Here is a 54,333-nt window from a genome sequence, read left to right as displayed (position 1 = left end):
GTGGCGCTGGTGCTGGTGTTCTGGGGCGTGCACCAGCCGCGCAAGGTGGGCATCGGCACCGCCTTCTTCCTCGGCCTGCTGATGGACGTGCACGACTCCACGCTGCTGGGCGAGAACGCGCTGGCCTATACGCTGCTGTCCTATTTCGCCATCATGCTGCACCGGCGCGTGCTGTGGTTCCCGCTCATGACGCAGGCCATGCACGTGTTCCCGCTGCTGCTGATGGCGCAGTCGGTGCAGCTGGGCATACGTTTCATCGTGTCGGGCAAGTTCCCCGGCTGGTTCTATTTCCTGGAAAGCGCGGTGGCCGTCGCCCTGTGGCCGCTGGCCACCTGGCTGCTGCTGGCGCCCCAGCGGCGCGCCGTCGACCGCGATCACACGCGGCCGATCTGAGCGCCGCCCCCTTTGACGGTAACGATTTACCCGCATGACTGAACTGAAGAACACGGAACGCGAACTGCACCTGTTCCGCCTGCGCCTGACGGCGCTGGGCTTGATGGTGTTCGTCTGCTTTGGCCTGCTGCTGGCGCGCTTCATCTGGCTGCAAGTGGTCAAGCACAGCGACTACGCGGCGCAGGCGGAGGAGAACCGCATCGCCGTGGTGCCGATCGAGCCCAATCGCGGCCTGATCCTGGACCGCAACGGCGTGGTCCTGGCCCGCAACTACTCGGCCTACACGCTGGAGGTAACGCCGTCCAAGCTGCGCATGACGCTCGACGAGACGATAGACGAACTGGCCAAGCTGGTGCAGATCGAGGCCAAGGACCGCAAGCGCTTCAGGAAGCTGCTGGAGGAATCGAAGAATTTCGAGAGCGTGCCGCTGCGCACCCGCCTGACGGACGAGGAAGTGGCGCGCTTCTCGGCCCAGCGTTTCCGCTTCCCCGGGGTGGAGATCCAGGCCCGCCTGTTCCGCCAGTATCCGCTCGGTGAGCTGGCCTCGCACGTGATCGGCTTTATCGGCCGCATCAACCAGGCCGAGGCCAAGGCCATCGAGGACACGGACGACGCGGCCAACTACAACGGCACCGACCATATCGGCAAGGAAGGGCTGGAAAAGAGCTACGAGCGCCAGCTGCACGGCACCACCGGTTACGAGGAAGTGGAAGTGTCGGCCGGCGGGCGCGCCATCCGCACCCTGTCGCGCACGGCCGCCGCGCCGGGCAACAACCTGATCCTGTCGATCGACATCGAACTGCAGAAGGTGATCGAGGAAGCGTTCGGCGAGTGGCGCGGCGCGCTGGTGGCGATCGAGCCGGAGACGGGCGATATCCTGGCCTATGTCTCGCGCCCCGGCTACGACCCCAACCTGTTCGTGGACGGCATCGATGCGCAAAGCTGGTCCGACCTCAACACCTCGCTCGACAAGCCGATGGTCAACCGTCCGCTGTCGGGCACCTATCCGCCCGGCTCCACCTTCAAGCCCTTCATGGCGCTGGCCGCGCTGGAGCTGGGCAAGCGCACCCCGGGCCAGACTATTTTCGACCCCGGCTCGTTCACGCTGGGCGGCCACAAGTTCCGCGACGATAAACCGGGCGGCCACGGCACGGTGGACATGTACAAGTCCATCGTCGAATCGTGCGACACCTACTACTACATGCTTGGCAATGACATGGGCATCGACGCCATCCACGACTTCATGAAGCCGTTCGGCTTCGGCGAGCTGACCGGCATCGACCTGGAACACGAGAAGACCGGCATCCTGCCGTCCAAGGAGTGGAAGCGCAACCGCTTCAAGAAGAACGCGGCGGCCCAGAAGTGGGTCGGCGGCGACACCATCTCGGTCGCCATCGGCAACGGCTTTAACAGCTACACGCCGCTGCAGATGGCGCATGCGATCGCCAACCTGGCCAACAACGGCGTGGTGATGAAACCGCACCTGGTCAAGATCATCGAGGACGGCGTCACGCGCGCGCGCAAGCTGACCGTGCCCAAGGAAAGCTACCGCATCGCGCTCAAGCAGGAAAACGTCGACATCATCAAGAACGCGATGGTGGGCGTGACGATCGGCGGCACGGCGGCCAAGGCCTTTGCCGGCGCCGGCTACACGTCGGGCGGCAAGACCGGCACGGCGCAGCTGATCGCCATCAAGAAGAACGAAAAGTACAACGCCAACCTGATCGCCGAACGCCTGCGCGACAACGCGCTCTACACCGCCTTCGCGCCGGCCGACAAGCCGCGCATCGCCATCGCGGTGGTGGTGGAGAATGGCGGCTTCGGCGCCGGCGTGGCCGCGCCCATCGTGCGCAAGGCGCTCGACTTCTACCTGCTGGGCAAGCGCCCGCACGAGAAGGAAACGACCAAGGTGCCCAAGGAAGACGCCGAGCTGCGCTCGGTGGAAGACGTCAAGGCCGAGCAGGGCGTGAGCGGCGAACCCAAGCCCGGCGCCGAAACGCCCGGCAACACTGAGTAAGGAACGGATCATGCCGATCAACGAAAGGCGCTCCCTGTGGCGCCGCATGCGCCCCTATTTCACCGTGTTCGACGGCCCGCTGGCCGTCATCATCCTGATGCTGCTGTCGACCGGTCTGGTGACGCTGTACTCGGCCAGCATCGGCATCCCCGGCAAGGTGGAAGACCAACTGCGCAACATCCTCATGGCCTTCCTGGTGATGTGGATGGTGGCCAATGTCTCGCCCCAGATGATGATGCGCATCGCCGTGCCGGCCTACCTGGTGGCGGTGGCGCTGCTGATGGCGGTGGCGCTGTTTGGCACCGTCAAGCTGGGCGCGCGGCGCTGGCTGCACGTCGGGGTCGACATCCAGCCGTCCGAATTCATGAAGATCGCCATGCCGCTGATGCTGGCCTGGTTCTTCCAGCAGCGCGCCGGCCAGCTGCGCTGGCATTCCTACCTGATCGCGGCGATCCTGCTGGCCATCCCGGTCGGCCTGATCGCCAAACAGCCCGACCTGGGTACGGCGCTGCTGGTGGTGGCGGCCGGTTTCTGCGTGATCTTCCTGGCCGGCCTGTCGTGGAAGGCGCTGGTGGGGCTGGTGGTGATGGGGGCGGCCAGCCTGCCCGTGGTCTGGTCGCAGATGCACGACTACCAGCGCGAGCGGGTGATGACGCTGATCGACCCCACCTCCGACCCGCTGGGCAAGGGCTTCCACATCATCCAGTCCACCATCGCCGTCGGTTCCGGCGGCATCACGGGCAAGGGCTGGACCCACGGCACCCAGGCCCACCTGGAGTTCATCCCCGAACGCACCACCGACTTCATCTTCGCCGTGTTCTCCGAGGAGTTCGGCCTGACGGGCAACCTGATCCTGATGGTGCTGTACCTGCTGCTGATCGGGCGCGGCCTGATGATCGCCGCCAATGCGCCCAACTTCTTCACCCGGCTGCTGGCGGGCGCCATCACCATGATTTACTTCACCTACGCCTTCGTCAACATGGGCATGGTCAGCGGCATCCTGCCGGTGGTGGGGGTGCCGTTGCCGTTCATGAGCTACGGCGGCACGGCGCTGCTCACGCTGGGCCTGGGCGGCGGCATCCTGATGAGCATCCAGCGCCACCGCAAGCTGGTGCAGACCTGACCCGTCCCATCGCGGCTGTGCCGCCCACGCCAAAAATCCACCGTTGCGCGGCCGTCCGGCCGTTTGAGCGATAATGCGCGGTTGGCGGCGCACGCGCCGTCAACCGGACGCGCTATGCCGTCCGGGTAAAAATAACAAGGATGGCAAGATGGTTAAGTACAAACACGGTTACTTGAAAGCGGCGGGCCTGGCGGCGATGCTGGCGCTGGCTGCCTGCGGCACGGTGCCGCAGCAGGGGACGCCGTCGGCCACCGTGCCCAAAACTGGCAGTATGAGCAAGGGGGCGGGGCGCGCCGAGCCTGGCGTGCCGGTCCTGCCGCCGGCCGGTTCCGGCCGCGGCGGCTACTACCAGGACGACGGTCCCGGCGACAATCCGCCGCCCAACCTGGCCGACGTGCCGGACGCGGAAGTGCGCAACGATCCGCTGCTGCCGCGCTCCAACCGGCCCTACGTCGTCTTCGGCAAGACCTATACCCCGATCACGGGCGACCAGCCCTACGTCCAGCGCGGCATCGGCAGCTGGTACGGCAAGAAGTTCCACGGCCAGCGCACCTCGTCCGGCGAGCTGTACGACATGTACAAGATGACGGCGGCCCATCCCACGCTGCCGATCCCGTCCTACGCGCGCCTGACCAACCTGGCCAACGGCGTGCAGGTGATCGTGCGCGTCAACGACCGCGGTCCGTTCCATTCGAACCGGGCGATCGACGTGTCGTACACGGCCGCGCTCAAACTGGGGCTGCTGGGCAAGGGCAGCCACGAACTGCAGATCGAGCGCATCCTGCCGGCCGAGATCGACCGCATGCTGGCCGCCCGCGCGGCGGGGCAGCCGGCCGCGTCGCCGCTGGTGCTGGCGCCCCAGCCCGTGGTGGCGACGGGAGCGGCCGGTTCGGCCGCCTTCGAATCGCTGGTGCAGGGCAGTGGCCAGGCCACGGACGGCGCCGGCGCCGCGAACGGGGCCGACAAGGGTGGTTACTATCTGCAGCTGGGCGCCTATACCCGCGCGGAAAACGCGGAAGCGGTGCGCGGCCGGCTGGCGCGCATGATCGACAAGCTGGGATCGCTGGAAGTGGTGCAGGGAGGCTCCGTGCATCGCCTGTTCAGCGGCCCGTTCGCCAGCCGCCAGGCGGCACTGCTGGCGGCGCAAGCCTTGCCGGCGGCGCTCGCCCTGAAACCGATCGTGATCCAGCGTTAACTTGCGGCGGCCGCCGCGTCGCTCACTTGCAGGCGTGCGATTCCGCGTTCGGGAAAGCGGCGCGCAGCTTGTCCAGGCGGGCCTGGATGTCGGTGTCGATGTCGCGGAACTGGAAGGCCAGCTGCTTGCCGCCGCTCATGCGCGGTGCGACGCGGGCGCTGTGCACCCCCTGCTTGACCAGCGCCGCCAGCTGATTTTGCGCCGCGCCCTCGGTCTTGAACACACCCAGTGAAATCGCCCAGCGCATGGTCTGGGAGTCGGCCATGACGAAGTAGTTGGTCACGCCCAGCGCGCGCAGTTCGCCCGCCTTCCTGTCGGCCGCTTCCTTGCTGCCCTGCGGCGGGATGAACACGATGTAACTCGACACTTCCGTGCCGGGCAGGTTGCGGCGCGACTGGCGGTCGCCCAGGTCCAGCGGCTCGAGCAGGGCTTCGAAACGGCGCGCCTCGCCGATCACGAAGTTGCCGATCTCGACGCAGGCCAGCGCTTCCGGCCCGGCCTTGGCCGGGGCGGACGCCGGAGCCGAAGCGGCAGAAGCCGTGGCTACGGCAGCGGAGGCCGCCGCCGTGGCCTTTGCGGCCGGGATCATGGCCAGCTTGTCGGCATTGAGCTGGTTCTTCAGCCGCGCCGGCTCGCGCTCGTTGCCGCTGAAATGGCCAAGGTAGCCCTGTCCATACGCGAACAGCGCGCCATTTACTGCCAACAGCGACCAGAAGATAAATTTCAGCACGGGCGATCCAGGGTGGTTACGGGGACGGCGCCGCAGGTGGCGTGCAGGCCGATCAACACGATGTTGTCGACCACGCGGTACGGTACCTTGAGCATGGGCGCCACGAACGGCGCCGCGCCGCCCGACACCAGGCACAGGCTGGCCCCGTGCACGGCGCAGGCATGTTCGATGGCGCCGCTCTGGGCCGCCAGGCAGCCGCTGAGGATGGCGTCGTCCGTGTTGTCGGCAAATCCTGCCGGCAGCTTACCGTCTTGCGCGATCTGGGGCAACTGCGCCGTGTTGCGCGCCAGCGCGCTGGCCATCAGGCCCAGGCCGGGCAGTATCATCCCGCCCAGGAAGGCGCCGTCGCCGGTCACGGCGTCGATGGTGGTGGCCGTGCCGCAGTTGGCCACGACGATGTGCTGGCCCGGCGCCAGCGCGTGCGCGCCGATGGCGGCGGCAAAGCGGTCGCAGCCCAGCTGGCCCGGATTGCGGTAGCCGTTGCGCACCCCGGCCAGCTGGGGCAGCGAGGCAAACCATTCCACCTCGTCCAGCCCGGCCGGCAGTATCCGTTCCAGCCGCTCGCGCAGCGCGGCGCCGGCCACGTTGGCCAGCAGGGCGCGGACGATGCCGCGGCTGGCCAGCGCCCGTTGCCAGGCGGCCGGCAATTGCTCGAGCTCCGCATGCGGCACGGCGCCCGTCGCGTGCCAGGCGGCCAGTGGCGCGTCGGCCGCCACCAGCGCCCACTTGACGCGGGTGTTGCCGGCGTCGATCAGCAACATCATGGTTGCACCAGGCGCAGTGAAACGTCGCCCGACAGCACCTCGGCCCGGCCCTGGGCCGTGTCGAGCAGCAGGCGGCCGTTGTGGTCCACCCCGGCGGCGCGGCCTTGTTGCAGCAATTGGCCGCCGTCGACGATGGTCACCTCCAGCCCCTGCCAGGCGTGCAGCGCGTTCCAGCGCTCGCAGAACGGGGCAAAGCCGGTGTCGTCGAATTCGGCCAGCACGGCGGCCAGGCGGCTGAGCAGGGTGGCCACCAGCTCGTTGCGGTCCATTTGCGCCAGCCAGGGGGCGCCGGCCACGTCGCGTCCGATCCGCGCTTCCAGTTCGTCGGGCATGACGAGGTTCAGGCCCACGCCGATCACGGCCCAGAACGCGCCGTCCGTTCCCTGCTGGGCCTCGACCAGGATGCCGGCCAGTTTCTTGCCGTCGCGCAGCACGTCGTTGGGCCACTTGAGTTGCACGGGCACGCCCAGTGACCCCAGCGTCTCGGCCAGCGCCACGCCCACGGCCAGCGGCAGGCCGGCCATGTTGTGCAAGCCGCCCTTGAAGCGCCAGGCCAGCGAGAACGTCAGCGTGGCGCCGGGCGCGGACAGCCATGGGCGTCCGGCCCGTCCGCGGCCGGCCGTCTGGCGTTCGGCGATGCGCAGCACGGGGCCGCGCAGCTGGCCGATGCGCCCCAGCAGGTCGGCGTTGGTGGAGCCGGTTTCGGCCACCACTTCGATTTCGACGTGGCTGGCGCTGGCCGCGCAGCGGCTGGCGATGGCGCTGCCCGACAGGGCGGGCGCAGGGCTGTTTGGTACGGTGCTGGTCATGGCGTTACAGGGTGCTGGCCGGCTTGCGCGGCTTGTGCGGCGCCTTGCCGAAGGCCAGGTCGTACAGCGCGTTCGGCAGCAGCCGCAGGAGTTTGGCGACCATGCCCATCTGCCACGGAATGACGGCGTAGCTGCGGCCGGCGGCGATGGTCTGCACGGCGGCCGCGGCAAAGCGTTCGACCGGCATCAGGAAAGGCATGGGATAGGGATTGTGGCGCGTCATCGGCGTATCGATGTAGCCGGGGCAGATGGTCACCACCCGGATGCCGTACGGTTTCAGTTCCAGCCGCAGCGATTCGCAGTAGCTGATCACGGCCGCTTTCGAGGCGCTGTATGCTTCCGCGCCGGGCAGGCCGCGGATGCCGGCCACGCTGCCGATGCCCACCAGCCGGGTGGGCGTGGCCTGGGCTTTCATGGCGGCGATGAAGGGGGCGAAGGTGGCGGCCGTGGCCACCACGTTGGTGGCGATGATGGCCTCGAACACGGCCAGGTCTTCCGCGTACTCCGTCAGCGTGCCGGCCGAGATGCCGGCGTTGGCGATCACCACGTCGGCCCCGCCCGCGTGCGCCAGGAACGCTTGCGCGGCGGCGGCGATGGCAGCGTGGTCGCGCACGTCGGCCGCGTAGGCGCGGTGGCGTTCGGGGTTGGGCAGGGTGGCGATCAGCTGGTCCAGCGCATCCTTGCGGCGCGCCAGCAGTCCCAGCGTGGCGCCCTGGGCGGCGTAGCGCGCGGCCAGCGCCGCGCCGATGCCGCTCGAGGCGCCGGTGATGAAGACGCGCTGCGGCGTCATGGTGCGGGTGTGAGGAAGGTCGCGCCGGTGGTGTGCATGTTATTTCTTTTCCGCCTTGGCCTTGGCCACCAGCGCGTCCATCACCTGCAGCGCTTCCGTGTGCAGCTGGGTTTCCGTGTTGGCGGACTTGCTGCCGGCGTCGGCCAGCGAAGGGGAGGTGATGAAGCGGCCGTCGATGGCCACCATCGGCCACGAATCCACATGGTAGGCCTCCATCAGCGCGTTGACGTGGCGGATGCGGCCGCCGATGCCGAACGAGCGGTAGGTGTCCATGAACTTCTGGCGGTCGATACCTTGTTTGGCCACGAAGTCGAACACCAGTTCATCGCGGTTCATGCGGTTGCGTGCCACATGCAGCTCGGTGAAGATCTTGTTGTGCATCTGGTCGTTCATCAGGCCCATGGCCTCCAGCGTCAGGTACAGTTTCTGCTGCGGTGCCACGCTCTCGTCGCGCGACACATGCACGCGCTTGAAGACGATGTTGTCGCCCTGTTTCTTGATCCACGCTTCCAGCGCCGGCTCGAAGGCGTAGCAATGGGGGCAGTAGTAGGCGAAAAATTCCAGCACTTCCACCTTCTTGCCGCTGTCGGTCGGCTGCGGCGTGGGCAGCACCTGGTACTCCACACCCTGCTTGGGATCGGCCGGCGAGGCGGCGGCGGTCACGGCAACGGCGCTCAGCGCCAGGGCGCCCAGTATCAGCTTCAGAAATCGCATTGCACCTCCTGTGGTTTATTTTTGGTTGCGGACAACGGCCACGTCGACGCCGTTCTCGGACAGCTTGCTGCGCACCCGGTTCATGGCTTCGACCTGGGAGTAAGGGCCCAGGCGTACGCGGTGCAGCACGCCGGTGTCGGTGTTGCGGTCGGACACGTTGGCCTCGAAGCCCAGCAGGGCCAGCTTGGCGCGCGTACTTTCAGCATCGGCCAGTTCGCGGAAGGCGCCGGCCTGCAGATAGTAGACGTATTTGTCCTCGGCCGCAGCGGTGGTCGCGGCTGGCGCGGCACCTGCCGCCGGTGCCGTGGCGGCGGCCGGCAGGGCGGACCTGCCCTTGTCGGCGACGGCGGGCGCGGCCGGGGCGGCCGGTGCCGGCGCGGCGGCCGGCGCCCTGGGCGCGGGTGCGTCGCTCTGGGCCTGGATCTTGTCGACCGCCTGCTGCAGCGGATCGGCGGCGGGCGGCTTGGGCTCGCGCGCGAAGTCCTTGGCCGCCTCGCGCGCCGCTTCCTTGTTGCCGTACATCGGCTTGTTGGGATCGGCCACCTGGCCGGCCGTCGGCTCGGCCGCCTTGCCGGTCTTGCCCTTGTCGGTGAACGGCGTGGCGCCTTTGGTGATCATCAGGGCGACGACGACGGCGATCGCCAGGCCGACCACCAGGCCGCTGATAAAGCCGACCAGGAAGTTGCCTTGCTGGCGCTGACGCGGGATAGAACCGGAGCGTAAATTCATTGTGGGCGATGTCCTTCGCAATTACATTTTGTCGGGAGCCGAGACGCCGATCAGCGCCAGGCCGTTGCGCAGTACCTGGCGGGTGGCGACCATCAGCGCCAGGCGCGCCAGCTTGAGCGCCTCGTCGTCCACCAGCACGCGCTCGGCGAAGTAGAAGCTGTGCAGGTTGGCGGCCAGGTCGCGCAGGTAGAACGCGATCTGGTGCGGGCCCAGCTCGGCCTGGGCGCGCGCCAGCACCTCGGGGTAGGCCGCCAGCGTGGCCAGCAGGGCCGCTTCGGACGGCGCCGTCAGCGGCGACAGGTCGACCCCGGCCAGCGACGCTTCATCGCCGCTCCACTGTTCGAGCATGCGGCAGATGCGCGCGTGGGCGTACTGCACGTAATACACCGGGTTCTCGTCCGAGGTCTTGAGCGCGACGTCGACGTCGAACACGAATTCGGTGTCGGCCTTGCGCGAGATGAGGAAGAAGCGCACCGCGTCGCGGCCCTTGCCGATGTCGCCGCCGCCGGACCATTCGATCAGGTCGCGCACCGTCACGTAGGAGCCGGCGCGCTTGGAGATCTTCACTTCCTCGCCGCCCTTCATCACGGTGACCATCTTGTGCAGCACGTAGTCGGGGTAGCCCTGCGGGATGCCCATGCCGACCGCCTGCAGGCCGGCGCGCACGCGCGCGATGGTGCCGTGGTGGTCCGAACCCTGGACGTTGATGGCCTGGGTGAAGCCGCGCTGGAACTTGACGATGTGGTAGGCCACGTCCGGCACGAAGTAGGTGTAGGTACCGTCGGACTTGCGCATCACGCGGTCCTTGTCGTCGCCGTATTCGGTGGTGCGCAGCCACAGCGCGCCTTCCTGCTCGTAGGTCTGGCCCGACTTGACCAGCGCCTCGACGGCGGCGTTGACCTTGCCGTCGCTGTAGAGCGACGATTCGAGGTAGTAGTTGTCGAACTTGACGCCGAAGGCCTGCAGGTCGATGTCCTGTTCGTTGCGCAGGTAGGTCACGGCGAAGGCGCGGATCGACTCGAAATCGTTGACGTCGCCCGAGCCGGTGACGGGCGCGCCGTCCGAGGCCGACACCGTCTTCCTGGCCAGGAAATCGTTGGCGATGTCCTGGATGTAGTCGCCGTTGTAGGCCGATTCGGGCCACTCGGCGTCGCCCGGCTTGAAGCCGCGCGCGCGCGCCTGGACCGAGGTGGCCAGGGTCTGGATCTGGACCCCGGCGTCGTTGTAGTAGAACTCGCGCGTCACCTGGTAGCCCTGGGAGCCGAACAGCGACGACAGCGCGTCGCCCAGCGCCGCCTGGCGGCCGTGGCCCACGTGCAGCGGGCCGGTCGGGTTGGCCGAGACGAATTCGATGATCACGTGCTTGCCGGTGCCGGCGCTGCTCTGGCCGTAGCCGGCGCCCTGTTCGATCACGGCCTTGACCACGGCCTGCTTGGAGGCGGCCGTCACGCGCAGGTTGATGAAGCCGGGGCCGGCGATGTCGGCCGATTCCACCAGGTCCTTGCCGGCCGGGTTCTCCAGCAGCGCCGCGACCACCTTGGTGGCCAGTTCGCGCGGGTTCATCTTGAGCTGTTTGGCCAGCTGCATGGCCACGTTGCAGGCGACGTCACCGTGCGACGGGTCGCGCGGGCGCTCCAGCACCACGTTGGCGGCGATGCCGGTGCCGTCGAGCAGGGGAGCGAGGGCGGCCAGGAACAGGGCGGTGATATCTTGTTTTTGGTGGGCGAGCATGTGCGATCTGGCGGCCGGGCCGCGCTAAAGAAAACGTCCGTAAGCGAAAACGGCCGGCGCGCTAGCCCCGGCCAAACAGCGGTAATTATACTGGTTTGCCGCAGCGCGGTCACCGCGCTGCCGGGGCCGTGCCGGGGCGGTGCGCCAAGGCGCTGCTCAAGCGCGCGTGCCACCTGCCCGCCAGCCGCTACAATCGGCGCAAACGGGGCGTCGAGGCGGCCCGCATGGCCCATCCGGCGGGCACTGCTGTATACTGCGCGATCGCGGCTGCCGGCCCGCCCTGGATCGCGCGCGGAACCTACCTGGAATTAGCATATGAACAAGCGTCCGACGCTCTCGTTGAAGTCTTCCGCCCCGGCGGCGCCCAAGCTGCGGGCCAGTCACGCCCGCGCCCTGAAACCGGCCCTGCAGACCGGCTTCCAGACGGCGCTCAAGCCCGACGCGCTGGCCTTCTGTCTGCTGGGCGCGGCCCACGCCGTGGCCCAGGTGCGCACCGGCACGGCCTTGCCGCAAGCGCTGGCGGCCGTGTTCGCCAAACAGGAGAGTACGCCCCAGGCCCGCGGCGCCATGCAGGACATCGCCTACCGCTGCATGCGCCAGCTGGGCCAGAGCGAAACGCTGATCGGCCTGATGGCGCCCAAGGCGCCCGAGCCGCTGGTGGCGGCCCTGCTGGCCTGCGCGCTGGCGCTGCTGACGGCGCCCGACGCCGTCGCCCCCTACGAACCGTTCACCGTGGTGGACCAGACCGTCACGGCGGCCGACGCCCATCCCGATACGGCCCGCGCCAAGGGCATGGTCAACGCCGTGTTGCGCCGTTTCCTGCGCGAGCGCGACGGCTTGCTCGACACGGCCCGGCTGCAGCCGCTGGCCAAATGGAACTACCCGCAGTGGTGGCTGGACGCCGTCAAGACGGCCTGGCCCCAGCAGTGGCAAGCCATCCTGCAGGCCGGCGACATGGCGCCGCCGCTGACCTTGCGCGTCAACCCGCGCCGCGCCACGGTGGAACACTACCTGGCCACGCTGGAGGCGGCCGGCATGGCCGCCACCCGCATCGGCCCCCATGCCGTGCGGCTGGCCAAGCCGGTGGGCGTGGCCCTGATTCCCGGCTTCGCCGACGGCATGGTGTCGGTGCAGGACGCCGGCGCCCAGCTGGCCGCGCCGCTGCTGGACGTGCACGACGGCATGCGCGTGCTCGACGCCTGCGCCGCCCCCGGCGGCAAGACTTGCCACATCCTGGAACTGGCGCAGGCCGAGCTGACGGCGCTGGACGCCGATCCCAAGCGCCTGGCCCGGGTCGGCGAGAACCTGGAGCGGCTGGGACTGCAGGCCACGCTGCAGGCGGCCGAGGCCCAGTCGGCCAGCTGGTGGGACGGCCGCCCGTTCGACCGCATCCTGGCCGACGTGCCGTGCACGGCCTCGGGCATCGTGCGCCGCCACCCCGATATCCGCTGGCTGCGGCGCAAGGGCGACACGCTCCAACTTGCAACACTTTCGGCCAAAATCCTCGACAACCTTTGGCAGATGCTCGCCCCCGGTGGTAAATTGCTGTTCGTGACGTGTTCCTTGTGGCCGCAGGAATCGGAGGCGCAGGCTGCCGCGTTCGCCGTCCGTCACGGGGCGGCGCGGCTGGACGCGCCCGGCCAGCTGTTGCCGGTGGGCGGCACGGAACAGGACCACGATGGATTGTTTTACGCGCTGTTCCAGAAAAATGCGTGACCGTTTTGCCCGCCATTTTCCGACGGATCTACTGAGCACCGGCCCACTCGTGACACAACGCTTCTTTCGCCTCCTCGCCTGGCAGTTGCTGCTGATGCTGGCGTGCGCGCTGCCGCGGGCGGCGCAGGCGGCCGAAGGGGTCGAAATCAAGCGCGCCTACATCGAGGCCTCCGACGAGGGCTACCGGCTGGCCGCCAATTACGCGTTCGAGCTCAATCACGGGCTGGAGGACGCCATCCAGCACGGCATGCAGCTGTACTTCACCACCGAGATCGAATTCACCCGGCCGCGCTGGTACTGGTTCGACGAGAAGGCCATCGTGGCCCACCAGACGGCCCGCATCTTCTACAACGTGCTCACGCGCCAATACCATGTGACGGTGATCGGCAGCGTGCAGCAAAGCTTTTCCTCGCTGGAGGACGCGCTGTTCCTGATCCGCCGTCCCAGCCGCTGGCTGGTGGCGCCGCGCGGCGCGCTCAAGGTGGGTGAAACCTACAACGTGACGCTGCGCATGGGCATGGACCGCGACTACCTGCCCAAGCCGCTGCAAGTGAACGCCTTCAACAACAGTGAATGGCGCCTCGCGTCAGACAAGAAAACCTTCCAGTACAGGGCGGAGTAAGTGACCAAGGCCCTGCGGTATCTGTTCGTCGTGGGCGGCGCTGTCGTCAGCATCCTGTTGTTCCTGCTGGCCTCCGCGTCCGACAATTCCGGCTTCTTCGACCGCTACTATTCCTGGCTGCTGGGCCTGAACGCGGCCGTGGCGGTGGCCCTGCTGGTGCTGGTGGCCGTGTCCCTGTTCCGCCTGTACGCCCGCTTCAAGAGCGGCAAGTTCGGCTCGCGCCTGATGACGCGCCTGGTGCTGCTGTTCGCCGCCATCGGCGTGCTGCCGGGGCTGGTGATCTTCCTCGTGTCCGTCCAGTTCGTATCGCACTCGATCGAATCGTGGTTCAACGTCCACGTGGAGGAGGCGCTGGAATCGGGCATCAACCTGGGCCGGGCCGGGCTGGACACGGTGCTGGCCGAGCTCGACAGCACGGCCCGCAAGACCGTGCAGCAGCTGGCCGATAATCCCTTTGGCAGCGAGCCGGCGCTGCTGGCGCGCCTGGTCAAGCTGCAGCCGGGCATGCAGAACGCCATCATCGTCGACGCCGAGGGCGGCCTGATCGTCAGCGCCCGCGCCAACCACAGCGGCAACCTGAGCGCCGACCTGCCCACCAGCGCGATGCTGGAGAAGGCCAAGAACGACGCCTCCTACGGCGCGGCCGAGGGCGGCAACGAGCTGCGCAGCGACATGATCACGGCCCCCCGCGAGCTGCCCGACGGCACCACCAAGCTGCGGCTGCGGGTGCTGATGGCCATCCCCGACCACGTGCAGCCCAACGGCGCCCACCTGGCGCCCCGCTTCCTGCAGCTGATCCAGCTGGCGCCGGCCCAGCTGGCCAGCAACGGCGAAACCATCCGCAGCGCCTACAGCGATTACAAGGAGCGCTTCGTGGCCCGGGTCGGCCTGCGCAAGATGTACATCGAGACGCTGACGCTGACCTTGCTGCTGGCCGTGTTCGGCGCCATCGCCAGCGCCTTCCTGATCGCCAGCGACCTGGCCCAGCCCCTGCTGCTGCTGGCCGAAGGCACGCGCGCCGTGGCCGAGGGCGATTTGTCGCCGCGCCCCATCGTGGCCACCTCCGACGAGCTGGGCACGCTGACCCAGTCCTTCAACACCATGACGCGCCAGCTGTCGGACGCCCGCAGCGCCGTCGAGCGCAACCGGGCCGCCCTGCAGAACGCCAAGGCCCACCTGGAATCGGTGCTGGCCAATATGTCGGCCGGGGTGGTAGTGCTGGACGGCGAATTCCACCTGGTCAGCTGCAACGATTCGGCCGAGCGCATCCTGCAGCAGCCGGGCCCGGCCCTGATCGGACGGCATCTGACGGAGGTGGACGGCTTGCAGGAATTCGGCACCGCCATCGTCAACGCCTTCGCCGCCCAGAGCGCCCAGTCGGCGGCCGGCCGCAGCGGCGCCCGTTTGCACTGGCAGCGCCAGATCGAAGTGCCGCGCCGTCCCGGCAGCGGCGAGGACAGCGAGCTGACCCTGCTCACGCGCGGCTCGCGTCTGCCGGTCGAGAGCGGCAGCGGCTACATCGTCGTGTTCGACGACATTTCCGACGTGATCTCCGCCCAGCGCTCGGTGGCCTGGGGCGAGGTGGCGCGCCGCCTGGCGCACGAAATCAAGAACCCGCTGACGCCGATCCAGCTGTCGGCCGAGCGCCTGCAAATGAAGCTGGAACACAAGCTGGCCCCGCCCGAGGTGGAGCTGCTGAACCGGGGCACCACCACCATCGTCAACCAGGTGGCGGCCATGAAGCGCATGGTGGACGACTTCCGCGACTACGCCAAGACCCCGCCGGCCGTGCTGGAACCGCTGGACCTCAATGCCCTGGTGGACGAAATCCTGCACCTGTACGTGAGCGGCGAAGGCAACGACATCATCCACCCGCAACTGGCCGCTGGCCTGCCGCAGGTGATGGGCGACGCCACCCAGCTGCGCCAGGTGATCCACAACCTGCTGCAGAACGCCCAGGACGCCATGGCCGAGCTGCCGGCGGGCGCCACGGCGCCACGGATTGACGTCGTCACGGAAGCCATTCATTATCAGGGCGCGGACGGCAGCACGCGTACGGCGGTGCGGCTGGCCATCGCCGACAACGGCCCCGGTTTCGCGCCCAAGATACTGGCCAGGGCGTTCGAACCGTACGTCACTTCCAAGGCGCGCGGCACGGGATTGGGGCTGGCGATGGTGAAAAAGATTATCGACGAACATGGGGGCAGGATCGATATCCAGAACCATGTCGATAGAAGTGGTGCGTCTGTGCTGATTTTGCTGTTAAAGTTAGCGCCGGCGACGCAAAATGCATAACGTTGCAATGACGAGAAAAAATCATTGCCGATCAAAGCGGCGAAATGAGGAAGGGCAGGGATAGATGGCAAACATATTGGTAGTGGATGATGAAATGGGGATCCGTGAGTTGCTCTCGGAAATCCTGAGCGATGAAGGACATGCAATACAACTGGCCGAGAACGCGCAGCAGGCGCGCGAAGCGCGTGCCGGCGGGGCGCCCGACCTGGTGCTGCTCGATATCTGGATGCCGGACACGGACGGCGTCACGCTGCTCAAGGAATGGCAGCGCGACGGCTTGCTGACCATGCCCGTGATCATGATGTCGGGCCATGCCACCATCGATACGGCGGTGGAGGCGACCCGCATCGGCGCCCTCAATTTCCTGGAAAAGCCCATTGCATTGCAAAAGCTGCTCAAGGCCGTGCAGCAGGGCTTGACGCGGGCCCAGGAAACGGTGCGCGCGCCGGCCCTGGCGGCCCGTCCCGCACAGCAGGCCCAGCCTGAGGAGAGCGGCGCGGCCACCGGCTTTGGCGGCCAGCCGGCCCAGGCGGCCACGGCCCGCGCCGGCGCCACCGTCACCGGCAGCGACAACCACCTGTTCAACCTGTCGTTCGACTTGCCCCTGCGGGAAGCGCGCGATGCGTTCGAGCGCATGTATTTCGAGCACCACCTGGGCCGCGAAGGCGGCAGCATGACGCGCGTGGCCGAAAAGACGGGCCTGGAACGCACCCACCTGTACCGCAAGCTCAAGCAGCTGGGCGTGGAACCGGGCAAGCTGGCCAAGAAAGGCGCATGACGCCGGGGGACCGTGCGCACGCCCCATCGCCGCGTGCCGCCGTCCCCACCTGGCTGGTCACGGGCGCGCAGCCTGGCGCGCGCGAGGCCGCCATCGCCGCCCATCTGGCGCCGGGCCTGGCCACGACCGTCATCATCGAAGGATTGTCTGACGGCAACTCCGCGCTGGCCGACCTGGCCGGCGCCCCGGGCGCGCCTACCGTGTTGCGGATTGCCCCAGGCTGTCTTCATTGCAGCGGCAATCTCGTTTTGCGCGTAACATTGAACCGTGTGCTGCGCCATGCCCCCGCGCGGCTCTACATCAGCCTGGCAACGGCCAGCCACCTCGACCAGCTGCGCAGCTGGCTGTCCGAGGCGCCCTATGGTTCCTTGCTGGCACTGCAAGCCGACATCGCGGCCTGAATCCGCCTGCCATCCGGGCTCGTCCGGCAGTCCCTGCCGGGCCGCCCCTTGAAAACGCCCGTCGCCAGCCCCAAGTGGGTGCTGAAGGCGGACCGCCAGCGTTCTGCCCCTTAGCGAGAAGGAAGCAAAATGAACCTCATCTACAACAGCGAGCAATACAGTGTTGTCGAATTCGGCGCCGACCGGGAACTTGAGGCCCTGCGGTTTGGCGGCTATGAAATCGTCGACAAGGGCGGCAAGCGCGAGATTTTCATCGCCGGCGCGCTGGCCCAGTCATTCCGGCGCGACGTCAACCAGCTGATCGCCGGTGAACCGACCATGGCCGAAATCGACGAATTTCTCGGCAGCTACGACTCCCTGATGAGCCAGCCCGTCCTGCTGCACTGAACGGGACAGCGGGGGCGGCCGGCCCGATTCCGGCGACGCCGCCCTCGGCCCATGGTATGGTTAGGCTGTGTACCGCCTTTCCAGCCATTTGACCATGTGCCAACTTCTTGCAATGAATTGCAATGTCCCCACCGACATTGTATTTAGCTTTACCGGCTTCGCCATGCGCGGCGGCCATACGGATACCCACCACGACGGCTGGGGCATCGCCTTTTTCGAGGGGGCCGGCGTGCGCCATTTCGTCGACCACCAGGCGGCCGTGGCCTCGCCCGTGGCCGAACTGATCAAGCGTTACCCCATCAAGTCCAAGAACGTCATCGCCCACATCCGCAAGGCCACCCAGGGCCAGGTGGCGCTGGAAAACTGCCACCCCTTCGTGCGCGAGCTGTGGGGCCGCTACTGGGTGTTCGCCCATAACGGCGACCTCAAGGATTTCGCGCCCGTGCTGGACGGCGCCTACCGCCCGGTGGGCAATACGGACAGCGAGCGGGCCTTCTGCTATCTGCTGCAGCAGCTGCGGGCCCGCTTCGGCGACACCCGGCCGCCGCTGGCGCCGCTGCGCGCGGCCCTGGCTGAGCTGGTGCGCGACATCGCCACCCACGGCACCTTCAATCTGTTGTTGTCGAGCGGCACGGAACTGTTCGCCCACTGTTCCACGGCCCTGTACTACCTGGTGCGGCAATACCCGTTCGAGACGGCCAAGCTGTCGGACGAGGATGTGAGCGTGGATTTCTCCGAAGTGACCACCCCCGACGACCGGGTCGCCCTCATCGTGACCCAGCCGCTGACGACCAACGAGCAGTGGACCGCGTTCGCGCCCGGCGAACTGAAACTGTTTGTGGACGGCATGCCCCAAGTAGGGGATAGCATTGAAATAGTATAAGAAGCGTTCGTCTGCGGGTGCCAAAATATTAGCAATAGGGAATAAATGCAGTAAAGTAGAGTTATTCTCCGTCATCAACCACGCGCAGTGGTGCCAGGCGCCGCCTGCCGGCCGCCGCCGCTGCCGCCCGACCAGAGCAGGCAATGATAGATCTATCCCGCAACGATACGTCCCCGCAGAGCTTGCGCGTGCGCGAGTTTTACCTGGGCCGTCAGCCGATACTGGACCGTCACCAGGCCCTGTTCGGCTACGAGCTGCTGTTCCGCAACGCCCCCGTCGGCCCGGCCCACGTCACCAACGATCTGTCGGCCACCGCTTCCGTGATCGCCCATGCGGCCCAGCTGGGCATGGAGCGCGTGGTGGGCGATGCGCTGGGCTTCGTCCACGCCGACGCCGACGTCATCATGAGCGACATCTTTTCCTTCCTGCCGCGTGAAAAAGTGGTGCTGGAAGTGATGGATACCATGCCCATCACGCCGGCCTTGCTCGAGCGCATGACCGAACTGGTGGGCCAGGGCTTCAGCTTCGCGCTCGACAACGTCACCTCCGACACGGGCCACATCCAGGCCCTGCTGCCGCTGGTGGAATACGTCAAGATGGACATGCGCAACATGTCGCTGGCCGAGCTGATGAAGCTGGCCCCGCGCTTCCGCCAGGACAACAAGAAGCTGGTGGCGGAAAAGGTGGAGACCCGCGACGAATTCAAGAATTGCCTGGACCTGGGCTTCGACTACTTCCAGGGCTATTACTTCGCCAAGCCCGTCATCATGAGCGGCAAGAAACTGTCGCCGTCGCAGCTGGCCGTGATGGAGCTGATGACGCTGGTGACCTCGGACGCGGACAACCTGGAGATCGAACGGGCCATCAAGCGCGACGTGTCGCTGGCCCTGAACCTGCTGCGCCTGGTCAACACGCCGGCCGTGGGCGCCCGCCAGCGCATCGATTCGCTGAGCCAGGCCGTCACCATCCTGGGGCGGCGCCAGTTGCAGCGCTGGCTGCAGATCATGCTGTACGCGGAACCGAGCAAGCGGGGCCACAGCATGACGCCGCTGTTGATGCTGGCCACCACGCGCGGCCGCCTGCTTGAACTGCTGGCCAGCAAGCTGCGCCCCAGCCACCGCCACGCGGCCGACATCGCCTTCACGGTGGGCATCATGTCGCTGATGGATACGCTGTTCGGCATCCCCATGGCCGACATCCTGACCCAGATTCCCGTCAACGACGAAGTGGCCGAAGCGCTCATGTTCCGGGGCGGCTTCTTCGGCGACCTGCTCAAGCTGGCCGAATGCATCGAACGCATCGAGGAAATGGATGAGCACATCATTCCCACGCTGCGCGACCTGGCCATGTCCACGGACGAACTGGTGGAACTGGAAATGGCCGCCTTCGAGTGGAGCGACAACGTGGTGCGCTACGCCCTGTAAAGGCGGCCCCCCGCTTTCTCCGGCGCCGCGCACTTGCGCGGCGTTTTTTTTCCGGCCGCCCGCTCAGGTGGCGTGCCCGGCCCCCGGCCAGTGCTTGTGCAGTTCGGGATCGGTCTGCATTTCCCACAGCGCCAGCACGACGACGGCCAGCCCCACGATCAGTTCATTCCACATCAGCGGACGCTGGTCCGCCACCTTCAGCACCCAGGGCGAGATGGCCACCCACAAGCCCACCAGCAGGTTGACCAGCACGGCCCAGAAGTAAGTCCGGTACAGCTCGAACGCGGCCAGTACCGCGATGACGGCGCCGGAAACGAAGGCGTTCCAGGCCGGCGTCGACGGAATGGCATAGGAAAACACCCAGGGGGTGATGAACATCCACAGCCCCAGCAGCAGGATCAGCTGGTCCTGCCATCGCTTGGCCGCAGTGAGATTGGTGTCTGGATTGGTAGCCATATAGCCTCCTTAGGATGATGGTCGGCGCCTTGCGGCGACCTAGGGGTTAGGCCGCCGTTCGCGCCCAAAGTTCCCGACCTATCCGCCGCGGCGCGCAGGCCGGGGGCTCATGATGGTGCATGGTACCCAGTTCTTTCCAGCCCATGGCGCACGCTTGCCACGTTAGTAGCTTAGAGGTAAAGTTTCCATGTGGCAAAGTTTCCTTGGTGTATGCCGTTGCAATGGGATACATGCACTTCCCGGTTACTGCTTCATGCCCCTTACCATCCCGCGCAGCAAGCGGGTGCCGCCGGCGGCGCTGGACGCGCTGCCGTCCGCCTTCCCGGACGGCATGGTATGGCCGCAGGAGACGGAGCAGGGGCGGCAGTGGATGACGCGCCAGCTGGCCGAGCAGCAGAACGCCTTCGTGGCGCTGACGGCCGAAGCGCTCAAGCTGCTGCAGGCCAGCCTGCCGCCCGATTCGCGGCTGCTGGCGCAGCACGCGCCGGCGCCGGCGCGGCCTGCCGTTACGACAAATTCGGCGCCAGCCAGCGTTCCAGTTCCTGCTTGCTGACGTGGCGGCGGGCCGCCATGTCGTCCAGCTGGTCCTGGCCGATCTTGCCGACCACGAAGTACTTCGATTGCGGATGGGCGAAATAGAAGCCTGACACGGCCGCGCCCGGATACATGGCGAACGACTCCGTCAGTTCCATGCCGATCTCCTCGGCCTGCAGCACCTTGAACATGTCGGCCTTGACCGTATGTTCCGGGCAGGCCGGATAGCCGGGCGCGGGACGGATGCCCGCATACTTCTCGGCGATCATGTCGTCGTTGCTCAGCGTCTCGGCCGGCGCATAGCCCCACAGGTCCTTGCGCACGCGCTCGTGCAGGTACTCGGCGAACGCTTCGGCCAGGCGGTCGGCCAGCGACTTGAGCATGATGGACGAGTAATCGTCGTGCGCATCCTCGAAGCGCTTCTCGTATTTTTCGATCCCCAGGCCGGCCGTGACGGCGAACATGCCGATGTAGTCCTGCTGGCCCGAACCTTTGGGCGCGATGAAATCGGCCAGGCACTGGTTGGGGCGCTGCACGCCGTCCACCACCGGCCGCACGCCCTGCTGGCGCAGGCCGTAGTAGGTGAAGGCCACGTTGCTGCGGCTGTCGTCCGTGTAGACCTCGATGTCGTCGTCGTTGACGCTGTTGGCCGGCAGCAGGGCCACCACGCCGTTGGCCGTCAGCCAGCGGCCGTCGATCAGTTTCTTGAGCAGGGCCTGGCCTTCCTCGTACACCTTGCTGGCCGCCTCGCCCACCACCTCGTCCTGCAGGATGGCGGGGAAGGGACCGGCCAGGTCCCAGGTCTGGAAGAACGGACCCCAGTCGATGTACTGGGCGATGGTGGCCAGGTCCACGTTCTTGAACACGCGGCGGCCGATGAACTTGGGCTTGACGGGCGCGAACGGCAGCACCGCCTTGTTGGCACGGGCCTGGGCCAGCGTCACCATGGGCAGCGCCTTCTTGTTGGCGTGCTGGTCGCGGATGCGCTCGTAGTCCTGCGCGATGTCGGCGATGTACTGGTCGCGGCTCTCCGGCGTCAGCAGCGACTGCGCCACCGACACCGAGCGCGACGCGTCCGGCACGTAGACCACGGGGCCCTCGTAGTTATGGGCGATCTTGACGGCCGTGTGGGCGCGGCTGGTGGTGGCGCCGCCGATCAGGAGCGGAATCTTCAGCATGCGGAAGTGTTCGTCGCGCTGCAGTTCCTTGGCCACGTGGGCCATCTCTTCCAGCGACGGCGTGATCAGGCCGGACAGGCCGATGATGTCGGCGTTTTCCAGCTTGGCGCGGGCCAGGATCTCGGAGCAGGGCACCATCACGCCCATGTTCACCACTTCGAAGTTATTGCACTGCAGGACCACGGACACGATGTTCTTGCCGATGTCATGCACGTCGCCCTTGACGGTGGCCATCACGATCTTGCCCTTCGGTTTGGCCACGATGCCGGTACGCTTTTCCTCGGCCAGCTTTTCTTCCTCGATGTAGGGGATCAGGTGGGCCACGGCCTGCTTCATCACGCGGGCCGACTTGACCACCTGCGGCAGGAACATCTTGCCCTGGCCGAACAGGTCGCCGACGATGTTCATGCCGTCCATCAGCGGGCCTTCGATCACGTGGATGGGGCGCCCGCCGGACGCCAGCACCTGCTGGCGCATCTCTTCCGTGTCGTCCGTGATCCACTGCGTGATGCCGTGCACCAGCGCGTGCGCCAGGCGCTTTTCCACCGGGGCGTTGCGCCATTCCAGGTTCTGCGCTTCCTGCTTGCCGCCCGCCTTGAGCGTGCCGGCGATTTCGATCATGCGTTCGGTGGCGTCGTCGCGGCGGTTCAGCACCACGTCTTCCACCCGCTCGCGCAGCTCGGCCGGCAGGTCGTCGTACACACCCACCATGCCGGCGTTGACGATACCCATGGTCATGCCGGCCTTGATGGCGTGGTACAGGAACACGGTGTGGATGGCCTCGCGCGCCGGGTCGTTGCCGCGGAAGCTGAACGAGACGTTGGACACGCCGCCCGAGATCTTCGCGTGCGGCAGGTTGTCCTTGATCCAGCGCGTGGCGTTGATGAAGTCCACCGCGTAGTTGTTGTGCTCCTCGATGCCGGTGGCGATGGCGAAGATGTTGGGGTCGAAGATGATGTCTTCCGGCGGGAAGCCCACCTGTTCCGTCAGCACCTTGTAGGCGCGGGCGCAGATCTCGATCTTGCGCTCGAAAGTGTCGGCCTGGCCTTGCTCGTCGAAGGCCATCACGATCACGGCCGCGCCGTAGCGCAGGCACAGGCGGGCCTGGCGCAGGAACTCTTCCTCGCCTTCCTTCATCGAGATGGAATTGACGATGGACTTGCCCTGCACGCACTTGAGGCCGGCCTCGATCACGGACCACTTGGACGAGTCGATCATGATGGGCACGCGCGAGATGTCCGGTTCCGACGCGATCAGGTTCAGGAAGCGCGTCATGGCGGCCTGCGAGTCGAGCATGGCCTCGTCCATGTTGATGTCGATCACCTGGGCGCCGTTTTCCACCTGCTGGCGCGCCACGGACAGGGCCTCGTCGTACTGCTCGTTGAGGATCATGCGGGCGAAGGCCTTGGAGCCGGTGACGTTGGTGCGCTCGCCCACGTTGACGAACAGCGAGGACTCGTCGATGGTGAACGGCTCCAGGCCGGACAGGCGCTGCGCCACCGGCACGGTGGGCACGGTGCGCGGCGCCGTGCTGGCCAGCATGGCGGCGATGGCCTGGATGTGGTCGGGCGTGGTGCCGCAGCAGCCGCCGGCCACGTTGATGAAGCCGGCGTCGGCGAATTCGCGCAGCAGGGCCGAAGTGTCGGCCGGCAGCTCGTCGAAGCCCGTGTCGCTCATCGGGTTGGGCAGGCCGGCGTTGGGGTAGATGCAGACGAAGGTGTCGGCGATCTGCGACAGCTCTTCGGCATAGGGGCGCATCAGGGCCGCGCCCAGCGCGCAATTGAGGCCGATGGTGAGCGGCTTGGCGTGGCGCACCGAGTTCCAGAACGCGGGCACGGTCTGGCCCGACAGGATGCGGCCGGAGGCGTCCGTCACGGTGCCTGAGATCATCAGCGGCAGGCGCGGCAGGTCAGGATGTTCGGTGAAGTACAGGTCGATGGCGAACAGCGCGGCCTTGCAGTTGAGCGTATCGAAGATGGTTTCCACCAGCAGCACGTCGACCCCGCCTTCGACCAGGCCTTCCACCTGTTCGTGGTAGGCCGTCACCAGCTGGTCGAAGGTGACGTTGCGGGCCGCCGGGTCGTTGACGTCGGGTGAAATGGAAGCCGTCTTGGGCGTGGGGCCCAGCGCGCCGGCCACGAAGCGGGGCTTGTCGGCGCTGCTGTACTTGTCGCACGCGGCGCGCGCCAGCTTGGCGGCGGCCACGTTCATTTCGCGCGCCAGGTGCGCCATGTGGTAGTCGTCCTGGGCGATGGTGGTGGCGCCGAAGGTGTTGGTTTCGATCAGGTCGGCGCCGGCGGCCAGGTAGCGCTCGTGGATCTCCTGGATCACGTGCGGCTGGGTCAGCGTCAGCAGTTCGTTATTGCCTTTGACGAACAGTTCACGGGCGCCGCTGCCCGCCGGCGCGGCGAAGTCGATGAAGCGGCCGTTGGGGCCGCCGCGGTAGGCCACCTCGTCCAGCTTGTACTGCTGGATGATGGTGCCCATCGCGCCGTCGAGGATCATGATCCTGCGCGACAGGATCTCGCGCAGCTGGGCATCGGTCTTGGACATGGCGGGATGGGACGCGGTATTGTTCATTTGATACTTTCTTTGGGCGGGATGGCGCCGCGTGGCCAATTAGCGGTGGTCGACGGCGGTCTAAAATTATACGGCATCGCGGGGGAAGCTTCAGGCCGCCGCTGCGTCGCAGCAACAACGTCATGATTTGTGCGGAATTTGCACAAATAATGTGATGTTTGGCGGCTGGTGAAACTCTTATGGCGCAAATAAGATGGCTGCACTGACCACTTTTCAAGGAGCACACCATGTCCGCCACCCTGCGCAGCATCGCCGGCGCCCAGCCCGCCCAGAAGCTTGATTCCTCAAGCACCGCTATCCTGCTGATCGACTTCCAGAACGAGTATTACAGCGGGCGGGTGCCCATTCCCGACGGCCTGCCGGCCTTGCGCAACGCCAACCGCCTGGCCGCCCTGGCCGACGCCCACGGCATGCCCGTGTTCCACATCCAGCATGTGAACGGCCCCGCCGCGCCCGTTTTTGCGGAGGGCAGCGTGATGGCCGAGATCCACCCGGAACTGGCCGTGCGGGCGCAGCACGTGGTGGTGCGCAAGGACCGGGTCAGCAGCTTCGCCGGCACCGACCTGCACGCGCAGCTGCAGGCGCGCGGCATCCGCACCCTGATCATCGGCGGACTGATGACGCATATGTGCGTCTCCACGGCCACCCGGGACGCCCGCCAGTTCGGCGCGCAAAGCTACAGCGTGCTGGTGGCGGCCGACGCCTGCGCCTCGCGCGACATCGACGGCTGGAACGGCGGCGTGACCAGCGCCCGCGACCTGCACAACGTGACGCTGACGGCCCTGTCCGACAATTTCGCTCAGGTGCTCACCACCAACGCCATCCTGGAGCTGCCTGTCACGGCCTGAAGCGGCAGCTGACCTGCCGCAAGTATCGATGGCCCCACGGCGCGCACACTGCTCCAGGTGCGCGCCGGCATGGCGCAGGCGTGACTTCCTCGGTGCAGGAATGGGCATGCGCCACATGACTGGCGTAGTATAGGAAGCCGATAGGGAATACCTGTGAGCGGGACGGAAAAATGAACGAAATTACCTTTCTGATCGAGGAAGCGACTGACGGCGGCTATATCGCACGTGCAATTGGTCACTCCATCTTTACCGAAGCGGATGACCTTACCTCACTGCATAGCCAGATACGGGACGCCGTACGTTGCCATTTCGAGCAGGGGCAGGGGCCCCAACGTATCCGCCTGCAATTTGTGCGCGAAGAAGTCATTGCAGCATGAAACTGCCGCGCGGTTTGTCCGCCGCACAGTTACTGAAAGGCTTGGGCAAACTCGGGTATGTGGAAGTGCGTCAGACCGGTAGCCACATCCGTCTGCTGTGCAAGACGAATGGCGGCCATCATCTGACTGTGCCGTTGCACGATCCGCTCAAGGTGGGAACCTTGGCCGCAATCTTGTCAGACGTAGCGCAACATCAGGGTATGACGCAGAGCCAATTATTGCAGCGGCTCTTTGATGGCCGCTAACAATGCAGAATCTGCTCTATCTGGACAGCAAATGGGCCGCAAGACGTGGAAATCATTAATTATCACTAACTGATCAAGGCGGGAGATGATGAAGAATGAAACGCGGCCCATCCATCCCGGCGAAATCTTGCGGGAGGAGTTTCTTGCCCAATTAGGGATGACGCCACATGCGCTGTCGAAGGCGCTTCATGTGACACCGTCCCGTGTCAATGACATCGTCAACGAAAAACGTGGCGTAACCGCAGATACCGCGCTGCGGCTGGCGCGCTACTTCGATGGCGATCCGCAGTCATGGCTCAACCTGCAACAAGCATATGATTTGAAAGTGGCCGCCAGCCTGGCAATGAAAAAAATCATCGATGAGATCGAACCGCGTAACGCAGACGGCGACAACGGCCAAGCATTGGCAGCGTGAACGCTAGCGCGCCGACACGAGTATTGAAAATCCTTGTGTCGGTGGTTCGATTCCGCCCCGGGGCCACCAAGAACATAGCTCACAAGACGCCGGGTGTTGCCCATCACAGTCTGAAGCGGCGGCTGATTTGCCGTAAGTGCTGATGGCCCCATGGCGCGCACACTGGTCCGGGCGCGCGCCGTTGCGCGTCCTATACTACGGTGTGATGCGATGCGTTTCGAATGGGATGAACTTAAGAACCGGATCAATGTTCAAAAGCATGGAATCAGCTTTGAGGAGGCGGCGAAAATATTCGAACAGCCCACGCTGACCTGCTTCGATGATGGCGGACTGTACGGTGAGGATCGCTACATTGCAATCGGGTTTGTCGGAACGGTTCTGGCGACCGTGGTCTTTGTCCAAAGAAGCGACCACGTCACGCGAATCATTTCAGCAAGGAAGGCGACACGCCACGAGGAAAAGCAATATGAACGAGGCTACTAGCAAGAAGAATTGGATCGGGCTCGCCGATGACGAGATCGACCTGAGCGATATCCCGGAGGTTGGCGAGGATTTTGCCAAACACGCGAGGATGCGGGGGCCGCTGGTGCAAAAGAACACTGTGCAGGTCGATGCGGACGTCTACGAATGGTTCGAGCGGCAAGGTGCCGATTACCAGCAGCGCATCAATCAATTGCTGCGTGATTACATGGACGCGCAGAAGAATGCCGGTTAATCCCAATCACGCGACTGGTACAGTTCGGCAGCAAACTCCACAAACACCCTGACCTTGGGCGACAGGTGGCGGTTGTGCGGATACAGCACGTACAGCTCGCGCGGCCGGATCGCATAGTCGGGCAGTACCCGCACCAGCTCGCCGCACCGCAAGTCCTCATGCACGATGAACGAAGCCGTGGTGGCGATGCCCGTCCCGGCCAGTGCCACCGTGCGCAGCGCCACGCCATTGTTGGCCTGCAGACTGCCCCGCACCGTGACCATGACGTCGCCGCCGTCGGGCGCCGTGAAGCGCCAGTCGTACGGCCGCGCCAACTGGCTGTAGGTCAGGCAGTTATGCTCCAGCAGATCGTGCGGCGTGCGCGGCGTGCCGTGCCGTCGCAGATAGTCGGGCGTGGCCACCAGCATCACCTGGCTGCTGGCCAGCCGTTTGGCGATCAGGGTGGAGTCGGGCAGTTCGCGCGTGAGCCGCAGCGCCACGTCGAAGCCGTCTTCGATCAGGTCGACGATGCGGTCGTTGCACACCAGGTCCACCTGCAGCTCGGGATAGCGGGCCAGGAACTGCGGCAGCCAGTGCGCCAGTTCCTGGGTGCCGAAAGCCATCGGCGCGTTGATGCGCAGCCGTCCGGCGGGCCGGGCCTGGTGCTGGCCCACGGCGCGGTCGGCATCGTCGAGCGCATCGAGGATGTGGCGGCTCGCTTCGTAGTATTCCTGGCCGGCAGCCGTCAGCGCGAAGCGGCGCGTGGTGCGGTTGAGCAGTTGGGCGCCCAGCTGCGTTTCCAGCTGGCGCACCTGGCGCGAGACGATGGTGTGCGACACGCCCAGCGCCTCGCCGGCAGCCGTAAAGCTGCCCAGTTCCACCACGCGGCGCAAGGCCCGCATCGCGGCCAGCTGGTCCATGCCGCGCTAGCCGCCGTGCCGGTGGAAGAGGGCGCGCGCGCTCACGCGAAGCGCTGGCCTTCGAGCGGGAAGGCCTTGATGAACTCCGCGGCCGGCATGCGTTTGCCGCCCGGTTTTTGCAGTTCCGTCAGCCGCAGCGTGCCGCGCCCGCAAGCGACGACGATGCCATGCTGGCTGTCGGCCGCGACGATGTGGCCGGCCGGCGCGTTGCTGTCGGCCTCCAGCACCTCGGCCGCCCACAGCTTGACGTTGACGCCGTTGACGGGCGCGGAAGCGCCGGGGAAGGGATTGAAGGCGCGGATCTTGCGGCTGATTTCCTGCGCGCTCAGATTGAAATCGAGCGCCGCTTCTTCCTTGCTGATCTTGGCCGCGTAGCATACGCCCGCTTCCGGCTGTGGCACCGCTTCCAGCTTGCCCTGTTCCATCTTGCGCAGGGCTTGCACGATCATCTTGCCGCCCAGCGCGGCCAGCTTGTCATGCACCATGCCCGTCGTGTCCTGTTCGCCGATGGCCACGTGTTCGACCAGCAGCATGGGACCCGTGTCCAGGCCTTCTTCCATCTGCATGATGGTGATGCCCGTTTCCGCATCGCCCGCCTCGATGGCGCGGTGGATGGGGGCGGCGCCGCGCCAGCGCGGCAGCAGCGAACCGTGGATGTTCAGGCAGGGCTTGATGTCCAGCGTGGCGCGCGGCAGGATCAGGCCGTAGGCCGCCACCACCATCACGTCGTAGTCGGTGGCCAGCAGGCGCGCGTGCGCCGCTTGCGCCTCGGCGGCGCGCTGCGGGTCCTTGGCGTCCATGCGCAGGGAGAGCGGCTGCAGCACTTCCATGCCGTGCGCCAGCGCGTACTGCTTGACGGCCGACGGTTGCAAATGCATGCCGCGCCCGGCCGGACGGTCGGGCTGGGTCAGCACCAGCGGGATCTCAAAGCCAGCCTCGTGCAGCGACTGCAGGGCCACGGCGGCAAATTCCGGCGTGCCGGCAAAGATCACTTTCATTTTTATTATTCCTTGGTGATGCGGGGCGCGGCGCCGGCCGCCGCGCGGCAGGTGTGGATCAGTAGCGGCGGCCCTGGGCGCGCAGCATCGCTTCGCGTTCCATGCCCCGTTCTTCCTTCTGCAGCTTGGCCTTGATGCGGTTGCGCTTGAGCGGCGACAGGTATTCGACGAACACCTTGCCTTTCAGGTGATCCATCTCGTGCTGCAGGCACACGGCCAGCAAGCCTTCCGCTTCCGTTTCGAACGGCTGGCCCTTGACGTCGAGCGCGCGCACCTTGACGCGCGAGTGGCGTTCCACGCCGTCGTAAATGCCGGGCACGGACAGGCAGCCTTCGTCGTAGACCTGCATCTCGTCGCTGGCCCAGACGATTTCCGGGTTGATGTAAGCGACCAGCGCATCCTTGGTCTCGGAAATGTCGACCAGGATCAGCTGTTCATGCACGTCCACCTGGGATGCGGCCAGGCCGATGCCGGGCGCGTCGTACATGGTTTCGGCCATGTCGGCCACCAGCTTTTCGAGGCGGGCGTCGAACACGGTGACGGGCTTGGCGACCTTGTGCAGGCGCGGGTCGGGGTAACGCAGGATATTGAGTATGGACATGCTGGTAAACGTGGTTGAACTGAGTAGGTTGAGCTGAGCTGCTTGAGCTGAGCGATTTAATAACTGTGTGAACGCCTTAACAACAGGCTTCGTATCTGGTATTGCGATCGGCTGTCCGGCCCCGTCAAAAATGCAACAGCCGCGCCCGGTGCGACAGCGCGGTTTCGCTTGCTAGTTCAGGGTTTTGTGGGCAGAATTTGATTCAGTATGGCAAGCCTGAGGCCAGCCTTCTCGTTCCCCCGGTCATCGTAAGGGTAGCGTTTTGCTGCTGTTCTTGCGCTGTGGCGGGCCGGCCGCTGCCGCCACCGCCGGCTCCCGGCCTACCGCCGGGCTGCACTTAACGGACATAATTAATGAAAAATTTTAGCACAGTCGGCACCCGCCTGTTCGCCGCCGCCGTTTTTTCGGCGGCCGCCGCCATCCCGGCACAGGCCATGACCTGCACCTTCCGGCCCGATGCGCCGGACCAGCATCTGGTGGTCAAGGGCGATACGCTGTGGGACATTTCCGGCCGTTTCCTGGAAAAGCCGTGGTGCTGGCCGCAGGTGTGGGACATGAACCGGGATCAGATCCGCAATCCGCACTGGATCTATCCGGGCCAGATCATCTGGTTCGACCGCGCCGCCGGCCGCCTGCGGCTGGGCAACCGGATCGAGGCCGGCGACGGCACGACCGCCGGCACGCTGCGCCTGTCGCCCCAGCTGCGCACGGAAGGCTTGGGCAAGGATGCCGTGCCGTCCATCCCGTCCGGCGTGATCGAGCCGTTCCTGACCCAGCCCCTGATCATCGAGAACGATGAACTTAACAGTGCGCCCCGCATCATCGCCGCCCAGGAAGGCCACGTTTTCCTCGGCAAGGACGACAAGGCCTATGTGCGGGGCGACCTGCGGGACGGCACCTCGTTCCAGGTCTTCCGTCCGGGCAATGCGCTGAAAGACCCCGTCACCAAGGCCGTGATCGGTTACGAGGCGTTCTACCTGGGCACGCTCAAGCTGCGCACACCGGCCAAGGAAAGCAATGGCGTGCACACCTTCACCGTGGCCACGGCCAAGGAGGAGATGGGCGTGGGCGACCAGCTGATGCAGGCGCCGCCTACCCCGATGCGCAACTATGTGCCCCATCCTCCCGAGCGCAGGGTGGAGGCCAGGGTGGCGGCCATCTACGGCGGCGTGACCCATGCCGGCCAGAACCAGGTGGTTAGCGTTAATCGCGGTAAGCTTGACGGACTCGATATCGGCTCCGTGCTGCAGCTGTACCATACCGGCAGGACCGTCAGTGATCCGGGCGCCAGCAAGGGCTGGCACGGCATGGGCGATCCGCAGGTCAAGCTGCCGGACGAGGACGTGGGCAGCTTGTTTATCTTCCGCGTGTTCAAGCACATCTCGTATGGCTTGATCATGCAGGTCACGGCGCCGGTGGAAGTGGGCGACGTAGCCCAGTCACCGGAGTAAGCCGCGCCGTGCAAGCCACGGATACCCCACCGGCAGCACCCCCGCCAGCGGCCCCCGCGCCCCTGGCGGACTGGCTGCGCCTGGCCCTGACACCGGGCGTGGGCCTGCTGACGGCCCATCACTTGCTGCGCCAGCTGCACTCCCCGTCGGCCATCTTCGCCGCCGGCCAGGCTCGCCTGGCCTCCTTGGTCAAGCCATCCCAGGCGCGCGCCCTGGCCGCCGCCACCACGGGCGAGACGGCCGAGGCCGTCGCCATCCAGCTGGCCGCCATCGAGCGCTGGCTGCCGGAACCGGGGCGCCGCGTGCTGGCGCTGGACGACCCCGCCTATCCGCCCGCCTTGCGCGACACGGCCGATCCGCCCCTGTTGTTGTACGTGCAAGGCCGGGCCGAGCTGCTGGGGCGGGCCGCACTGGCCGTGGTGGGCAGCCGCAACGCCAGCGCCCAGGGCGTCAGCAACGCGGCGCGGCTGGCCCAGGCCCTGTCGGCGACGGGCCTGGTCATCGTGTCGGGCCTGGCGCTGGGCATCGACGCGGCGGCCCACGAGGGCGGACTGCGGGGCGAGGGCGGCACGGTGGCCGTGCTGGGCACGGGCATCGACATCATCTATCCCCAGCGCAACGAGGCGCTGGCCCTGCGCATCGCCCAGCACGGCTGCCTGGTCAGCGAGTATCCGCTGGGCACCGTGCCCCAATCGTCCAACTTCCCCAAGCGCAACCGCATCATCAGCGGCCTGGCGCGCGGCGTGCTGGTGGTGGAGGCGGCGGCCGGGTCCGGCTCCCTGATCACGGCCCGGCTGGCCGCCGACCAGGGGCGCGACGTGTATGCCGTCCCCGGTTCCATCCACGCCACGCTGTCCAAGGGCTGCCACACACTAATTAAAGAGGGTGCCATGCTGGTCGAGTCGGCCGACGACATCCTGGCCGCGCTGGCGGGGCGTCCGCCCGGCACGGCGCTGGCCGCGCCCGACGACGGTTTCGTCGATCCGCTGCTGGCGGCGCTGGGCGAAGACCCGGCCACGCCGGCCCTGCTGGCGCAGCGGCGCGGCCTGGCGCTGGCGGCTGTGCAGGGCCAATTGCTGGCGCTGGAACTGGCCGGGCTGGTCGAGCGCTTGCCCGGTGGTATGTTTCAACGGTGTGACCGCCGGTGACTTGCAGTGGCCGTGCGGCACTTGTGCCCGATCTGCCTTAACTGATAGAGTAGAGCCATGTTCGACATCCTTGTTTATCTCTACGAGACTTATTACCGTCCCGATGCCTGCCCGGAACCGGAAGCATTGGCCAGGAAACTGTCGGCCGTCGGTTTCGACGACGTCGAGATTTCCGAGGCGCTCGTGTGGCTGACGGACCTGACGGCCATGGCCGGCGTGGAGCAATCGCTGACGGCCGCCTCCACCGGCACCCGTTTCTACGTGGACGAAGAGCAGGACGTGCTGGGCACGGCGGCCATCGGTTTCATCCAGTTCCTGGAATCGGCCAAGGTGCTCACGCCGCTGCAGCGCGAGATCGTCGTGGAGCGGGCCCTGGCGCTGGACGAAGTGCCCGTGTCGCTGGCCAAGCTCAAAGTCATCGTGCTGATGCTGCTGTGGAGCCAGGGCAAGGAGCCGGACGCGCTGATGTTCGACGACCTGTTCGGCTCCGACGAAGACCAGGCGCCGCGCCTGCTGCACTAGGCCAACTGGCGGTTGCGCCGCCTCTCCCGTCGCCTGGCTCACACAACACCATCCGGGCCGCGGCGCGCGATACTGCGCAGCGCGCTTGCCCTTTGCGCCGCAACCCGCTTATTATTGGCGCTTTGGCAAGTTGCCGCTGTCCGGGCCTGCAAAAATGCAGTCTTTGACGCATCGCCCCCGCATTGCCCTGTATGATGCGCATGCTGTACCCACCCCAGAGTAACTACGAGACAACAAAATATGAGCAAAACCCTCATCATCGCCGAGAAGCCATCTGTCGCGAACGACATCGCGAAGACGCTGGGCGGCTTTACCAAGCACGATGAGTACTTTGAGTCCGACGATTACGTGCTGTCCTCCGCCGTCGGCCATTTGCTGGAAATTGCCGTACCGGAAGAACACGACGTCAAGCGCGGCAAGTGGAGCTTCGCCCACCTGCCCATGATCCCGCCGTACTTCGCGCTGAACCCGATCGCCAAGACGGAAGCGCGGCTCAAGGTGCTCAACAAGTTGATCAAGCGCAAAGATGTCACCACCCTCATCAACGCATGCGACGCGGGGCGCGAAGGGGAACTGATTTTCCGCCTGATCGCGCAGAACGCCAAGGCCAAGCAGCCCGTCAAGCGGCTGTGGCTGCAGTCGATGACGCCGGGCGCCATCCGCGACGGCTTCACCCATTTGCGCAGCGACGAGGAAATGCTGCCGCTGGCCGACGCGGCCCGCTGCCGCTCGGAAGCGGACTGGCTGATCGGCATCAACGGCACCCGCGCCATGACGGCCTTCAACTCGAAGGAAGGCGGCTTCTACCTGACCACCGTGGGCCGGGTGCAGACCCCGACCCTGTCCATCGTCGTCGAACGGGAAGAGAAGATCAAGAAATTCGTGCCGCGCGACTTCTGGGAAGTGCGGGCCGAGTTCGTGTGCGCGGCCGGCGTGTATGAGGGCCGCTGGCTCGACACCAAGTTCAAGAAGGACGACGCCGACCCCGAGAAGAAGGCCGAGCGCCTGTGGAGCAAGGCCGCGGCCGACACCATCGCCATGGCCTGCGTGGGCAAGCAGGGCAATGTGACGGAAGAGGCCAAGCCCACCACCTCGATGGCGCCGGGCCTGTTCGACCTGACCAGCTTGCAGCGCGAAGCGAACTCGCGCTTCGGCTTCTCGGCCAAGAACACGCTGGGCCTGGCCCAGGCCCTGTACGAAAAGCACAAGGTGCTGACCTACCCCCGTACCGATTCGCGCCACCTGCCGGAAGACTACATGCCGACCGTCATGCAGGCGCTGGAAACGGTGAAGGACAACCCGAACTACCACCAGTTCGCCAAGCAGATCCTGGACAAGGGCTGGGTCAAGCCGAACAAGCGCATCTTCGACAACACCAAGATCTCGGACCACTTCGCCATCATCCCCACCACGATCGCGCCCAAGAACCTGTCGGAGCCGGAACAGAAGCTGTACGACCTTGTCACGCGCCGCTTCATGGCCGTGTTCTTCCCGCCGGCCGAGTTCCAGGTCACCACCCGCTACACGGAAGTGTCCGGCCACCAGTTCAAGACTGAAGGCAAGGTCATGACCAATCCGGGCTGGCTCGCCATCTACGGCAAGGAAGCCTCGTCCGACGAAGACAAGGCCGACAACACGGGCGGCAACCTGGTGCCGGTGGCCAAGGGCGAGAAAGTGCATACGGACGCCGTCAACGCCAACGGCCTGGTCACCAAGCCGCCGGCCCGCTACACGGAAGCGACGCTGCTGTCGGCCATGGAAGGGGCCGGCAAGCTGGTGGAGGACGACGAACTGCGCGACGCCATGGCCGGCAAGGGCCTGGGCACGCCAGCCACGCGCGCCGCTACCATCGAAGGTTTGCTGACGGAACGCTATCTGATCCGCGAAGGACGGGAACTGATCCCCACCGCCAAGGCGTTCCAGCTGATGACCTTGCTGCGCGGCCTGGGCGTGAACGAACTGACGGCGCCGGAGCTGACGGGCGAGTGGGAATACAAGCTGTCGCAAATGGAAAAGGGCAAGATTTCGCGTGATGAGTTCATGCGTGAAATCGCCCAGATGACCCAGATCATCGTCAAGCGCGCCAAGGAATACGACAACGACACCATCCCCGGCGACTACCACACCCTGCACACGCCGTGCCCGAACTGCGGCGGCGTGGTCAAGGAAAACTACCGCCGCTTCGCTTGCACCAAGTGCGAGTTCTCGATGAGCAAGACGCCGGGCAGCCGCCAGTTCGAGATCGAGGAAGTGGAAGAGTTGCTGAAGAACCGCACCATCGGCCCGCTGCAAGGCTTCCGTTCCAAGATGGGCCGGCCGTTCGCCGCCATCCTGCGCATCGTGCGTGACGAGGACATCAGCAACTTCAAGCTCGAGTTCGATTTCGGCCAGAACGACGAAGCGGGCGAAGATGGCGAAGGTGTCGATTTCACGGGCCAGACGGCGCTGGGACCCTGCCCGAAATGCGCGGCCGGCGTGTACGAAATGGGCCTGGCCTATGTGTGCGAGCACAGCGTGGCCAAGCCCAAGACGTGCGACTTCCGCAGCGGGCGCATCATTCTGCAGCAGGAAATCCTGCCTGAGCAGATGGCCAAGTTGCTCAACGACGGCAAGACGGATCTGCTGCCGGGCTTCATCTCGCAGCGCACGCGGCGTCCGTTCAAGGCCTTCCTGGTCAAGGGCAAGGATGGCAAGATCAGCTTCGAGTTCGAAGAGCGCAAGGCCAAGCCGGGCGCCAAGCCCAAGGCTGCCGCGGTAGCGGACGACGGTGCGGCGGACGCGGAAGGCGCGGCAGCGCCAGCCAAGGCCGCCAAGGCCCCGGCCAAGAAAGCGGCCGCCACCAAGGCCAAGGCGCCCGCCAAGCGGGCCACGGCCGCCAAGGCGCCGGCCAAGAAGCCCGCCGCCAAGAAAGCGGCAGCGGCAGCGGAGTAAAGCAGAACCGGGACCCCAGCGTCCCGGTTTTTTTTCGCCGCGTGAAAACCCGGGACGTAACCCGGTTTTGGTTTCGGAAAATGGGGACGTACCCCTTTTTCGTTTTTTCCGCTGTGTGAAAACCCGGGACGTAACACGGTTTTTCGGGAAATGGGGACGTCCCCCATTTTCGCCCCATTGTTGAACATGCCTGCAATGCTCAGCGGCGCGAGTAGGCGATGCACCAGCCGTTCGGACTGATGGGGCCGCTGATCAGGCGGCAGCTGCCCGGCCCGCCGTCCGCCGCCGGCTGGAAGGCGGCGCACTGGGCGCAGCGCCTGCCGTCCTGCGGATGGTCCTGGTACTGGAAGTCCGATTTGGCGCCATTGCCGGCCTGCGCCGGGCGGGGCCGGAGCAGGCCGCCGGCGGCCGTCAGCGCGGCCAGGGTCAGCGCGCCGCGCAGCACCCGGCGCCGGGATGGCATATCCGTCTGCATGATGTGTCCTCCTATCCGAATTGATTTATACCGTTTTCTTGCCTAGAACATCAGCCACAGCATCAGATACAGCGTGTTGTTGTCGCGCGCATTGCGGCCCAGTCCGTCGTAATTGGCGGCGGCGCCGTTGAACCTGTTGTAGCGCGTGTACTGCAACATGAAGCGCACGTCGCGCCGCGGCAGGCAGTCGAACTCCCACAGATAGCCGGCGCTGTTGGGGCTGCCCGTGGCGCTGCCGCTGACCGCATCGCCCGTGTTGTACAGGGCGTCGTCGGCGCTGCCGTGCGTGGCAAAGCGCCCTACGCTGAAGCCGTATTTCTTGTCGAAGTAATAGGTGGCCTTGGCGCGCAGGCTGTGCAGCTCATTGCTGGCGTTACTGGCCGCGCCGATCTGCGCCCGTTCGCGCACATAATTCAGCTGGCCCGATACGCGATGCCGGTCCGTGATGTACTGGTACTGGGCATCGAAGCCGACGTCGCGGTAGTGGTCGGTGGGGCCGCTGCGTACCGTGCTGTCCGGGTAGCGGTCCAGCACCAGGCCGTAGGCACCTACCATGGCCGAGTGGCGCGCATGGTCCCAATCGTGCTGCAAGGCCAGCCGCCAATATGGTGCATAGCCTTTCAGCGCGGCATCTTCTGCGTGATCCGTGCCCAGGCGCAGCGGCGAGAACAGCCCGTCGGCCGTGCGATAAAAACTCAGCTCGCCATATACCGTGTTACGCCACAGGGCGTAGGCGCCCAGGCCGGCCACCTGCTGGCCCAGGCTTTCGAGGGCGGTGGCTGCGTTGGGCGTGGCGGCCACCGGCGAGCCCGCATAGGGAAAACCCCAGGCCGGTCCCGTGTTGTAGACGTCCTGCACGGTGGGGTTGTTGTGGAGCGTGAAGCCATACAGCACGTTACGCTCGCCTTCGCCGACGCGGTTGGCATAGCGCAGGTCGACGTTGTCGATACTGCCGTGGTGCTCCACGCCGTCATAACTGTATTGGGAGAAGATGCCGACGTGATCGGCCAGTTTGCCGGACAGGAAAATGCTGGCCTGCTGCAGGGTTGCCTGCCGGTCCTTGGGGAAGCTGTCGGCCACGCGGGGATCGACGCTGGCGGTGGACGTGGCCGATGCCTGCACCATGCCCGCCAGCGGCAGGCGCAAGCGGTCGCCCAGGGTGTAGCCGTTCAGCTTGAACTGGCGGCCGGTGGCCGTCAGCTCCGGCCAGCTCAGGTGGCAAGTCATGCAATCCAGTCCGGTCTGGCGGGCGAAGCTGGGTACGGCCTGCGCCGCGCTGGCCGCGCACCACAGCACCAGGGTGGCGACGATACGGCGGTGCCCGTCAGGGCGGCGAAATAAGAAGGCGGGCATAGCGGGATCCTCCGGTACGGTATCGGCCTTAGGTGGCCGGCGACTTCCGTATATGCCTGTCCGGCGTGCCGGCGTTCATGCGCCGTCGATGGCGGGGCGGTCCGGCGCGGTTGAGGCGGCCATTTGAATATCCCGGTCGCTGCCGGTATAGTGTGGGCGCGGCGGGATCGGGCGTCCATTGCCGTGTATGTGGCCGATGGCTGCGCAACCACGAGGAATGGCGATGAACAGCGAGTTGGAAAACGGCCTGTTGCTGGAAGATGCAGTGGAACAGTTGCTACGCGATCCGGCAGCCGCGCATCGCTGGCATCGTCTGTGCCAGCCGTATCTTGCCGCGAGCGAGCCGCTGCGTCAGCGCGTTCGCCAAGTTCTATTGCAGCATGTCACGGGCGAGGGGGCGATCGGATTTTTACGTGCGACATTTCTGGCCAATGTGGCCGGCGACGAATCGTTCCGGGCCCTCGCGGCGGCGGCGTTGCTGGCGATGCCACAGGTCGATCCGGACAAAATTTCCGCCCATCTGATCGTGGTCTGGGCCCAAGTGCTTGCGCGCAAATCCGGGCAAGCGGACTTCATTGCGGCGATGCACGACGCGGGCTTTCCTGCCCTGCTGCGACGCAGTGGGGATTACCTGGCCAGCCACACTGCCTTGCGCCTGCCGCAGCGTGCCATCGACCGCATCGGCAAGGTGGCGGTATTGACGCCGCAACTGAGCTTGGCCACCCATGCGCCAACGGCGCTTGCCTTGACGCACAGTGCCCTGTTGCAGGCCGCCGGGCTGGAGGTCGAATTGTTTGCCGCGCAGGAAATGTCGATTTCCAATATGCCTCACTTGCTCGGCTGCGGCAGCGAAAGCATCAATGCCCCTCCCGATGCGCAAGGATGGCAGCGCATGCTGCCGCATTCCCTGACCATCCACCTGGCCGATGAGCGGCTGTCGCTGTTGCGGCGCTGGGCCAGCCTGTTGGATCAATTGGTCCGGTTCGATCCGGACCTGATTCTGTTCGTCGGTCTGTATTCACCCTTGCTCGAAGTGCTGTACCGCATGCGCCCTGTGCTGGCGCTGTCCGTCCAGTCGGTCGCGCCGATGGCGCCGGTGGATGTCAGGTTGGTTGCCGATCCGCAGCAAACAGCTTCCGGCGGGGCCAGCTGGCAGCCGCATTTTCCGGCCGCCGCCCAGTGGTACTACCCGTACCGGGTGCGCTCCGAACCGCAATCGTCGCCCATGTCGCGCGCCGGGTTGGGGCTGCCCGATACGGCGCTGGTGATCGTCAGTGTGGGGTACCGCCTGCGCGAAGAAATCGCCGGCGCATGGGCGGCGCGTATGGTCGAGGTGCTGCAGGCACGGCCGGACGTGGTCTGGCTACTGGTCGCCTGCGACGATCCGGCGCCGTCCGCGCTGCAAGCATTGCCGGCGGGGCGAGTCCGGACCCTGCCGCACCAGGAGAACTTGCCGGGCGTGCTGGCGTGCTGCGATATCTGCGTCAATCCGCCACGCATGGGGGGCGGACTGAGTGTGGCGCAAGCGATGGCGGCCGGCCTGCCTGTGTTGAGTTTCGGTAGCTCGGACGGCGGCGACAAGGTGGGCGCGGCGGCCATGCCAGACAGCGACCACTATTTCGCGACCTTGCAACTGTGGCTGACGGATCCGGCCGCCCGCACGGCCAGCGGGGCGGCCATGCGGGAACGCTTTGCCAGTACGCTGGACTTGGCGCAGGCCGGCCCCAGCCTGCTGGCCGCCTGCGAGGCGGCACGGGAGCATTTCCTGCGTCGAACTACGGCAGCGCCTTCTTGAACCGGGCCGGGATGCCGACCACCAGCGTGGACGGCGGCACATCGGCCGTGGCCACCGCCCCGGCGCCGATGAAGGCGTGATCGCCCACCACCAGCCGCTCCAGCAGGGTGGCACCGATGCCTACGGTGACGCCTTGGCCGATGTCGGACAGCCCGCCCAGATTGCTGCCTGGCTGGATGCGTGAGAAGGCGCCGATCCGCGTATCGTGGCCTATGGTCACGCCGCGATTGACGAACACGTGCTCGGCCAGCACCGCGCCGGGCCCGATCACGCTGTTGGCGCCGACAAATACGCCCGGTCCCAGCGTGGCCAGCGGCGATACATAGGCGGTGGGGTGGATCAGGGTGTGAAATTGCAGGCCGTGGCGCGCCGTCAGTTCACGGGCCATGGCGACCCGTGTGGGCGTGGTCGGCCCCAGCAGATACAGTTCATCCGGCTCGGGCAGGAAGGCGTCAAATGGCTGCACCTGGGGCGGCACGCAGTGACGGCTCAACATGCGCAACCTGTCGGCCAGGCTGAGGTCGCGCTCGCCCACTTGCTCGCCCAGGTGGGGCACGACCTTGTGCAAGGTCAGGCCGCATGCCAGCGCGCAGTCGAACAGGTCGGACAGGATGTTGCTGGTGCCGAAGATGACCAGTTTGTGCGCATCCATGGTCATCCCCGCTGCGCCAGGCCAAGCATGGCGCGCACAGCCCGCGGCGTGGCGACGGGGCGGCCGATGGCCTGGGCCTGGGCCACGATGCGCTGCACCAACTGGGCGTTGGTGGCCAGTGCCGTGCGCTCGGCATCGAGCCACAGATTGTCCTCCAGGCCGATGCGCACGCCATGGCCCATGACCACCCCCAGCGCCGTGGCGCGCGCCTGGAAGCGGCCCAGGCCGGCCAGCGACCAGTACGATTGCGGCGGCAAGTCGCCAACGATGGCCGCCAGATGCATCAGGGTCGCCTGCGCCGTGCCGGGATTGCCCAGCAGGATATTGAAGTAGTAGGGCGGCTGCAGCAAACCCTTGTCGATCAGGATCTTCGCCATGTTGACCATGCCCAGGTCAAATACTTCCAGTTCCGGCTTGATGCCGCGTTCCTGCATGATCTGCGCCAGCCGGACAATGGTCTGCGGTTCGTTGATGCTGGCCGTGGTGGCGAAATTCATCGAGCCGAGCGTCAGGCTGGCCATGTCCGGTTTCAGGGGGCCATCCAGATAAAGACTGGCGGCCCGTTTCTCCACCTCGCGCACCAGCCGGCCGCTGGTCGAGGTGATGACGATCAGATCGGGCGCCGCGGCCCGGATGGCGCCTATCATCTGGCCATAGACGGCCGGGTCTTCGGTCGGCGTGCCATCCGCCGCCCGCGCGTGCAGATGCACCATGGCCGCGCCCAGCGCCGCGCATTGCGTCACGTCGCGCACCACTTCGTCCGGCGCCAGCGGTACATGCGGCGTCATGGCGCGGGTCGGTACCATGCCGGTGGGGGCAAGGTTGACGATCAGTGGCGTACTACTGTCTGCTGCGGGTGAATTGGACATGGGGGAAACGGGCAGGGAGCGGCCGCCGCAGGCGGTTGATGTCGCCATTATAGGGGCCTGAACGGCGCCGTTCTGTTCACCATGGCGGGTTTTGCAAACCGCTGTTGCACGGATGTCACAATTAAATTCGTACCAGCAACTTTCCCCGATGCTCGCCCGTGAACAGCGCGTTGAGCGCGGTGGGCAGCTGCGCAAAGCCGTCGACGAATGCTCCCTCGAACACGATCTCGCCGGCCTGCACCCAGGGCGCCACGATGCGCACCATCTCGTCCATACAGTGCGCATGGTCGCGCACCAGCGTCCACGCCGCCCGTCAGGCCTCGATCTCGCCGCCAGCCTGGCCGCCGCGGCAGGGCAACAGGGGCAGGACTGGGGACGCTGCGGCACGGGGCTTGATCTTGTCCGCCGGCACTTGCGTGCGCTACCGGCGGCTCCTATAGTGAAGTGAACAGGAGTGCCACCATGACCATCGCGCTCAATTCCGTCACGTCCACATCGGCCTACCAGACCTATGTGCCGCCCGTCCAGAGCAACGGTGGCTTGGGCTTGCCCGACGCTGCCATCGCCCTGTCGGCGCAGCAGGCCGTGGTCGCGTCGCTGGGCGGCTCGACGGGGGTGACCGTCTATACCCCGAGTGGCTTGCTGGAATCGCTGCAGCAGGCGGGCATCCTGGCCGAACCGGCCACGGTTCCCGTGCCCGGTAGCAATACGGCAGATCTGGCCCAACAGGCGCTGGCGCTGGGCGTGATCGGCACGCTGACGGACACGACGACAACAGCCAGCGCCGGCATCTACAACGGCGCCGGCGTGCTGGCGGGGTTGCCGTCGGCCCAGGCATCGTCCAACTGGGCCGATATTCTCAAGACCAACCCGTCCCTGGCCGGCAGCGTGATCCAGGCCTCGTTCAATGCCGGCCTGGTCGGCACCTTGCTGGCGACGGCCTGAGCCGCCCTAGCGCACGTCCATTTCCACGTTGACCATGTTGTCGTCCGGTTTGCGGTCGATCAGCTTGTTGTCGGGGTCGATGCCGGCCCGCGCCGGGCGGCCCCGCACCAGCAGCGTGTAGCGGTTGTCCTTGCGTTCCACGCGCACGCGCTGGCGCAGCAGGCTGTTGCCGTTGGCGTCGTCGAGGCCGATGTCTATCCAGTCATGCAAGGGCACGTCCCGCTCGGCACCCTGTTCGTCGGCCCGGACCTTGGCCGCGCTCACGGCCAGTTGCACTGCGTAGCGGCCGTCGGGCAGTTTGCGGGCCGTGGCCGACACGGCATGGTTCTCGTACAGCACGATGTGTTCAAACAGGTCGTCGATCAGATAGGCGTGCTCCGGCGGCGTGATGCGGCGCAGCGCATCGACCAGCACCGTGACGCCCGGGTAGGGGCCGCTGCGCCTGCCGTACTCGGCCAGCAGCGTGCGCAGGGCGGCGTTGACCCGCGCCTCGCCCACCCGGTCCTGCAGCAGATACATGGCCAGGCTGCCCTTGCTGTAATGGATGTAGTCCTGGTCCTCGTTGTCGGCCAGCGGCAATTCCTTCTTGCGTTCGAGTGCACGGCCCAGCAGGTATTTATCGAGGTCGTAGCGCAGGAAGCGCCGCATCTTGCCGGCCCCAAAGCGCTGTTGCATCACCATCAGGGCCGAGTACTCGGCCAGCGTCTCGCTCAGCGCGGTCGCCCCGCGCGCATTGCCGCCCACCAGCTGGTGGCCCCACCACTGGTGCGCCACTTCATGGGCGCTGATGTAGAACGGGTAGTCGATATCCTTGGGGTTCTTGTCGTCCACCTTGGCGATGAAGCCCACGCTTTCCGAGAACGGTATCGTGTTCGGGAACGATTGGGCAAACGCGGCGTAGCGGGGGAATTCCACCACGCGCAGCACCTTGTGCTGGTAGGGACCGAAGTTGCGGGTGCAATAGTCCAGCCCGTCCTTGAGGCCGCGGTCGATGCGGTCCAGGTTGAATTCGTGGCCGGGGTGGTAGTACAGCTCGATGCCGACGTCTTGCCACCAGTCGCGCCGCACCTGGTAGCGGGCCGACTGGAAGGCGTAGAAGTTCAGCATGGGCTGATCCATCTTGTAGTGGAAGTAGTGGCGGCCGTTGGCGCGCCAGTCCCGCTCCAGCGTGCCCGGGGCGATGGCCGTCTGGTCGGCGCTGGTGCTGACGGTGGCGTCGAAGCTGATCCAGTCGGCGTCGTTGCTGACGCCATTGTTGGCCAGTCCGCGCGCATCGTCACGGGGCAGCATGCGTTCGCGCGTCGGCAAATCGTGGCGGCGGCGGTCGCGCGCGTCGTTCAGCTCGCCCCGTTCCTGGTAGCCGATGTGGGGCAGCACGTCGTTGTTGAAGAAGGTGCCGTTGGCCGCCACCGGGGTCTCTTGCCCCAGGCCGAAGATACCCTTGGGGATGAACTCCAGCTCGAACTCCAGCGCCAGTTGGGCCCCCGGCGCCAGCGGCGTGGCCAGCTGGTAGCTGTAGAAGCCCAGTTGCGCCTCGCGCAGGCCGGGCCGCGTCGGCTGGCTGAAGCGCATGACGTGCACGGCGGCCATGATGTCCTGCTGCACCAGCACGGTCGAGATCGCCTGTTGGCCACGGTTGCGCAGCACATAACGGCCCTTGACCTGCAGCCGGCGCTGTTCCGGCACGATGTCCACGTTCAGCGTGACGTCCGTGATGCGGGGCTGGGGCAGGGCGGCGAACTTCTTGTATTGCCGCTCGTAGCGGGCCCGCATTTCTTCCTTGCCCCAGGTCGAGTGGTAGTCGTTGGCGATGTGCAGGTTGTAGAACAGCACGCCGCCGGCGCCGCCGAACACCAGCAGGCCGGCCGCCAGCGTGCGCAGCACGGGCACTGTCAGGCCGTGGCGGGCCAGCTGCAGGCGCTGGCGCCATTCGCCGTTGGTGCCGCGGGCCCAGAACAGCAGCGACAGCACCACCAGCACGGCGGCCGCGCCGCCCCAGTACAGTTCGAACCACCGTTCGCGCGCCAGGCCATGGCCGTAGCCGTTGAGGGCCGAGTAGGTGATGCTGGGCGTGACGCCGTACAGCAGCATGGGATGGTCCAGGCCGATGGAGCTGAGCGTGATGGTCGCCAGGTAGTACACGATCATGGCGAAGTAGCCCAGGTATTTCTGGTTGACCAGCACTTGCAGCGCAATGGCCAGCACGGCCACCAGCGCGTAGCCGGGCAGCTGGACCAGGAACAGCTGGTACAGATAGAGGCCAGGCTCGAGCAGGAAATAGCCCTTGAAGATCTGGATCGACATGCCGCACAGCATCACCACCACCATCAGCAAGGCCTGCAGGCCCACCAGGGCGATCAGCTTGGACATCAGCGGCAGCCAGCTGGGAATGGGCAGGGCGTCCAGCATCTGGGCCATGCGCGCTTCCCGTTCGCGCCACACCAGCTCGCCGGCGTAGAAAGTGGTGATGATGAGCATGAACAGCGAGAACGTGCCCGACACGGCTTCCAGCACCATGTAGGTGACGGGGTAGGTGTTGGTGCCATACATGGCACCGAGGTCGAGCGCGCTGGCGTACATCATCAGCACGCCGGCCAGCACGATGACGAGGAAGTAGATGTTCTTGGTCGTCTCGCGCAGGTTCAGCCAGCTCATGCGCGCCAGCAGCAGGCCCAGGCTGCGGGCGGCGAAATCGGGCTGTTCCTGCAGCGTGCCGGAAGTGGCTGGGGCAGGCGGGGCGGCGTCGCGTTCGGCGCGCCGGTCGGCCCCGCTGTCCACGCTGGCGATGAAATGGAAGCGCCAGTAGCCGAGCAGCAGCGCGGCCAGGCCGAACGCGCACCAGATGGCGCGGTTCAGCAGGAACACGCCTTCCAGCCACACCATGCGCGTGTTGCGTTCGGCGATGGGCCAGTATTCCGTCAGCCGGATGATGGCCGTGGTGCCGAACGGGTCGATCAGGGCGGCCAGGGTCTTGTAATCGAGGTCGCGCGCCAGGTCGGGCGCGACGATGTAGCCGATCAGCATGACGACGCTGCTCACGTAGACGGGCAGCATGCGCCGCGTGAGCGCGGCCAGGATGAAGAACACGGCGCCGAAGATGAAGATGTCGGGCAGGGTAATGCTGACATAGGGCATCAGGTAGGCCGATAGCGCCGGATGGCCCAGCCGTTCGGCGTCGATGCCGGGCAGATAGCTGCCCAGCCAGGCCCCCAGCGGCAGGCTGGTGAAGATCATGGCCAGGCTGAGGAAGGCGCCCAGGAAGCGGCCGAACATGTACTGGTGCTTGCCGATCGGGGCGCTGAAGAAGAAGTGCTGCATGTCGTATTCGAAATCCTGCTGCACCGAGCGCCCCATCATGGCCGCCATCACGATCACGCCCAGCGAACCGAGGTAGCTGACGGTGATCATCACCGAACGCGGCGCGTTGATGGCCACGCTGCCGAACGAGACGACGGCGGCCTTGAACACGCCGCCGGCGGCCGCCATCCACAGCATGGCCAGCAGCAGGAACATGCCGAAATAGACCCAGGTGGAGAGCAGCTTGAGCCGCTGGCGCGCCTCGAACAGGGCAATGGCTAGCATGGGCGCCCCTTACGCACAGGGCAGGGCGGCGCGGTGGCGGCCGGCGATGGTGGCGAAATACACGTCCTCCAGGTCGCCGATGGCTTCCTCGAAACCGTCGCCCGGATCGTCTTCGCTGTAGACGTGGATCAGGGTGCGGCCCGACAGCAGGCGCGAGGAAATGACGGGGTGGCGCTGCTGGAAGGCGGGCAGGTCGCGCTTGTCGATGAAGCGGGCCCAGATCTTGTCGCTGACGTCCTCGATCAGCTGCTGGGTTTGGCCGCACAGCAGCACGTGGCCGTGGTTGATGATGGCCATGTTGGCGCACAAATCGGCCACGTCGCTCACGATGTGGGTCGACAGCAGCACCGTGCGGTCGTCGCCGATGTCCGACAGCAGGTTATGGAAACGCACCCGTTCCTGCGGGTCCAGGCCGGCCGTCGGCTCGTCCACGATGATCAGGCGCGGGTCGCCCAGCAGGGCCTGGGCGATGCCGAAGCGCTGCCGCATGCCGCCGGAAAAGCCGCCCAGGCGCTGGTGGCGCACGTCGTACAGATTGGTTTGCTGCAACAGTCCTTCCACCACTTCACGCCGCCGGGCCCGGTTCGACAGGCCCTTGAGCACGGCGAAATGGTCGAGCAGCTCGTAGGCCGTCACTTTCGGATAAAGGCCAAAGTCCTGCGGCAGGTAGCCCAGCAGGCGGCGGATGTCATCCTTTTCGTCGAGCACATCGTATTCGCCGAAGAACACGGAACCGGTATCGCATTCCTGCAGGGTGGCCAGGGTGCGCATCAGGGTCGACTTGCCGGCGCCGTTGGGGCCGAGCAGGCCGAACATCCCGGCCGGGATCGTGAGCGAAATATTGTCCAGGGCCACCACGCCATTGGCGTAGGTCTTGGACAAGTTGCTGATGCGCAATTCCATACTGACTCCTGTCTTGCTCCGCAATGGCCGGCCGGCAGGCAGCATTGCAGAACGAATAAGCACTTTTTACATGGTGCATTGTATTGAATTTGCGACAGGCGCGGGGAGTGATTGCGACGGGCGGCGTCAAGCATGCACCAGAGTGCGCAAACGGCGCACTGGAACGCAGGCCATGCCGGAGCGGGGCGGCGGCCCGTGTCGCGCGAGCGTTAATTGCGGAACAATACCTGCTCGCGGTTGAACCACCAGCGGCACAGGGCCAGCAGGGCGCCGGCCGTGAGCGTGGTCGACAGCAGGATGACGGAGAACATGCGGTAATCCATGGTGCCCTTGACCAGTTCCTTCATGGCCAGCGACACATTGGTGAGCGGCACCATGGCCCACATCCAGTTCATTTCCACTCCCGGCAGCAGGGCCACGATGGTGGGCAGGATGGTGACGATGATCAGCGGCGAGATCAGGCCGGCCGCTTCCTTGTAACTCTTGGCGTAGACGGAAATGGCCAGCAGGATGGAAGCGAAGATGGCGGCCGTGGGCACCAGCATCAGCGCCACCATGGCCAGGTCGGCCACGCCGATGGCATGCAGCATCATGGCCAGGTTGCCTTCGACGGCGTGGCCGAAGAAGAACAGCAGCAGGCCCAGGCTGACCACCATCAGCAGGGCCGACGTCAGGCCGATGGTAAACAGGACCAGGAACTTGGCCAGCACGATGGCCGTGCGCGGCACGGGCGCCAGCAGCAGCGTTTCCAGCGTGCCCCTTTCCTTTTCGCCGGCCGCCGTGTCGATGGCCGGGTACATGGCCGCCATCAGGCACACCATCAACAGGATGTAGGGCAGGAAGCCGCCGAACAGGGCGCCCATCTGTTCCCGTTTGTCGGCCGTGGAATGTTCTTCCAGCTTGATGGGGTCGAGCGCGAAGCGCAGCTGGTTCTGGCTCAGGCCCAGGGCCAGCAGCGCCTGCTCGCGCAGCGTGCTGTTCTGGGCGTGGATCACGGCCATCACGCGCTTGCGGGTGACGTCGATCGGCGTGGCGTTGTTGTAGTGCAGGGCGACGACGGCTTGCTGCTGGCGTGCCAGCCGGGTTTCGAAGCCGTCCGGGATCACCAGTGCGAACTTGATGCGGTCGTCGGCGATGGCGGCCTTGATCGCTTCCGGCCCGGCCAGCGCCACTTCCCGGAAGCCTTTCTCGTGCGCGAAACGGGCGGATAGCAAAGGCGCATTCTGCTTGCCGAAGATGCTGTACGTCATTTCCGCCGTGTTGGCGTGGCGGAACATGGACGAGGACAGGTAGCCGAAGCCGGTGAAGATCAGCGGCATGGCGAAGATGGGGATGAAGACGGTGAAGATGAAGGTCTTGCGGTCGCGCACCAGCTCCAGCATTTCCTTCAGGTAGATGATCCACATGGCGCGCCTCCGTGGTTGATGACGCAGATGAAGGCGTCGTACAGGTCGGCGCTGCCGCCCAGGTGGCGCAGCTGGTCGGTGGTGCCGTGGAAGGCCGTCTTGCCGTGGTTGATGATGCAGACCCGGTCGCACAGTTTTTCCACTTCGTGCAAGTGGTGGGTGGAAAAGATCAGCGGGATGTGCAGCGCCTTGTAGCTGGCGATGAAGTCGAGCAGGATCTTGGACGACATCACGTCCAGCCCCGTGGTCGGTTCGTCCAGGATGACGATCTGCGGTTCATGCACGACGGTGCGGGCGATGGCGCATTTCTGCTTCATGCCGGTGGACAGCTGGTCGGCCCGCTTGTTGCCGAATTCGTGCATCTGCAGCAGCTCGAACAGCTCGTCGCAGCGGCGTTGCAGGTAGGGCGGGCTCATGCCGTGCAATCGGCCGAAGTATTCGATATTCTCGCGCGCCGTCAGGCGGCCATACAGGCCGGTGGTGCCGGACAGGAAGCCGATGTGCTGGCGCGCGGCCAGCGGATCGGCCAGCAAGTCCACGCCGTTGGCCATGACGGAGCCGGCGTCGGGCTTGAGGGCGGTCGACAGCAGGCGCAAGGTGGTGGTCTTGCCGGCGCCGTTGGGGCCGAGCAGGCCCAGCACTTCTCCGGGCGCGCAACGGAAGCTGACGTCGCGCACAGCATGGAACCAGCCGTCATGTTCGCGCGGATCATGCAGCTGGTACGGTGAGCCTTTGTGAGACGGCAGGCGGAAACGCTTGGCCAAGCCTTTGACCTCGATCATCGGGCCATCCTCGGTAGTCGGTAGTGAAGAGTAGCATGTAAAAATTCTGGCGTGCAAGGCACAAAGCGACATTCTCTTGCTATAGTCCAAGCCATGAGCGCACAGGCGTACTACCGGCAGGCAAGATGAACCCGCAGATGCAGCACCATATCCTGGCCGTGACCCAATACGGCACCAGCAAGCGCGAGGGCATAGGCTTCTTTCGTGTGGCCACCGGCCTGTATTACCTGGCCGGCCTGATGACCAAGGAAACGCTGGACTTCAAGCAGATCGACCGCGAATACAACCGTTTTATCTACCGCAGCATCGGCAAGGGCCACAGCATCACCAGCGTGCTGCAGTTCATGAGCGGCGAAAAGGTGGTGCCGGTGGTGGAGTCGAAGCGCTTTCTCCACGCTTTCGCCGAGCACTGCCCCGAGGTGCCGGTGGACAGCATACCCTTCCTGCTGGGGCTGAACCTGGGCGTGGCCAAGGACATTTCCGGCATCGACGTGCGCGGCCCGGTGGCCGACTACATCGAACGCCAGCGCCAGTTGCGCGAGGAAGCGGACGCCTGAGGGGCTGCCCGCCCGCCGCGATCGTCCTATAATGGGCGCTTTCCGACCGATTGCGACTGATACCATGGCAGCAAACCGTTACCACCATCCCCTGGACCGTTTCATTACCGGCGCCGACAAGGCCTTGCGCGTGATTGCCGGCGTGGCCTCCGCGTCGCGCCCCACGCCGGGCGCGCACGCGGCCGATGCCGTGCTGAGCGAGGCCGAACAGCGCCACAGCGCCGGCTTGATGCGCGTCAACCACGTGGGCGAAGTGTGCGCCCAGGCCCTGTACGACGCCCAGGCCCGTTTCGCCCATGGCGATGCGATGCGGGTCCAGTTCGAGCAGGCGGGACGGGAAGAGGAAGACCACCTGGCGTGGACCGCGCAGCGGCTGGCCGAACTCGGTTCGCAGACTAGCGTGCTCAATCCCCTGTTCTACGCGGGCGCCTATGCGCTGGGCACGGTGGCGGCCTATCTGGGCGATGCCCGCAGCCTGGGCTTTGTGGTGGAAACGGAACGCCAGGTGGAGGCCCACCTGGCCAGCCATCTGGAGCAGCTGCCGCCGCAGGACGCCAAGTCGCGCGCCATCGTCGAGCAGATGCGGGTCGATGAAGTGGCGCACGGCGCCGCCGCCCAGGCGCTGGGCGCGATCGAGCCGCCCGTACCCGTCAAGCTGGCGATGACGGCCATGGCCAAGGTCATGACCGGCAGCGCCTATTACCTGTGACGGACCTGTGGCGGGCCGATAACGGGCCGATGATGGGCAGGTGCCGGCGGCCCGGCCTCAGGCGGCGTCGATAATCTCGAACGAGTGGGTGATCTCGGCCGTCTTGCCCAGCATGATGGAAGCCGAGCAATATTTGTCGTGCGACAAGGTAATGGCCCGCTCCACGGCGGCCGGCTTCAGGTTCTTGCCGGTGACGGTGAAGTGGAAGTTGATCTTGGTAAAGACCTTCGGCTCGGTGTCGGCCCGTTCGGCCGTCAGCGTGCATTCGCAGCCGCGGATGTCTTCGCGGCCTTTTTTCAGGATCAGCACCACGTCATAGGCGGTGCAGCCGCCCGTGCCCAGCAACACCATTTCCATGGGACGGGGCGCCAGGTTGTGGCCGCCGCCCTCGGGCGCGCCGTCCATGTTGACCAGGTGGCCGGAGCCCGTCTGTGCCAAAAAACTCATGCCCGAGGGGCCGTTCCAGCTCACTTTGCATTCCATGCCATTCTCCGATAGAAAAAACTGGCCTGTATTGTAATGGACTCGGCCAGCGGACGCGGCGGCCCGCCGCGGCACGGCCCGCAAAGCCGCATGGCGCTTGACCCTGCCCGCGTTTGGCGGTTATAATTGCCGGCTTTCCGTTCGCTCAGGAAAGAATTAACAAAAAGGCCGAGTCCGCTGAAGCAATGGCGGAACCACCATATGAGCGTGTGTAATTCATTTAGGAAGTCAACATGAAAACTTTTTCCGCTAAAGGACATGAAGTCCAGCGCGACTGGTTCGTGATTGACGCGACGGACAAAGTCCTCGGACGTGTTGCCAGCGAAGTGGCACTCCGACTGCGCGGCAAACACAAGCCAGAATTTACTCCTCACGTCGATACCGGCGATTTCATCGTCATCATCAACGCAGGCAAACTGCGCGTGACCGGCACCAAAGCCACCGAGAAGACCTACTACCGTCACTCGGGTTATCCAGGCGGCATCTACGAAACCAACTTCCTGAAAATGCAACAGCGTTTCCCAGGTCGCGCGCTGGAAAAAGCGGTCAAGGGCATGCTGCCTAAGGGTCCGCTGGGCTACGCCATGATCAAGAAGCTGAAAGTGTACGCCGAAGGTTCGCACCCGCACGCTGCTCAGCAACCTAAAGCACTCGAAATCTAAGGAACTGACATGATCGGTAACTACAATTACGGCACCGGCCGTCGCAAGAGTGCAGTGGCTCGCGTGTTCATCAAAGTTGGCACTGGCCAAATCATCGTCAACGGTAAGCCAGCGGCTGAGTACTTCTCCCGCGAAACCGGTCTGATGGTCATTCGTCAACCGCTGGAACTGACCGGCAATGTCGAGCGTTTCGACATCAAGGTCAACGTCCACGGCGGCGGCGAGTCCGGCCAGGCAGGTGCAGTGCGCCACGGTATCACCCGCGCCCTGATCGACTACGATGCAACGCTGAAGGGCGATCTGGCCCGCGCCGGCTTCGTGACCCGCGATGCACGTGAAGTTGAACGTAAAAAAGTTGGTCTGCGCAAAGCACGTCGCGCAAAGCAATTCTCGAAGCGTTAATTTTCACGCCATGCCAGCGCACTGTACGCAGTGCGCTGTACCAAAAAGCCGCCGACGTCAGTCAGGCGGCTTTTTGTTTATGGTGCGCCGCCGCACGGGCTGCGCCCATGCCTGATAAAATGGCAGTCGTTTTATCTATCCATCTCACCTACACCCTCAAGGAAAGAACATGATCAAAGTTGGCATCGTCGGCGGCACCGGATACACCGGAGTGGAATTGCTGCGACTGTTGGCAGTCCATCCCGATGTGCAGCTGACGGCCATTACGTCGCGCAAGGAAGATGGCTTGCCCGTGGCCGACATGTTCCCCTCGCTGCGCGGGCGCGTGAACCTGGCCTTCTCCTCGCCCGACAAGGCCGACCTGAGCCAGTGCGACGTGGTGTTCTTCGCCACCCCGCACGGTGTGGCCATGGCCCAGGCGCCGGCCCTGCTGGCGGCCGGCGTGAAGGTGATCGACCTGGCGGCCGACTTCCGGCTCAAGGACCAGGCCACGTTCGAACAGTGGTACAAGATTCCCCACACCTGCCCGGAACTGCTGGCGCAGGCCGTGTACGGCCTGGCCGAGCTGAACCGTGACGCCATCAAGGGCGCCACGCTGATCGCCAACCCCGGTTGCTACCCGACCACCATGCAGCTGGGCTTCTACCCGCTGCTGAAGGCGGGCCTGGTCGATGCGGGCGGCCTGATCGCCGACTGCAAGTCCGGCGTGTCGGGCGCCGGCCGCAAGGCCGAGATCGGCACCCTGTTCTCCGAGTCCAGCGACAACTTCAAGGCCTACGGCGTGGCCGGCCACCGCCACACGCCGGAAACCGTGGCCCAGCTGCAAACGTTCACCGAGCAGCCCGTCAACCTGATCTTCACCCCGCACCTGGTGCCGATGATACGCGGCATGCATTCCACGCTGTACGCGCGCCTGACGCGCGACATCAGCAACGAGGAACTGCAAGCCTTGTTCGAAGCGCAATATGCGGACGCGCCGTTCGTGGACGTGATGCCGTTCGGCTCCCATCCGGAAACCCGTTCCACCCGCGGCTCCAACATGCTGCGCCTGGCGCTGCACCGCAACGGCAACACGGTGATCGTGCTGGTGGTGCAGGACAACCTGGTCAAGGGCGCCTCGGGCCAGGCCGTGCAGTGCATGAATCTGATGTTCGGCCTGGAAGAAGGCACGGGCCTGAACCAGATCGCGTTGCTGCCGTAATACGCGCGGCGTTGGAAAACGGCGAGGCAGATCAAGGCGCGCAGCAACAAACTTGGGCATAGTCAGGCGTGGCGGCATCCGGTGCCGGTGTCGCCGGGACAGCCTGGGAGTGGCATGTTCGCCACAACGCAGCAAATGATGCGGTTCAAAGCATAGATTGCGCCAAAGGTCTATAATGTCCGGAATGATTTTACGTAGGAGTCTGATATGAATGCTGTTGCTGAAGCGCAAGATGTAATCCCGTCGCCTATCATCTTTACCGATAGCGCGGCTGAAAAGGTCGCCCAGCTGATCGAGGAAGAGGGCAATCCCGATCTGAAACTGCGCGTCTTCGTGCAAGGTGGCGGCTGTTCCGGCTTCCAGTACGGCTTCACGTTCGATGAAATCATCAACGAAGACGACACCACCATGGTCAAGAACGGCGTCACGCTGCTGATCGATTCGATGAGCTACCAGTACCTGGTGGGCGCGGAAATCGATTACAAGGATGACCTGGAAGGTGCCCAGTTCGTGATCAAGAACCCGACCGCCAGCTCGACCTGCGGCTGCGGTTCCTCGTTCTCGGTCTGAGTTTCAGCGCCGGGCGCACGGCCGCATACGCGGCTGCTGCGTTCGTGTACGCACGGCGGACAGCGCAGGCTGCTCCGCCGTTGTTGTTTCTGCGCTCCGTTTTTGCGCCCCGTTTTCATGCCCCGTTTTTGCGCCTATCGTTAGGCCGCGTTTCTGCGCTCCGGCATCTGCGCTGACTGCGGGGCGGGACGGGGGGCGCCCACCGCACTTTCCATGGCGGCAGGCTTGCCACGTCAATGCGGGTACAACGCGCCCAGCACCCGCGGGCCCGCCGCGCCCGTCACCGCCGGCAGATTGCCCGCCAGCCGCTCCGTGTAGCGGTAGCCCAGCCAGGCGAATGCCAGCGCTTCGACCCGGTTCGGCGCCACGCCCAGCGCGTCGGTCGACGCTACCTTCACTTTTCCGTCCAGTGCCGTTTCCAGTGCCCGCAGCAGGGTGCTGTTGTAGGCGCCGCCGCCGCACACGTAGACGGTGTCCGCCTCGGCGCCGTAACGCTGGATCGCCTGCGCCAGCGTAGTGGCCGTCAGCTGCGTCAACGTGGCCTGTACATCGGCCGGGGCCGCGTGGGGGAAAGCGGCCAGTTGCGCATCGAGCCAGTCCAGGTGGAACAGGTCGCGGCCCGTGCTCTTGGGCGCCGGCCAGGCGAAGTAGGGCGCGGCCAGCATGGCTTGCAGCAGCGGTGCGATGATGGTGCCGCCGGCGGCCCAGGCGCCGTCCGCATCGTATTCCTTGCTTTGGTGGCGGGCGATCCAGCCATCCATCAATACATTGCCGGGGCCGGTGTCCAGGCCCGTCACGCGGCCATCGCCATGCAGCACGCTGATGTTGGCGATGCCGCCGATGTTGGCCACCACGCGGGCCCGTCCGCTCAGGCCGAACAGGGCCTGGTGGAAGGCGGGCACCAGCGGCGCGCCCTGGCCGCCGGCCGCGATGTCGCGGCTGCGGAAGTCGGCGATGACGTCGATGCCGCACAGCTCTGCCAGCAGGGCAGGGTTGTTGGTCTGGCGGGTAAAGCCCAGCTCGGGCCGATGGCGTATGGTCTGGCCATGGACGGCCACGGCCCGCACGGCCGACGGCGCCAGGGCCGCTTGCGCCAGCAGGTCGGCCACGCAGCGGGCGTAACAGGCGGCCAGCCCGTTGGCGGCCAGCGCTTCCCGTTCGATTTCGTTGTGGCCGGCCGCTTGCAGGGCCATCAGTTCGGCCCGCAGCTCAGGCGGGAAGGGCAGGTAGGCGGCGGCCAGGGTGCGGACGGCGTTGCCGTCGAAGTCGGCCAGCGCGCCATCGACGCCGTCGAGGCTGGTGCCGGACATGAGACCGATATACAGGGCCATAAAGGTGTCCTTGTGCGCAAAGCCTGTATTTTGCCTGACCGTCTCCATTCCTGCGCGAACTACTGCGAAAAATGGGGTACGTCCCCATTTATTTGAAAAAGGGGTACGTCCCCATTTATTTGGTGTGTTGGTGATGGGCGAAAAAAAACAGGCCGCGCGGGCCTGTTTTTCGTTGGCGCTGACGGCCTTACTTGGCGGCCACGCGGGTGCCGCCGGAACCGGCCGGCTGCAGCAGCGCGAAGCGGTGCGACATGTCG

The 54,333-nt window shown here is 65.8% G+C and carries 55 protein-coding genes (2 of these 55 only partly in view); 31 read left to right on the top strand and 24 right to left on the bottom strand.

What is annotated here, in order from left to right; genetic code table 11:
• The 4 genes from mreD to AC3WOS_RS05880 all read left to right on the top strand — a co-directional run.
• Nucleotides 1-393, top strand: partial view of a rod shape-determining protein MreD gene (gene mreD / locus AC3WOS_RS05895; protein ID WP_492714932.1) — the 3' portion only. The gene continues 120 nt to the left of window position 1, outside the view; 393 of the gene's 513 nt are visible here — the last part of the coding sequence; the start codon falls outside the window, past its left edge; its stop codon occupies nt 391-393.
• A 34-nt stretch (nt 394-427) separates the two neighbouring features.
• Nucleotides 428-2,410: a penicillin-binding protein 2 gene (mrdA, locus tag AC3WOS_RS05890; protein WP_492714930.1), complete on the top strand. Its 1,983-nt coding sequence runs from the start codon at nt 428-430 to the stop codon at nt 2,408-2,410.
• A gap of 10 nt (nt 2,411-2,420) precedes the next feature.
• Complete coding sequence (gene rodA, locus AC3WOS_RS05885; protein ID WP_492714929.1) at nt 2,421-3,533, top strand: rod shape-determining protein RodA; 1,113 nt, start codon at nt 2,421-2,423, stop codon at nt 3,531-3,533.
• 148 nt (nt 3,534-3,681) lie between these two features.
• A complete protein-coding gene (locus tag AC3WOS_RS05880) occupies nt 3,682-4,728 on the top strand; it encodes a septal ring lytic transglycosylase RlpA family protein (protein WP_492714928.1) in 1,047 nt (348 codons plus the stop codon).
• A 22-nt stretch (nt 4,729-4,750) separates the two neighbouring features.
• On the opposite strand, the gene AC3WOS_RS05875 is transcribed toward AC3WOS_RS05880, so the two are convergent.
• From AC3WOS_RS05875 to argS, 7 genes are read right to left on the bottom strand one after another with little or no spacing between them, the layout of a single operon-like run.
• Nucleotides 4,751-5,458 (bottom strand): SPOR domain-containing protein, encoded by a 708-nt coding sequence (locus tag AC3WOS_RS05875; protein WP_492714927.1) that lies wholly within the window; start codon nt 5,456-5,458, stop codon nt 4,751-4,753.
• Nucleotides 5,452-6,222, bottom strand: coding sequence for a type III pantothenate kinase (locus AC3WOS_RS05870; protein WP_492714926.1), 771 nt, complete (start codon nt 6,220-6,222; stop codon nt 5,452-5,454). Before AC3WOS_RS05870 ends, AC3WOS_RS05875 begins: the two co-directional genes overlap by 7 nt.
• The gene (locus tag AC3WOS_RS05865; RefSeq protein WP_492714925.1) at nt 6,219-7,031 is read right to left on the bottom strand and encodes a biotin--[acetyl-CoA-carboxylase] ligase; all 813 of its coding nucleotides are present in this window, start codon (nt 7,029-7,031) and stop codon (nt 6,219-6,221) included. Before AC3WOS_RS05865 ends, AC3WOS_RS05870 begins: the two co-directional genes overlap by 4 nt.
• A 4-nt stretch (nt 7,032-7,035) precedes the next feature.
• Nucleotides 7,036-7,821 carry an SDR family oxidoreductase gene (locus AC3WOS_RS05860; protein WP_492714923.1) on the bottom strand — a complete coding sequence of 262 codons (786 nt, stop codon included), beginning with the start codon at nt 7,819-7,821 and terminating at the stop codon, nt 7,036-7,038.
• A 39-nt stretch (nt 7,822-7,860) separates the two neighbouring features.
• The gene (locus AC3WOS_RS05855; RefSeq protein ID WP_492714921.1) at nt 7,861-8,535 is read right to left on the bottom strand and encodes a thiol:disulfide interchange protein DsbA/DsbL; all 675 of its coding nucleotides are present in this window, start codon (nt 8,533-8,535) and stop codon (nt 7,861-7,863) included.
• Between the two features lie 15 nt (nt 8,536-8,550).
• Nucleotides 8,551-9,264 carry an SPOR domain-containing protein gene (locus tag AC3WOS_RS05850; protein WP_492714920.1) on the bottom strand — a complete coding sequence of 238 codons (714 nt, stop codon included), beginning with the start codon at nt 9,262-9,264 and terminating at the stop codon, nt 8,551-8,553.
• 21 nt (nt 9,265-9,285) lie between these two features.
• Complete coding sequence (gene argS / locus AC3WOS_RS05845) at nt 9,286-10,995, bottom strand: arginine--tRNA ligase (protein WP_492714919.1); 1,710 nt, start codon at nt 10,993-10,995, stop codon at nt 9,286-9,288.
• A 315-nt stretch (nt 10,996-11,310) separates the two neighbouring features.
• On the opposite strand from argS, the gene rsmB reads away from it, so the two are divergent.
• The 8 genes from rsmB to AC3WOS_RS05805 all read left to right on the top strand — a co-directional run bounded on the left by rsmB (nt 11,311) and on the right by AC3WOS_RS05805 (nt 19,501).
• Nucleotides 11,311-12,711, top strand: a complete 1,401-nt coding sequence (gene rsmB, locus AC3WOS_RS05840; protein WP_492714917.1) for a 16S rRNA (cytosine(967)-C(5))-methyltransferase RsmB — start codon at nt 11,311-11,313, stop codon at nt 12,709-12,711.
• On the top strand, nt 12,704-13,333 hold the full coding sequence (locus AC3WOS_RS05835; protein WP_492714915.1) for a DUF4390 domain-containing protein: 630 nt from the start codon (nt 12,704-12,706) through the stop codon (nt 13,331-13,333). The genes rsmB and AC3WOS_RS05835 overlap by 8 nt, the downstream gene beginning before the upstream one ends.
• Nucleotides 13,334-15,628: a sensor histidine kinase gene (locus AC3WOS_RS05830; RefSeq protein WP_492714914.1), complete on the top strand. Its 2,295-nt coding sequence runs from the start codon at nt 13,334-13,336 to the stop codon at nt 15,626-15,628.
• A 64-nt stretch (nt 15,629-15,692) separates the two neighbouring features.
• Nucleotides 15,693-16,406, top strand: a complete 714-nt coding sequence (locus AC3WOS_RS05825; protein ID WP_492714913.1) for a response regulator — start codon at nt 15,693-15,695, stop codon at nt 16,404-16,406.
• On the top strand, nt 16,403-16,807 hold the full coding sequence (locus tag AC3WOS_RS05820) for a GTPase (protein ID WP_492714912.1): 405 nt from the start codon (nt 16,403-16,405) through the stop codon (nt 16,805-16,807). Before AC3WOS_RS05825 ends, AC3WOS_RS05820 begins: the two co-directional genes overlap by 4 nt.
• A gap of 129 nt (nt 16,808-16,936) precedes the next feature.
• A complete protein-coding gene (locus AC3WOS_RS05815; protein WP_492714911.1) occupies nt 16,937-17,194 on the top strand; it encodes a BTH_I0359 family protein in 258 nt (85 codons plus the stop codon).
• A 94-nt stretch (nt 17,195-17,288) separates the two neighbouring features.
• Complete coding sequence (locus AC3WOS_RS05810) at nt 17,289-18,077, top strand: class II glutamine amidotransferase (protein WP_492714909.1); 789 nt, start codon at nt 17,289-17,291, stop codon at nt 18,075-18,077.
• Nucleotides 18,078-18,220: 143 nt separating this feature from the next.
• Nucleotides 18,221-19,501: an EAL and HDOD domain-containing protein gene (locus AC3WOS_RS05805; protein WP_492714907.1), complete on the top strand. Its 1,281-nt coding sequence runs from the start codon at nt 18,221-18,223 to the stop codon at nt 19,499-19,501.
• Between the two features lie 63 nt (nt 19,502-19,564).
• On the opposite strand, the gene AC3WOS_RS05800 is transcribed toward AC3WOS_RS05805, so the two are convergent.
• On the bottom strand, nt 19,565-19,957 hold the full coding sequence (locus AC3WOS_RS05800; RefSeq protein ID WP_492714906.1) for an SPW repeat protein: 393 nt from the start codon (nt 19,955-19,957) through the stop codon (nt 19,565-19,567).
• Nucleotides 19,958-20,210: 253 nt separating this feature from the next.
• On the opposite strand from AC3WOS_RS05800, the gene AC3WOS_RS05795 reads away from it, so the two are divergent.
• Nucleotides 20,211-20,510, top strand: a complete 300-nt coding sequence (locus tag AC3WOS_RS05795; RefSeq protein ID WP_492714905.1) for a hypothetical protein — start codon at nt 20,211-20,213, stop codon at nt 20,508-20,510.
• On the opposite strand, the gene metH is transcribed toward AC3WOS_RS05795, so the two are convergent.
• The gene (metH, locus tag AC3WOS_RS05790) at nt 20,464-24,249 is read right to left on the bottom strand and encodes a methionine synthase (protein WP_492714904.1); all 3,786 of its coding nucleotides are present in this window, start codon (nt 24,247-24,249) and stop codon (nt 20,464-20,466) included. The two genes, AC3WOS_RS05795 and metH, sit on opposite strands and share 47 nt — an antisense overlap.
• A 227-nt stretch (nt 24,250-24,476) precedes the next feature.
• Here metH and AC3WOS_RS05785 point away from each other — a divergent pair, with 227 nt between their 5' ends.
• From AC3WOS_RS05785 to AC3WOS_RS05760, 6 genes are all read left to right on the top strand, one after another.
• The gene (locus AC3WOS_RS05785; RefSeq protein ID WP_492714902.1) at nt 24,477-25,097 is read left to right on the top strand and encodes a cysteine hydrolase family protein; all 621 of its coding nucleotides are present in this window, start codon (nt 24,477-24,479) and stop codon (nt 25,095-25,097) included.
• A gap of 170 nt (nt 25,098-25,267) precedes the next feature.
• The gene (locus AC3WOS_RS05780) at nt 25,268-25,474 is read left to right on the top strand and encodes a hypothetical protein (RefSeq protein WP_492714901.1); all 207 of its coding nucleotides are present in this window, start codon (nt 25,268-25,270) and stop codon (nt 25,472-25,474) included.
• A complete protein-coding gene (locus AC3WOS_RS05775; RefSeq protein WP_492714900.1) occupies nt 25,471-25,719 on the top strand; it encodes a type II toxin-antitoxin system HicA family toxin in 249 nt (82 codons plus the stop codon). The genes AC3WOS_RS05780 and AC3WOS_RS05775 overlap by 4 nt, the downstream gene beginning before the upstream one ends.
• Before the next feature lie 85 nt (nt 25,720-25,804).
• Nucleotides 25,805-26,134: a HigA family addiction module antitoxin gene (locus AC3WOS_RS05770; protein WP_492714899.1), complete on the top strand. Its 330-nt coding sequence runs from the start codon at nt 25,805-25,807 to the stop codon at nt 26,132-26,134.
• 150 nt (nt 26,135-26,284) lie between these two features.
• The gene (locus AC3WOS_RS05765; protein WP_492714898.1) at nt 26,285-26,617 is read left to right on the top strand and encodes a BrnT family toxin; all 333 of its coding nucleotides are present in this window, start codon (nt 26,285-26,287) and stop codon (nt 26,615-26,617) included.
• Nucleotides 26,601-26,849, top strand: coding sequence for a BrnA antitoxin family protein (locus tag AC3WOS_RS05760; protein ID WP_492714896.1), 249 nt, complete (start codon nt 26,601-26,603; stop codon nt 26,847-26,849). The genes AC3WOS_RS05765 and AC3WOS_RS05760 overlap by 17 nt, the downstream gene beginning before the upstream one ends.
• On the opposite strand, the gene AC3WOS_RS05755 is transcribed toward AC3WOS_RS05760, so the two are convergent.
• Genes AC3WOS_RS05755 through def form a run of 3 tightly spaced genes read right to left on the bottom strand, consistent with a single transcriptional unit; the run spans nt 26,846 to nt 29,347 of the window.
• A complete protein-coding gene (locus AC3WOS_RS05755; RefSeq protein ID WP_492714894.1) occupies nt 26,846-27,748 on the bottom strand; it encodes a LysR family transcriptional regulator in 903 nt (300 codons plus the stop codon). The genes AC3WOS_RS05760 and AC3WOS_RS05755 overlap by 4 nt on opposite strands.
• Before the next feature lie 41 nt (nt 27,749-27,789).
• Complete coding sequence (gene fmt, locus AC3WOS_RS05750) at nt 27,790-28,746, bottom strand: methionyl-tRNA formyltransferase (protein ID WP_492714893.1); 957 nt, start codon at nt 28,744-28,746, stop codon at nt 27,790-27,792.
• A gap of 58 nt (nt 28,747-28,804) precedes the next feature.
• The gene (def, locus tag AC3WOS_RS05745; RefSeq protein ID WP_492714892.1) at nt 28,805-29,347 is read right to left on the bottom strand and encodes a peptide deformylase; all 543 of its coding nucleotides are present in this window, start codon (nt 29,345-29,347) and stop codon (nt 28,805-28,807) included.
• 353 nt (nt 29,348-29,700) lie between these two features.
• Here def and AC3WOS_RS05740 point away from each other — a divergent pair, with 353 nt between their 5' ends.
• From AC3WOS_RS05740 to AC3WOS_RS05725, 4 genes are all read left to right on the top strand, one after another.
• Nucleotides 29,701-30,798, top strand: a complete 1,098-nt coding sequence (locus AC3WOS_RS05740; RefSeq protein ID WP_492714891.1) for a LysM peptidoglycan-binding domain-containing protein — start codon at nt 29,701-29,703, stop codon at nt 30,796-30,798.
• Nucleotides 30,799-30,806: 8 nt separating this feature from the next.
• Entirely contained in the window at nt 30,807-31,946 is a 1,140-nt protein-coding gene (dprA, locus tag AC3WOS_RS05735) for a DNA-processing protein DprA (RefSeq protein ID WP_492714890.1), read from the top strand.
• Between the two features lie 57 nt (nt 31,947-32,003).
• Nucleotides 32,004-32,468, top strand: a complete 465-nt coding sequence (locus AC3WOS_RS05730) for a Smg family protein (RefSeq protein ID WP_492714889.1) — start codon at nt 32,004-32,006, stop codon at nt 32,466-32,468.
• 240 nt (nt 32,469-32,708) lie between these two features.
• Nucleotides 32,709-35,399, top strand: a complete 2,691-nt coding sequence (locus AC3WOS_RS05725) for a DNA topoisomerase III (RefSeq protein ID WP_492714888.1) — start codon at nt 32,709-32,711, stop codon at nt 35,397-35,399.
• A gap of 199 nt (nt 35,400-35,598) precedes the next feature.
• On the opposite strand, the gene AC3WOS_RS05720 is transcribed toward AC3WOS_RS05725, so the two are convergent.
• Together AC3WOS_RS05720 and AC3WOS_RS05715 are read right to left on the bottom strand one after the other, a co-directional pair.
• Complete coding sequence (locus AC3WOS_RS05720) at nt 35,599-35,874, bottom strand: high-potential iron-sulfur protein (RefSeq protein WP_492714887.1); 276 nt, start codon at nt 35,872-35,874, stop codon at nt 35,599-35,601.
• 42 nt (nt 35,875-35,916) lie between these two features.
• Nucleotides 35,917-37,227 carry a cytochrome C gene (locus AC3WOS_RS05715; protein WP_492714885.1) on the bottom strand — a complete coding sequence of 437 codons (1,311 nt, stop codon included), beginning with the start codon at nt 37,225-37,227 and terminating at the stop codon, nt 35,917-35,919.
• A 223-nt stretch (nt 37,228-37,450) separates the two neighbouring features.
• Between AC3WOS_RS05715 and AC3WOS_RS05710 the strand changes: the two genes are divergently transcribed.
• Nucleotides 37,451-39,022 carry a glycosyltransferase gene (locus tag AC3WOS_RS05710; RefSeq protein ID WP_492714884.1) on the top strand — a complete coding sequence of 524 codons (1,572 nt, stop codon included), beginning with the start codon at nt 37,451-37,453 and terminating at the stop codon, nt 39,020-39,022.
• Here the strand turns inward: AC3WOS_RS05710 and AC3WOS_RS05705 are convergent.
• The 3 genes from AC3WOS_RS05705 to AC3WOS_RS05695 form a co-directional block, all read right to left on the bottom strand.
• Nucleotides 39,003-39,674 carry an acetyltransferase gene (locus tag AC3WOS_RS05705; protein ID WP_492714883.1) on the bottom strand — a complete coding sequence of 224 codons (672 nt, stop codon included), beginning with the start codon at nt 39,672-39,674 and terminating at the stop codon, nt 39,003-39,005. The two genes, AC3WOS_RS05710 and AC3WOS_RS05705, sit on opposite strands and share 20 nt — an antisense overlap.
• Before the next feature lie 2 nt (nt 39,675-39,676).
• On the bottom strand, nt 39,677-40,591 hold the full coding sequence (locus AC3WOS_RS05700) for a beta-keto acid cleavage family enzyme (protein ID WP_492714882.1): 915 nt from the start codon (nt 40,589-40,591) through the stop codon (nt 39,677-39,679).
• A gap of 73 nt (nt 40,592-40,664) precedes the next feature.
• Entirely contained in the window at nt 40,665-40,817 is a 153-nt protein-coding gene (locus AC3WOS_RS05695) for a hypothetical protein (RefSeq protein WP_492714881.1), read from the bottom strand.
• A gap of 188 nt (nt 40,818-41,005) precedes the next feature.
• Here AC3WOS_RS05695 and AC3WOS_RS05690 point away from each other — a divergent pair, with 188 nt between their 5' ends.
• On the top strand, nt 41,006-41,488 hold the full coding sequence (locus AC3WOS_RS05690) for a hypothetical protein (protein ID WP_492714880.1): 483 nt from the start codon (nt 41,006-41,008) through the stop codon (nt 41,486-41,488).
• 6 nt (nt 41,489-41,494) lie between these two features.
• Here AC3WOS_RS05690 and AC3WOS_RS05685 read toward each other — a convergent pair whose 3' ends face one another.
• The 4 genes from AC3WOS_RS05685 to AC3WOS_RS05670 form a co-directional block, all read right to left on the bottom strand.
• Nucleotides 41,495-45,070, bottom strand: coding sequence for an ABC transporter permease/M1 family aminopeptidase (locus tag AC3WOS_RS05685; protein ID WP_492714879.1), 3,576 nt, complete (start codon nt 45,068-45,070; stop codon nt 41,495-41,497).
• 9 nt (nt 45,071-45,079) lie between these two features.
• Nucleotides 45,080-45,973 carry an ABC transporter ATP-binding protein gene (locus tag AC3WOS_RS05680; RefSeq protein WP_492714878.1) on the bottom strand — a complete coding sequence of 298 codons (894 nt, stop codon included), beginning with the start codon at nt 45,971-45,973 and terminating at the stop codon, nt 45,080-45,082.
• 209 nt (nt 45,974-46,182) lie between these two features.
• On the bottom strand, nt 46,183-47,379 hold the full coding sequence (locus AC3WOS_RS05675; protein ID WP_492714877.1) for an ABC transporter permease: 1,197 nt from the start codon (nt 47,377-47,379) through the stop codon (nt 46,183-46,185).
• Nucleotides 47,361-48,161 carry an ABC transporter ATP-binding protein gene (locus AC3WOS_RS05670; RefSeq protein ID WP_492714876.1) on the bottom strand — a complete coding sequence of 267 codons (801 nt, stop codon included), beginning with the start codon at nt 48,159-48,161 and terminating at the stop codon, nt 47,361-47,363. Before AC3WOS_RS05670 ends, AC3WOS_RS05675 begins: the two co-directional genes overlap by 19 nt.
• Nucleotides 48,162-48,286: 125 nt before the next feature.
• Here AC3WOS_RS05670 and AC3WOS_RS05665 point away from each other — a divergent pair, with 125 nt between their 5' ends.
• Together AC3WOS_RS05665 and coq7 are read left to right on the top strand one after the other, a co-directional pair.
• Nucleotides 48,287-48,718, top strand: a complete 432-nt coding sequence (locus AC3WOS_RS05665; protein WP_492714875.1) for a hypothetical protein — start codon at nt 48,287-48,289, stop codon at nt 48,716-48,718.
• A 64-nt stretch (nt 48,719-48,782) separates the two neighbouring features.
• Complete coding sequence (gene coq7 / locus AC3WOS_RS05660) at nt 48,783-49,427, top strand: 2-polyprenyl-3-methyl-6-methoxy-1,4-benzoquinone monooxygenase (RefSeq protein WP_492714874.1); 645 nt, start codon at nt 48,783-48,785, stop codon at nt 49,425-49,427.
• 57 nt (nt 49,428-49,484) lie between these two features.
• On the opposite strand, the gene AC3WOS_RS05655 is transcribed toward coq7, so the two are convergent.
• Nucleotides 49,485-49,910 (bottom strand): OsmC family protein, encoded by a 426-nt coding sequence (locus AC3WOS_RS05655; protein WP_492714873.1) that lies wholly within the window; start codon nt 49,908-49,910, stop codon nt 49,485-49,487.
• A gap of 233 nt (nt 49,911-50,143) precedes the next feature.
• Here AC3WOS_RS05655 and rplM point away from each other — a divergent pair, with 233 nt between their 5' ends.
• The 4 genes from rplM (at nt 50,144) to erpA (ending at nt 52,745) form a co-directional block, all read left to right on the top strand.
• A complete protein-coding gene (gene rplM, locus AC3WOS_RS05650; RefSeq protein WP_056157909.1) occupies nt 50,144-50,572 on the top strand; it encodes a 50S ribosomal protein L13 in 429 nt (142 codons plus the stop codon).
• A gap of 9 nt (nt 50,573-50,581) precedes the next feature.
• Complete coding sequence (rpsI, locus tag AC3WOS_RS05645; protein WP_173593747.1) at nt 50,582-50,974, top strand: 30S ribosomal protein S9; 393 nt, start codon at nt 50,582-50,584, stop codon at nt 50,972-50,974.
• A gap of 169 nt (nt 50,975-51,143) precedes the next feature.
• Nucleotides 51,144-52,175 carry an N-acetyl-gamma-glutamyl-phosphate reductase gene (gene argC, locus AC3WOS_RS05640; protein WP_492714872.1) on the top strand — a complete coding sequence of 344 codons (1,032 nt, stop codon included), beginning with the start codon at nt 51,144-51,146 and terminating at the stop codon, nt 52,173-52,175.
• Nucleotides 52,176-52,382: 207 nt separating this feature from the next.
• Nucleotides 52,383-52,745: an iron-sulfur cluster insertion protein ErpA gene (gene erpA, locus AC3WOS_RS05635; protein WP_492714871.1), complete on the top strand. Its 363-nt coding sequence runs from the start codon at nt 52,383-52,385 to the stop codon at nt 52,743-52,745.
• A gap of 233 nt (nt 52,746-52,978) precedes the next feature.
• Here erpA and AC3WOS_RS05630 read toward each other — a convergent pair whose 3' ends face one another.
• Both AC3WOS_RS05630 and AC3WOS_RS05625 read right to left on the bottom strand, forming a co-directional pair.
• On the bottom strand, nt 52,979-54,076 hold the full coding sequence (locus AC3WOS_RS05630; RefSeq protein WP_492714870.1) for an anhydro-N-acetylmuramic acid kinase: 1,098 nt from the start codon (nt 54,074-54,076) through the stop codon (nt 52,979-52,981).
• 187 nt (nt 54,077-54,263) lie between these two features.
• Nucleotides 54,264-54,333, bottom strand: the 3' end of a protein-coding gene (locus tag AC3WOS_RS05625; protein ID WP_492714868.1) for a M23 family metallopeptidase. Its footprint extends 1,313 nt past the window's final position; only the last 70 of its 1,383 coding nucleotides appear in the window; the start codon falls outside the window, past its right edge — the gene reads right to left on this strand; its stop codon occupies nt 54,264-54,266.

This window comes from Rugamonas sp. FW305-51 (assembly GCF_058786935.1).
Note: the sequence above shows the minus strand (reverse complement) of the source record. Positions and strands in the feature narration are given on the sequence as shown.

What these genes read in the sequence shown, in the direction of transcription:
- mrdA (WP_492714930.1), top strand. Translation starts at nt 428, where the DNA reads ATGACTGAACTGAAGAACACGGAACGCGAACTGCACCTGTTCCGCCTG.
- rodA (WP_492714929.1), top strand. Translation starts at nt 2,421, where the DNA reads ATGCCGATCAACGAAAGGCGCTCCCTGTGGCGCCGCATGCGCCCCTAT.
- AC3WOS_RS05880 (WP_492714928.1), top strand. Translation starts at nt 3,682, where the DNA reads ATGGTTAAGTACAAACACGGTTACTTGAAAGCGGCGGGCCTGGCGGCG.
- AC3WOS_RS05870 (WP_492714926.1), bottom strand. Translation starts at nt 6,222, where the DNA reads ATGATGTTGCTGATCGACGCCGGCAACACCCGCGTCAAGTGGGCGCTG.
- AC3WOS_RS05865 (WP_492714925.1), bottom strand. Translation starts at nt 7,031, where the DNA reads ATGACCAGCACCGTACCAAACAGCCCTGCGCCCGCCCTGTCGGGCAGC.
- AC3WOS_RS05860 (WP_492714923.1), bottom strand. Translation starts at nt 7,821, where the DNA reads ATGACGCCGCAGCGCGTCTTCATCACCGGCGCCTCGAGCGGCATCGGC.
- AC3WOS_RS05855 (WP_492714921.1), bottom strand. Translation starts at nt 8,535, where the DNA reads ATGCGATTTCTGAAGCTGATACTGGGCGCCCTGGCGCTGAGCGCCGTT.
- AC3WOS_RS05850 (WP_492714920.1), bottom strand. Translation starts at nt 9,264, where the DNA reads ATGAATTTACGCTCCGGTTCTATCCCGCGTCAGCGCCAGCAAGGCAAC.
- argS (WP_492714919.1), bottom strand. Translation starts at nt 10,995, where the DNA reads ATGCTCGCCCACCAAAAACAAGATATCACCGCCCTGTTCCTGGCCGCC.
- rsmB (WP_492714917.1), top strand. Translation starts at nt 11,311, where the DNA reads ATGAACAAGCGTCCGACGCTCTCGTTGAAGTCTTCCGCCCCGGCGGCG.
- AC3WOS_RS05835 (WP_492714915.1), top strand. Translation starts at nt 12,704, where the DNA reads ATGCGTGACCGTTTTGCCCGCCATTTTCCGACGGATCTACTGAGCACC.
- AC3WOS_RS05825 (WP_492714913.1), top strand. Translation starts at nt 15,693, where the DNA reads ATGGCAAACATATTGGTAGTGGATGATGAAATGGGGATCCGTGAGTTG.
- AC3WOS_RS05820 (WP_492714912.1), top strand. Translation starts at nt 16,403, where the DNA reads ATGACGCCGGGGGACCGTGCGCACGCCCCATCGCCGCGTGCCGCCGTC.
- AC3WOS_RS05815 (WP_492714911.1), top strand. Translation starts at nt 16,937, where the DNA reads ATGAACCTCATCTACAACAGCGAGCAATACAGTGTTGTCGAATTCGGC.
- AC3WOS_RS05810 (WP_492714909.1), top strand. Translation starts at nt 17,289, where the DNA reads ATGTGCCAACTTCTTGCAATGAATTGCAATGTCCCCACCGACATTGTA.
- AC3WOS_RS05805 (WP_492714907.1), top strand. Translation starts at nt 18,221, where the DNA reads ATGATAGATCTATCCCGCAACGATACGTCCCCGCAGAGCTTGCGCGTG.
- AC3WOS_RS05800 (WP_492714906.1), bottom strand. Translation starts at nt 19,957, where the DNA reads ATGGCTACCAATCCAGACACCAATCTCACTGCGGCCAAGCGATGGCAG.
- AC3WOS_RS05795 (WP_492714905.1), top strand. Translation starts at nt 20,211, where the DNA reads ATGCCCCTTACCATCCCGCGCAGCAAGCGGGTGCCGCCGGCGGCGCTG.
- metH (WP_492714904.1), bottom strand. Translation starts at nt 24,249, where the DNA reads ATGAACAATACCGCGTCCCATCCCGCCATGTCCAAGACCGATGCCCAG.
- AC3WOS_RS05785 (WP_492714902.1), top strand. Translation starts at nt 24,477, where the DNA reads ATGTCCGCCACCCTGCGCAGCATCGCCGGCGCCCAGCCCGCCCAGAAG.
- AC3WOS_RS05780 (WP_492714901.1), top strand. Translation starts at nt 25,268, where the DNA reads ATGAACGAAATTACCTTTCTGATCGAGGAAGCGACTGACGGCGGCTAT.
- AC3WOS_RS05775 (WP_492714900.1), top strand. Translation starts at nt 25,471, where the DNA reads ATGAAACTGCCGCGCGGTTTGTCCGCCGCACAGTTACTGAAAGGCTTG.
- AC3WOS_RS05770 (WP_492714899.1), top strand. Translation starts at nt 25,805, where the DNA reads ATGATGAAGAATGAAACGCGGCCCATCCATCCCGGCGAAATCTTGCGG.
- AC3WOS_RS05765 (WP_492714898.1), top strand. Translation starts at nt 26,285, where the DNA reads ATGGCGCGCACACTGGTCCGGGCGCGCGCCGTTGCGCGTCCTATACTA.
- AC3WOS_RS05760 (WP_492714896.1), top strand. Translation starts at nt 26,601, where the DNA reads ATGAACGAGGCTACTAGCAAGAAGAATTGGATCGGGCTCGCCGATGAC.
- AC3WOS_RS05755 (WP_492714894.1), bottom strand. Translation starts at nt 27,748, where the DNA reads ATGGACCAGCTGGCCGCGATGCGGGCCTTGCGCCGCGTGGTGGAACTG.
- fmt (WP_492714893.1), bottom strand. Translation starts at nt 28,746, where the DNA reads ATGAAAGTGATCTTTGCCGGCACGCCGGAATTTGCCGCCGTGGCCCTG.
- def (WP_492714892.1), bottom strand. Translation starts at nt 29,347, where the DNA reads ATGTCCATACTCAATATCCTGCGTTACCCCGACCCGCGCCTGCACAAG.
- AC3WOS_RS05740 (WP_492714891.1), top strand. Translation starts at nt 29,701, where the DNA reads ATGAAAAATTTTAGCACAGTCGGCACCCGCCTGTTCGCCGCCGCCGTT.
- AC3WOS_RS05730 (WP_492714889.1), top strand. Translation starts at nt 32,004, where the DNA reads ATGTTCGACATCCTTGTTTATCTCTACGAGACTTATTACCGTCCCGAT.
- AC3WOS_RS05725 (WP_492714888.1), top strand. Translation starts at nt 32,709, where the DNA reads ATGAGCAAAACCCTCATCATCGCCGAGAAGCCATCTGTCGCGAACGAC.
- AC3WOS_RS05720 (WP_492714887.1), bottom strand. Translation starts at nt 35,874, where the DNA reads ATGCAGACGGATATGCCATCCCGGCGCCGGGTGCTGCGCGGCGCGCTG.
- AC3WOS_RS05715 (WP_492714885.1), bottom strand. Translation starts at nt 37,227, where the DNA reads ATGCCCGCCTTCTTATTTCGCCGCCCTGACGGGCACCGCCGTATCGTC.
- AC3WOS_RS05710 (WP_492714884.1), top strand. Translation starts at nt 37,451, where the DNA reads ATGAACAGCGAGTTGGAAAACGGCCTGTTGCTGGAAGATGCAGTGGAA.
- AC3WOS_RS05705 (WP_492714883.1), bottom strand. Translation starts at nt 39,674, where the DNA reads ATGGATGCGCACAAACTGGTCATCTTCGGCACCAGCAACATCCTGTCC.
- AC3WOS_RS05700 (WP_492714882.1), bottom strand. Translation starts at nt 40,591, where the DNA reads ATGGCGACATCAACCGCCTGCGGCGGCCGCTCCCTGCCCGTTTCCCCC.
- AC3WOS_RS05695 (WP_492714881.1), bottom strand. Translation starts at nt 40,817, where the DNA reads ATGGACGAGATGGTGCGCATCGTGGCGCCCTGGGTGCAGGCCGGCGAG.
- AC3WOS_RS05690 (WP_492714880.1), top strand. Translation starts at nt 41,006, where the DNA reads ATGACCATCGCGCTCAATTCCGTCACGTCCACATCGGCCTACCAGACC.
- AC3WOS_RS05685 (WP_492714879.1), bottom strand. Translation starts at nt 45,070, where the DNA reads ATGCTAGCCATTGCCCTGTTCGAGGCGCGCCAGCGGCTCAAGCTGCTC.
- AC3WOS_RS05680 (WP_492714878.1), bottom strand. Translation starts at nt 45,973, where the DNA reads ATGGAATTGCGCATCAGCAACTTGTCCAAGACCTACGCCAATGGCGTG.
- AC3WOS_RS05675 (WP_492714877.1), bottom strand. Translation starts at nt 47,379, where the DNA reads ATGTGGATCATCTACCTGAAGGAAATGCTGGAGCTGGTGCGCGACCGC.
- AC3WOS_RS05670 (WP_492714876.1), bottom strand. Translation starts at nt 48,161, where the DNA reads ATGATCGAGGTCAAAGGCTTGGCCAAGCGTTTCCGCCTGCCGTCTCAC.
- AC3WOS_RS05665 (WP_492714875.1), top strand. Translation starts at nt 48,287, where the DNA reads ATGAACCCGCAGATGCAGCACCATATCCTGGCCGTGACCCAATACGGC.
- coq7 (WP_492714874.1), top strand. Translation starts at nt 48,783, where the DNA reads ATGGCAGCAAACCGTTACCACCATCCCCTGGACCGTTTCATTACCGGC.
- AC3WOS_RS05655 (WP_492714873.1), bottom strand. Translation starts at nt 49,910, where the DNA reads ATGGAATGCAAAGTGAGCTGGAACGGCCCCTCGGGCATGAGTTTTTTG.
- rplM (WP_056157909.1), top strand. Translation starts at nt 50,144, where the DNA reads ATGAAAACTTTTTCCGCTAAAGGACATGAAGTCCAGCGCGACTGGTTC.
- rpsI (WP_173593747.1), top strand. Translation starts at nt 50,582, where the DNA reads ATGATCGGTAACTACAATTACGGCACCGGCCGTCGCAAGAGTGCAGTG.
- argC (WP_492714872.1), top strand. Translation starts at nt 51,144, where the DNA reads ATGATCAAAGTTGGCATCGTCGGCGGCACCGGATACACCGGAGTGGAA.
- erpA (WP_492714871.1), top strand. Translation starts at nt 52,383, where the DNA reads ATGAATGCTGTTGCTGAAGCGCAAGATGTAATCCCGTCGCCTATCATC.
- AC3WOS_RS05630 (WP_492714870.1), bottom strand. Translation starts at nt 54,076, where the DNA reads ATGGCCCTGTATATCGGTCTCATGTCCGGCACCAGCCTCGACGGCGTC.